The sequence below is a fragment of the Pseudomonas sp. 13B_3.2_Bac1 genome, assembly GCF_025466205.1.
In the GTDB taxonomy this organism is placed as follows: domain Bacteria; phylum Pseudomonadota; class Gammaproteobacteria; order Pseudomonadales; family Pseudomonadaceae; genus Aquipseudomonas; species Aquipseudomonas fluorescens_H.
The window spans coordinates 1-45845 of record NZ_JANLOG010000097.1; the positions used below are offsets into that span (position 1 = coordinate 1).

At 58.6% G+C, this 45845-nt stretch carries 50 protein-coding genes; 17 read left to right on the forward strand and 33 right to left on the reverse strand.

The window, feature by feature from the left end; all coding sequences use genetic code 11:
• Window positions 1-23: 23 nt before the first annotated feature.
• The gene (locus NTD85_RS15370) at window positions 24-464 is read right to left on the reverse strand and encodes a DUF3995 domain-containing protein (RefSeq protein WP_003225962.1); all 441 of its coding nucleotides are present in this window, start codon (window positions 462-464) and stop codon (window positions 24-26) included.
• A gap of 94 nt (window positions 465-558) precedes the next feature.
• On the opposite strand from NTD85_RS15370, the gene NTD85_RS15375 reads away from it, so the two are divergent.
• Both NTD85_RS15375 and NTD85_RS15380 read left to right on the forward strand, forming a co-directional pair.
• The gene (locus NTD85_RS15375) at window positions 559-948 is read left to right on the forward strand and encodes a DUF2946 domain-containing protein (RefSeq protein WP_262142581.1); all 390 of its coding nucleotides are present in this window, start codon (window positions 559-561) and stop codon (window positions 946-948) included.
• A 92-nt stretch (window positions 949-1040) separates the two neighbouring features.
• Window positions 1041-3212: a TonB-dependent receptor gene (locus NTD85_RS15380; RefSeq protein WP_262142582.1), complete on the forward strand. Its 2172-nt coding sequence runs from the start codon at window positions 1041-1043 to the stop codon at window positions 3210-3212.
• Window positions 3213-3309: 97 nt separating this feature from the next.
• Here the strand turns inward: NTD85_RS15380 and NTD85_RS15385 are convergent, their stop codons facing one another.
• From NTD85_RS15385 to NTD85_RS15395, 3 genes are all read right to left on the reverse strand, one after another.
• A complete protein-coding gene (locus tag NTD85_RS15385) occupies window positions 3310-4326 on the reverse strand; it encodes an ABC transporter substrate-binding protein (RefSeq protein ID WP_003225969.1) in 1017 nt (338 codons plus the stop codon).
• A gap of 128 nt (window positions 4327-4454) precedes the next feature.
• The gene (locus NTD85_RS15390) at window positions 4455-4652 is read right to left on the reverse strand and encodes a hypothetical protein (protein WP_103484200.1); all 198 of its coding nucleotides are present in this window, start codon (window positions 4650-4652) and stop codon (window positions 4455-4457) included.
• A gap of 8 nt (window positions 4653-4660) precedes the next feature.
• Entirely contained in the window at window positions 4661-5131 is a 471-nt protein-coding gene (locus NTD85_RS15395; RefSeq protein ID WP_003225973.1) for a hypothetical protein, read from the reverse strand.
• Between the two features lie 402 nt (window positions 5132-5533).
• Between NTD85_RS15395 and NTD85_RS15400 the strand changes: the two genes are divergently transcribed.
• Both NTD85_RS15400 and NTD85_RS15405 read left to right on the forward strand, forming a co-directional pair.
• On the forward strand, window positions 5534-5809 hold the full coding sequence (locus NTD85_RS15400; RefSeq protein ID WP_103520069.1) for a hypothetical protein: 276 nt from the start codon (window positions 5534-5536) through the stop codon (window positions 5807-5809).
• A 46-nt stretch (window positions 5810-5855) separates the two neighbouring features.
• Window positions 5856-6092: a DUF2789 family protein gene (locus tag NTD85_RS15405; RefSeq protein ID WP_003225976.1), complete on the forward strand. Its 237-nt coding sequence runs from the start codon at window positions 5856-5858 to the stop codon at window positions 6090-6092.
• A 6-nt stretch (window positions 6093-6098) separates the two neighbouring features.
• Here NTD85_RS15405 and NTD85_RS15410 read toward each other — a convergent pair whose 3' ends face one another.
• The 3 genes from NTD85_RS15410 to NTD85_RS15420 form a co-directional block, all read right to left on the reverse strand.
• Complete coding sequence (locus tag NTD85_RS15410; protein ID WP_253150195.1) at window positions 6099-6299, reverse strand: hypothetical protein; 201 nt, start codon at window positions 6297-6299, stop codon at window positions 6099-6101.
• A gap of 112 nt (window positions 6300-6411) precedes the next feature.
• Entirely contained in the window at window positions 6412-8016 is a 1605-nt protein-coding gene (locus NTD85_RS15415; RefSeq protein ID WP_262142583.1) for a methyl-accepting chemotaxis protein, read from the reverse strand.
• A 225-nt stretch (window positions 8017-8241) separates the two neighbouring features.
• Window positions 8242-8646, reverse strand: a complete 405-nt coding sequence (locus tag NTD85_RS15420) for a TraR/DksA family transcriptional regulator (RefSeq protein ID WP_003225981.1) — start codon at window positions 8644-8646, stop codon at window positions 8242-8244.
• Between the two features lie 571 nt (window positions 8647-9217).
• Here NTD85_RS15420 and NTD85_RS15425 point away from each other — a divergent pair.
• From NTD85_RS15425 to NTD85_RS15435, 3 genes are all read left to right on the forward strand, one after another.
• A complete protein-coding gene (locus tag NTD85_RS15425) occupies window positions 9218-10126 on the forward strand; it encodes a MurR/RpiR family transcriptional regulator (RefSeq protein WP_045122516.1) in 909 nt (302 codons plus the stop codon).
• A 61-nt stretch (window positions 10127-10187) separates the two neighbouring features.
• A complete protein-coding gene (locus NTD85_RS15430) occupies window positions 10188-10793 on the forward strand; it encodes a glutathione S-transferase (protein ID WP_134786682.1) in 606 nt (201 codons plus the stop codon).
• Between the two features lie 2 nt (window positions 10794-10795).
• Entirely contained in the window at window positions 10796-11902 is a 1107-nt protein-coding gene (locus tag NTD85_RS15435; protein WP_262142584.1) for a DNA alkylation repair protein, read from the forward strand.
• A 165-nt stretch (window positions 11903-12067) separates the two neighbouring features.
• Here the strand turns inward: NTD85_RS15435 and NTD85_RS15440 are convergent, their stop codons facing one another.
• From NTD85_RS15440 to NTD85_RS15465, 6 genes are all read right to left on the reverse strand, one after another.
• Window positions 12068-13117 carry a hypothetical protein gene (locus NTD85_RS15440; protein ID WP_262142585.1) on the reverse strand — a complete coding sequence of 350 codons (1050 nt, stop codon included), beginning with the start codon at window positions 13115-13117 and terminating at the stop codon, window positions 12068-12070.
• Between the two features lie 16 nt (window positions 13118-13133).
• On the reverse strand, window positions 13134-14039 hold the full coding sequence (locus tag NTD85_RS15445; RefSeq protein ID WP_008087599.1) for a transporter: 906 nt from the start codon (window positions 14037-14039) through the stop codon (window positions 13134-13136).
• A gap of 150 nt (window positions 14040-14189) precedes the next feature.
• Window positions 14190-14981 carry a hypothetical protein gene (locus tag NTD85_RS15450; RefSeq protein ID WP_262142586.1) on the reverse strand — a complete coding sequence of 264 codons (792 nt, stop codon included), beginning with the start codon at window positions 14979-14981 and terminating at the stop codon, window positions 14190-14192.
• 139 nt (window positions 14982-15120) lie between these two features.
• A complete protein-coding gene (locus NTD85_RS15455; RefSeq protein WP_262142587.1) occupies window positions 15121-16614 on the reverse strand; it encodes a DUF1254 domain-containing protein in 1494 nt (497 codons plus the stop codon).
• Between the two features lie 34 nt (window positions 16615-16648).
• Window positions 16649-18103: a DUF1254 domain-containing protein gene (locus NTD85_RS15460; protein ID WP_262142588.1), complete on the reverse strand. Its 1455-nt coding sequence runs from the start codon at window positions 18101-18103 to the stop codon at window positions 16649-16651.
• Window positions 18104-18467: 364 nt separating this feature from the next.
• Window positions 18468-19097: a LysE family translocator gene (locus NTD85_RS15465; protein ID WP_262142589.1), complete on the reverse strand. Its 630-nt coding sequence runs from the start codon at window positions 19095-19097 to the stop codon at window positions 18468-18470.
• Window positions 19098-19412: 315 nt separating this feature from the next.
• Here NTD85_RS15465 and NTD85_RS15470 point away from each other — a divergent pair, with 315 nt between their 5' ends.
• Window positions 19413-19853 (forward strand): GNAT family N-acetyltransferase, encoded by a 441-nt coding sequence (locus NTD85_RS15470; protein WP_262142590.1) that lies wholly within the window; start codon window positions 19413-19415, stop codon window positions 19851-19853.
• 168 nt (window positions 19854-20021) lie between these two features.
• Here NTD85_RS15470 and NTD85_RS15475 read toward each other — a convergent pair whose 3' ends face one another.
• The 7 genes from NTD85_RS15475 to NTD85_RS15505 form a co-directional block, all read right to left on the reverse strand.
• A complete protein-coding gene (locus NTD85_RS15475; protein ID WP_151101590.1) occupies window positions 20022-20309 on the reverse strand; it encodes a hypothetical protein in 288 nt (95 codons plus the stop codon).
• A 749-nt stretch (window positions 20310-21058) separates the two neighbouring features.
• Window positions 21059-21715, reverse strand: coding sequence for a DUF2931 family protein (locus tag NTD85_RS15480; protein ID WP_103484209.1), 657 nt, complete (start codon window positions 21713-21715; stop codon window positions 21059-21061).
• Window positions 21716-21746: 31 nt separating this feature from the next.
• Window positions 21747-22406: a DUF2931 family protein gene (locus NTD85_RS15485; protein WP_262142591.1), complete on the reverse strand. Its 660-nt coding sequence runs from the start codon at window positions 22404-22406 to the stop codon at window positions 21747-21749.
• An 11-nt stretch (window positions 22407-22417) separates the two neighbouring features.
• Window positions 22418-23074 (reverse strand): DUF2931 family protein, encoded by a 657-nt coding sequence (locus NTD85_RS15490; protein WP_262142592.1) that lies wholly within the window; start codon window positions 23072-23074, stop codon window positions 22418-22420.
• Window positions 23074-24615, reverse strand: a complete 1542-nt coding sequence (locus tag NTD85_RS15495) for a T6SS phospholipase effector Tle1-like catalytic domain-containing protein (RefSeq protein WP_262142593.1) — start codon at window positions 24613-24615, stop codon at window positions 23074-23076. Before NTD85_RS15495 ends, NTD85_RS15490 begins: the two co-directional genes overlap by 1 nt.
• Before the next feature lie 140 nt (window positions 24616-24755).
• Window positions 24756-25118, reverse strand: a complete 363-nt coding sequence (locus NTD85_RS15500; protein ID WP_210558721.1) for a DUF6124 family protein — start codon at window positions 25116-25118, stop codon at window positions 24756-24758.
• Between the two features lie 508 nt (window positions 25119-25626).
• Window positions 25627-26148, reverse strand: coding sequence for a GNAT family N-acetyltransferase (locus tag NTD85_RS15505; RefSeq protein ID WP_262142594.1), 522 nt, complete (start codon window positions 26146-26148; stop codon window positions 25627-25629).
• A gap of 222 nt (window positions 26149-26370) precedes the next feature.
• On the opposite strand from NTD85_RS15505, the gene NTD85_RS15510 reads away from it, so the two are divergent.
• Complete coding sequence (locus tag NTD85_RS15510; protein WP_201137290.1) at window positions 26371-26769, forward strand: carbohydrate-binding module family 20 domain-containing protein; 399 nt, start codon at window positions 26371-26373, stop codon at window positions 26767-26769.
• A gap of 21 nt (window positions 26770-26790) precedes the next feature.
• Here the strand turns inward: NTD85_RS15510 and NTD85_RS15515 are convergent, their stop codons facing one another.
• The 10 genes from NTD85_RS15515 to NTD85_RS15565 form a co-directional block, all read right to left on the reverse strand.
• Window positions 26791-27285 (reverse strand): GNAT family N-acetyltransferase, encoded by a 495-nt coding sequence (locus NTD85_RS15515; protein WP_201137289.1) that lies wholly within the window; start codon window positions 27283-27285, stop codon window positions 26791-26793.
• A gap of 13 nt (window positions 27286-27298) precedes the next feature.
• On the reverse strand, window positions 27299-27514 hold the full coding sequence (locus tag NTD85_RS15520) for a DUF4287 domain-containing protein (RefSeq protein WP_262142595.1): 216 nt from the start codon (window positions 27512-27514) through the stop codon (window positions 27299-27301).
• Window positions 27515-27651: 137 nt separating this feature from the next.
• Window positions 27652-28578, reverse strand: coding sequence for a sel1 repeat family protein (locus NTD85_RS15525; protein ID WP_262142596.1), 927 nt, complete (start codon window positions 28576-28578; stop codon window positions 27652-27654).
• A 203-nt stretch (window positions 28579-28781) separates the two neighbouring features.
• On the reverse strand, window positions 28782-29330 hold the full coding sequence (locus NTD85_RS15535; protein WP_262142597.1) for a cytochrome b: 549 nt from the start codon (window positions 29328-29330) through the stop codon (window positions 28782-28784).
• 174 nt (window positions 29331-29504) lie between these two features.
• Window positions 29505-30083: a LysE family translocator gene (locus tag NTD85_RS15540; protein WP_262142598.1), complete on the reverse strand. Its 579-nt coding sequence runs from the start codon at window positions 30081-30083 to the stop codon at window positions 29505-29507.
• Between the two features lie 68 nt (window positions 30084-30151).
• On the reverse strand, window positions 30152-30991 hold the full coding sequence (locus NTD85_RS15545) for a helix-turn-helix domain-containing protein (RefSeq protein ID WP_201137285.1): 840 nt from the start codon (window positions 30989-30991) through the stop codon (window positions 30152-30154).
• 72 nt (window positions 30992-31063) lie between these two features.
• The gene (gene arsH / locus NTD85_RS15550) at window positions 31064-31762 is read right to left on the reverse strand and encodes an arsenical resistance protein ArsH (RefSeq protein ID WP_262142600.1); all 699 of its coding nucleotides are present in this window, start codon (window positions 31760-31762) and stop codon (window positions 31064-31066) included.
• 12 nt (window positions 31763-31774) lie between these two features.
• The gene (locus tag NTD85_RS15555; RefSeq protein ID WP_201137283.1) at window positions 31775-32245 is read right to left on the reverse strand and encodes an arsenate reductase ArsC; all 471 of its coding nucleotides are present in this window, start codon (window positions 32243-32245) and stop codon (window positions 31775-31777) included.
• Between the two features lie 25 nt (window positions 32246-32270).
• Window positions 32271-32618 carry a metalloregulator ArsR/SmtB family transcription factor gene (locus NTD85_RS15560; protein ID WP_103484235.1) on the reverse strand — a complete coding sequence of 116 codons (348 nt, stop codon included), beginning with the start codon at window positions 32616-32618 and terminating at the stop codon, window positions 32271-32273.
• 199 nt (window positions 32619-32817) lie between these two features.
• A complete protein-coding gene (locus NTD85_RS15565; protein ID WP_007966865.1) occupies window positions 32818-33702 on the reverse strand; it encodes a LysR family transcriptional regulator in 885 nt (294 codons plus the stop codon).
• A 133-nt stretch (window positions 33703-33835) separates the two neighbouring features.
• Between NTD85_RS15565 and NTD85_RS15570 the strand changes: the two genes are divergently transcribed.
• Both NTD85_RS15570 and NTD85_RS15575 read left to right on the forward strand, forming a co-directional pair.
• A complete protein-coding gene (locus NTD85_RS15570) occupies window positions 33836-35503 on the forward strand; it encodes a GMC family oxidoreductase (protein ID WP_262142601.1) in 1668 nt (555 codons plus the stop codon).
• 127 nt (window positions 35504-35630) lie between these two features.
• Entirely contained in the window at window positions 35631-37253 is a 1623-nt protein-coding gene (locus NTD85_RS15575; RefSeq protein WP_003226027.1) for an MFS transporter, read from the forward strand.
• A gap of 156 nt (window positions 37254-37409) precedes the next feature.
• Here the strand turns inward: NTD85_RS15575 and NTD85_RS15580 are convergent, their stop codons facing one another.
• Entirely contained in the window at window positions 37410-37778 is a 369-nt protein-coding gene (locus tag NTD85_RS15580) for a DUF427 domain-containing protein (RefSeq protein ID WP_262142602.1), read from the reverse strand.
• A 200-nt stretch (window positions 37779-37978) separates the two neighbouring features.
• On the reverse strand, window positions 37979-39385 hold the full coding sequence (locus NTD85_RS15585) for a serralysin family metalloprotease (RefSeq protein WP_262142603.1): 1407 nt from the start codon (window positions 39383-39385) through the stop codon (window positions 37979-37981).
• Window positions 39386-39664: 279 nt separating this feature from the next.
• On the opposite strand from NTD85_RS15585, the gene NTD85_RS15590 reads away from it, so the two are divergent.
• The 3 genes from NTD85_RS15590 (at window position 39665) to NTD85_RS15600 (ending at window position 43128) form a co-directional block, all read left to right on the forward strand.
• Window positions 39665-41596, forward strand: a complete 1932-nt coding sequence (locus NTD85_RS15590; protein ID WP_262142604.1) for a DNA topoisomerase III — start codon at window positions 39665-39667, stop codon at window positions 41594-41596.
• 187 nt (window positions 41597-41783) lie between these two features.
• Window positions 41784-42287, forward strand: coding sequence for a GNAT family N-acetyltransferase (locus tag NTD85_RS15595; RefSeq protein WP_262142605.1), 504 nt, complete (start codon window positions 41784-41786; stop codon window positions 42285-42287).
• A gap of 511 nt (window positions 42288-42798) precedes the next feature.
• Window positions 42799-43128, forward strand: a complete 330-nt coding sequence (locus NTD85_RS15600; protein WP_262142606.1) for a hypothetical protein — start codon at window positions 42799-42801, stop codon at window positions 43126-43128.
• Between the two features lie 201 nt (window positions 43129-43329).
• On the opposite strand, the gene cynR is transcribed toward NTD85_RS15600, so the two are convergent.
• Complete coding sequence (gene cynR / locus NTD85_RS15605; protein ID WP_262142607.1) at window positions 43330-44208, reverse strand: transcriptional regulator CynR; 879 nt, start codon at window positions 44206-44208, stop codon at window positions 43330-43332.
• 119 nt (window positions 44209-44327) lie between these two features.
• Between cynR and cynS the strand changes: the two genes are divergently transcribed.
• From cynS to NTD85_RS15620, 3 genes are all read left to right on the forward strand, one after another.
• Window positions 44328-44795, forward strand: a complete 468-nt coding sequence (gene cynS / locus NTD85_RS15610) for a cyanase (protein WP_003226042.1) — start codon at window positions 44328-44330, stop codon at window positions 44793-44795.
• Window positions 44796-44875: 80 nt separating this feature from the next.
• Window positions 44876-45112, forward strand: coding sequence for a DUF2790 domain-containing protein (locus NTD85_RS15615; RefSeq protein WP_103521585.1), 237 nt, complete (start codon window positions 44876-44878; stop codon window positions 45110-45112).
• Between the two features lie 12 nt (window positions 45113-45124).
• Entirely contained in the window at window positions 45125-45784 is a 660-nt protein-coding gene (locus NTD85_RS15620; protein WP_262142608.1) for a carbonic anhydrase, read from the forward strand.
• The last annotated feature ends 61 nt before the right edge of the window (window positions 45785-45845 follow it).

The window sequence follows — 45845 nt, forward strand, 5'->3', positions numbered from 1 at the left end:
GTACTGCCAACCCATGAACCGGGTCAGATCCAGGCCACCGCCAACAACCCCGCCCCCAACACCAGACAAAGCGGCGAATACACCCAGGTATCCAGCCGGGCAAACCGCGAACCCTTCACCTCTTTGAAAAACCCCACCAGATTCGAATCACCGATCGCCCGGGCAAACATCAACAATGCAATCGCACTGATCACCCATTGCAACGCCTTGTGGTGCACCGCCGGCATACCCCAGCCGACCCGCATGCACACCAGCGCGGCAATCGCCAATAATGCTGCCGCCACCACCAAGGTAATCCAGCCTGACGGTTTGAACGCCGGTCGCACCGTTGCCACCAGACCTTGCACCGGCACTTGCGGTACCGCCGCCACCGCCGCCCATTGTCCACCCAACGCCCAATACACATGTACCAGGGCGATCACTGCAAATATCGTCACCAGCCATTGAGCCAACACAAAGGTCATGGTCGAGAATCCTTTCCAGGGATTTGAACAAAACATCCTAGTTGGCATTTTTTGAAGTGCACGACCGATCGGCGGTACGGTAAAGTGCCGCCCCATGAAATTCACCCGTTCCGATCGCTCACTGCTGGCCTGGATGCTCTATTGCTGCGTCCTGTTCAACGTGTTCGCCTGCAGCATCGGTCACGGGCAAATGGTCGGAATGCAGCTCAACGGTATCGGCGGCCAGTTCTGTGCGGTCGACCCGGCCACTCAAGCGCCGCTGGCCAGCAATCCCACCGAAGAGCAACTGCCGACCCTGTCCAAGGCGTTCGGCTGTCCGCTGTGCTCGGTCGGCGGCGGCATGGGCCCGGCATTCAACTCCAGCCTGACCCTCGCGGTTCTGCCCGAGCAACACAGCCCGCCGCTGGCACCCATCGTCAGCGCCGACCTCCCTGCCCGTTTCACCTGGCCTTCGGCCAACCCTCGCGCCCCACCGCTCGCCTGAGTGTCTTCGCCCTTTTGATTGTTCAGCCCACTGCGCCAACGCGCGGCGTTCGCCTGTGCGCTGACTCCTAGACAAGCATTCAGGATTCAACGATGAAACATATTCCTCTGCTGGCGAGCCTGTGCGGCTGCCTGTCCCTTAACGCCTGGGCGCAATCCACCGTGGACCTGGCGCCGATCACCATCGACGGCGAATCCACCGTGGACCTGGCGCCGATCACCATCGACGGCGAATCCACCAGCGAACCGGGCCTGAGCCTCGATCAATCCAGCGGCATGGCCTCGCGCCTCGGCTTGAGCGTGCGCGACACGCCGGCCTCGGTGGCCGTCGCCAACCGCAACGACATCGAACGTCACGGCGCGCAAAACTTCCAGGACGCCGCCAACACCCTGCCCGGGGTCAATGCCAGCGCACCGCCAGGCTTCGGCGGATTCGTCTCCTATCGCGGTTTCACCAGCAGCCAGATCACCCAGATGTTCAATGGCGTCACCGTCTCCGGTGGCCTCGCCCGGCCGGTAGATTCGTGGATCTATGATCGGGTCGAGCTGGTGGGCGGGCCTTCGTCACTGATCAACGGCGCCGGCTCGGTCGGCGGCTCACTGAACTACGTGACCAAACTGGCAACTCGCGACGAACAAGCCGCTGAAGGTCGCGTCAGCTACGGCAGTTACGACACCACCGAAACCGCGCTCGGCCTCAATCACGCGCTGACCGACCCGAGCGCCGACGTGCAGCACTACGCGCGGCTCGATGTCAGCCACAACACCAGCAACGGCTACATCGACCGCCAGGAACGCGATGCCTGGAGCGTGGCGTTTTCGTTGCTCAGCGACCTCACGCCGGATCTGTCGCACACCCTGGCCCTGGAATATCAGGACGAACACGAAAACAGCCCCTACTGGGGCACGCCGGTGCTCAACCCCAAGGCCGGCGAGTTGAAGATCGACAAACACAACCGCTTCAACAACTACAACGTCGAGGACGGGCGCTACGAACAGCGCACGATCTGGGTGCGCTCGATCATCGACTACCGGATCAACGACAGCACCACCCTGCGCAACACGCTGTATCACCTCGACAGTCAGCGCGATTACCGCAACCTCGAAACCTATCAGTACAACGCCGACAACAGCGCGGTGAACCGCTCCACCGCCTATCAAGTACGGCATCAGGGCGAGCAGAACGGCAACCAGTTCGAACTGCGCCACGACAACACCCTGTTCGGCCTCGACACCACCTGGTCCGGCGGTTTCGAGTACAAGGTCAACCAGACCACCAACTCTCCGCTGAATATCAAAGGCGCGAGCACGGTCGATCCGAACAACTACCGTCCGGGGCATTTCTACGACATTCCCGGCACCAACCCGGCACTGATCAGCGACAAGACCAACGAGGTCACCACCAAAGCGTTGTTCGTGGAAAACCGTCTGGCACTGACCGATAAACTGGCGCTGCTCAGCGGCCTGCGTTACGACGACATCGACCTCGACGTGACCAACCATCGCACCGTGACGGCCGCCAATCCGAAGCAGCTCAAACGCAGTTGGGAGCCGGTCACCGGGCGCGTCGGCCTGACCTACCAATTCATCCCGTCCGCCAACGTCTACGTGCAATACAGCACCGCCGCCGAGCAGCCGAACGGTACTCAAGACTTCGATGTTTCAACGGGCAAACAGTGGGAAATCGGCAGCAAGTTCGACTACCTGAATGGCCGTGGCTCGGCGACGGTGGCCGCGTACACCATCGAGCGCAAAGACTTCGCCGTGACCGATCCGCTGGACCCGACCAGCAGCATCCCGGTGGGTCAGCAAACCTCGAAAGGCATCGAGATCGCCAGTTCCCTGCGGATCACCGACAAGCTGTTGGCCGAAGGCAACTTCGCCTGGGTCGATGCGCAGTACGACGACTTCACCGAAAAGAATGCCGCCGGCGTAGTGGTGTCGCGCAAGGGCAACACGCCGACCAACGTTCCGGATCGGGTCGGCAATCTATGGCTGACTTATGATTTTTCGCCGCAATGGCAAGGTGGGGTCGATGCACGGTATGTGGCCTCGGTGTATGCGGATACGGCGAACACCATGACCGTGCCGTCGTACACGCTGTTCGGCAGTTTCCTCAGCTACAGGGTCGACTCGCACACCACCGTCACCGGTCGGGTGCGTAACCTGACCAATGAGGTGTATGCCGAGTTTGCGCATGTTTCGCCGGCGTACTATCTGGGTACGCCGCGCACCTTTGAATTGGCGGTGCAGACGAAGTTTTAAAAGCGTAAAAGCTTCGCGAGCAAGCCCGCTCCCACAATTGGAACGCGTCCTCCTGTGGGAGCGGGCTTGCTCGCGAAGAGGCCAGCGGACTCATCATCTACTTCAGATCAGCCGCCACCTTCTCCGCCACATCCTTCGGCACCCACGCCTGCCACACCTCCGGATGCGCCTTCATGAACGCTTCCGCCGCCTGGCGTGGCGCGGTGTGCTTCTCGCTCATCTCGGCCAGCGCCTTGTTCAGCGGCTCGATAGGTAAATCCACCTTGCTGAAGAAAGCCGCAATCTGCGGATACTCTTTCTGGAACGGTGCAGAGACCCCGATCGACAGCTTCGACGCCAGCGAACGGGTCGGTTTCGGATTGGGGTTGTCGGCATCGGTCAACGTCTTCCACGCCTCGGCATCGAACGGCGGCTCCTCCAGCTGCACCAGTTTGAATTTGCCCAGCAGCGGCGTTGGCGACCAGTAATAGAACAGCACCGGTTTGCCTCGACGAATCGATGAGGTGATTTCGGCGTCCAGCGCCGCACCCGATCCGCTGCGGAAATTGGTGTAGTCATCCTGCAGGCCGTAAGCGGTCAGCTTCTGCTTGTTCACCACTTCCGAGGTCCAGCCAATCGGGCTGTTTAGGAAACGCCCTTTGCTCGGGTTCTCGGGATCAGCGAACACGTCCTTGTATTTCTTCAGGTCATTGACACTGCGCAAGTCCGGGGCCATGGGCTTGATGCCCTTGGCCGGATCGCCCTTGATCACGTATTCCGGCACCCACCAGCCTTCAGTGGCACCCTTGACCGTATCCCCCAGGCTGGCGACCTTGCCCTCGGCTTCGGCCTTGACCCACACCGGACTGCGCCCGGCCCACTCTTCGCCAATGACCTGAATGTCATTGTTGGCCAGGGCGGTTTCCAGGGTGATGGTGGTGCCCGGCAGCGTATCGGTCGGCAGGCCATAGCCCTTCTCGACGATGATCCGCAGAACATCGGTGATCAGGCTGCCGCTTTCCCAGTTCAGGTCGGCAAAATGGATGGGCGTCTGCGCCGCCGTTACCGGTTGCGCCAATGCCAGCACACCGAACGAGACCACGCTGGCGGCCAGTAACCGTCGAAATCCTTTCATGCTTTTGCACCTCGCGCTGTTCTCAGCAATAGCAGGATGGCCTGGCAGAAGACCGCAAGCCTCTGAATACTCAGTCAACTGACTGTAGCCGAGGTTCCTGCTTTTTCCGGGACTGGTTCCCGACGAGGTTACGTTTCAGACTTTTCCTGCAAGCTTTGCAGCTCGCGTCTGACCATGCTGGCGTATTCCGCAGGCCGCAAGGTGTAGATCTGCGCTGCCACCCAGTTCAGCCACGCGCCCTGCAACTCGGCTTTGGCGTGAAACAGCCGCAAGGCCTCTTCACGCGCGCGATCGAGGTTCTGCGAATGGAAGTCGGCACGACTCACACCAACGCTCACTCGCTGGCCTTGAACGTGATCAGTTCGCCCTTGCGCCACTTCGCCGCTTTACCGGTCACGGCTTTCAGGGTCTTGGTCAGGCCTTCCTGCAATTGCTGATGCGCGGCAAACACCGTCACCACGCTATGGCCTTCCTTGAACAGGATCGCGTGACCGTCCGCGGTATCGACAAAGGCATAGTCGCCCAGGCCATACACCGTCAGTTTGATTTCGCGAAAGCGAATATCCATCTTGCCGCCTTCACGGCTGGGCAGAACGGCCGCGCTGAAATGATCGCCGACCTTGAGCTTGAGCCCCGGTTTGTCATCGACTACCAACGCACTTTCGGTGTCGATCTCGGCCACATAAATGCCTTCGGCGTTCTGTTCGGTGATGTAAACAAAACGCGATTGAAACTGCTTGACCAGCTTTGCACGCAAATCACCCAACACGAACAAAGCATGCATATCGAGATTACTGACTGCCAAAGAAACATCCCCACATCTGAAAAGTACCCTGCACCAAAACGCGCACGGCAAAAAAAACGGCCAGGCCGATGCTGTTACCGAATGACTTCAGTAAACCTGAAACAAGCAGAACGCCCATTCATCGCGAGTTCGCAAGACTACTGGAAAGTCACGCGAGAAACTTGGCTCGACGTTCGCCAGGCCTTGAAGGAAAAGTCCTCACTTAAGCGTAGTGAAGACGGACTACAAACTTTAGGGAAAAAGCTGACGAAAAAAAGCCTTTTTCCGACATATCACCGGTAAAAAATTGCTTTAGATAGACACCTGTCGCCAACAGGCACTGGCGATTCTAGAGCAGCGATGCTCCTTCCGACTACCCAAACCGACCTGTAACCGTCGGCTACCCCATGAAAAGGACTTCATATGTGCACTCTGACTCACTTTGCCCAGCCTTCCAACCCCGGCATCGATCAACCTTTCGTGCTGCAAGGCGCTGACTTACCGGACCTTGCACCCTACGCACAAAGCGCTTACGCGCCGCGATTTCAGGTAGTACCGGCGGGTAACGCGTTCTTTCATATCAAGGAATCGTCTACCGGACGTGTAAGAGGTTTCCGCGAAGACCATAACGAAGCGTGCGCCCTCGCCCGCTCGCTTGAATCACGAATCGAACTCTTGTCCAACGGCTGCCTCAGATAAAGAGCAAGCGACAGCGCCATTCCGGCACACGCAAAAGGAGTACACGATGGAACTGCCAGCATATGATCTGAAAACCCTGTTCGACCAACTGGGCCTGCCATCGGAAGACGGAGCAATCGACGATTTCATCGAAGCGCATCCGCTGGACGCCAACACCAAGTTGATCGATGCCGACTTCTGGACGCCGCAACAGGCGCAGCTTCTGAAGGAATGGCTGCGCGCCGACGGCGAAGAAGCGGTGATGGTCGATGAATTGAACGTACGCCTGCACGACGGCCGTTAATACATGTCAGTGCAGGCTGTCGCCAGGCTCGGCCATCAGTTGCGCGAGCCAGGCAGCCCTGCACTCCTCCGCCTCGTCGCGACTGGCGAACGCGGTGCCACGCCGCTCACCGTTGAGCAACACCACCCAGCAGACGCTGCGGCCCATCGCGCGCAATCCGGCGGGCACACCACTGCCAATCATCACTGCGACATCGACTCTGCACATACTGACCTCTCGACTTCATTAGCTACCTAACTAATAGCAATGTTAGTGACTTCGTCGCAGAGGAAACAGCAACGCCCGTGCACAGATTCATTGCACGAGCGGTAACAATCGATCAGCGCGGACTCTCCGGCTTATATCCCAGGCGCAGACCGCCCCAATGCCGCCCCTTGACCATGATCGGCACCGACAGGTCATGCATCAGCTCCCCGGTATCGCGGGTGTAAGTCTGCAGCAACACCGCTTGTTGATGGCTGCCGCAGCGAATCCCGGTGCGATCAGTGAACTTGCGTTTAGTGCGGCTGCCCACCGCGTCCACCTGCGCGTCGCCAGTCAACGGCTGACTGAACGCCAGGTTGTGCGTCGGCACATAACCCTGCTGCGTGCAGGCGATGGCGAACACCAAGCCCTCGTGGCGTGGCAGCAACGGCTCCTGAATCGCCGGCAGCACCTGATCGGTATAGCGATCAAAACGAGTCTGAAACTTCGCCGGTTGCGGGCCGGGAATCGGCTGATACTGACGGTCGAACAGATCATCGAGGCTGATCCGCCCCTGATCGACGTCCGCCTCGAACCGCGCCGCAATCTGACTCGCGCCCTCACGCGCCAGGTCATAGACGCGCTGGTGATAGTCATCCAGACCAACTTCGGCCAGACGCTCGCTGATGGTTTCCGCCTGGCCTTCCATCTGTACGGCGGCCTCGGCCAGGCGCCGGGTCTGTTGATCGCTGATCGCCAGATCACTGCGCATCTGCTCAATGGCCTTGAACAGACTGTCTAGTTGCTCACGGTTGGTTTCTGCGCCACGGGCGATTTCACCGACCTGGGTTTCCACCCCGGCCGCCAGCCGCGCGATGTTTTCCAAATGCTGGCCGGTGTTTTCAACTTGTTCGACACCGGTCTGCAGATCGCTGGACAGCTCGCGGATCTGCTCCACCACTTGCGCCGTGCGTTGCTGAATATCGGCGACCATCTCCCCGACTTCGCCGGTCGCCGAGGCCGTCCGGGCCGCCAGACCACGCACCTCATCCGCCACCACTGCGAAACCACGACCATGCTCGCCAGCCCGCGCCGCTTCGATCGCCGCGTTCAACGCCAGCAGATTGGTCTGGCTGGCGATGGATTGAATCACCAGGGTTACGCGTTGAATGTCATCGCTGCGCAGACTCAGGGCCCCGATCAACTCACGGCTGGCATTGGCGCGCTGACTGAGTTGATGCATACGCGCAATCGAATCCACCAGTTCGGTGCGCCCGGCTGCGCTGCTGTGATGCGCTTCGCTGGCAGCCTCCAGCGCTTCACGGCTGAGCTGTGAGGTGGCGTGTTCGGTGGCGATCATCACTTCGGCGTTGCTGACAATCTGCGCCGCCGCGTCGAGTTGCGATTCCAGTTTGCTCGCCAGTTGCTTGACGGAAAACGCCACGCCGGCGGCTGACAGCGCGTTATGACTGGTGGTGTGGGAAAGATCGCGGGTGAGTTCGGAAATCGCGCTACCGGTCTCGGCAGGCACAACATCGGCGACGGCACGCGAGCGCAGGCGCGGCAGCCAGACAATCAGCATCGCCAGCGGCATGCCGATGTACAGCGACCATCCACCCAGCGTCATGCCGGCGAGCAACAGCATCAGGGCGATGCTTTGCAGGGTCGGAGCGATCCAGCGGTTTTTCGGCAACAGCACTGGTGCGGGCAAAGCCCCAACCAGAGATCCATCTCTCGTCATATCAACACCCCACGCTTGTTCTCATTGTTGTGACTGCATTAAACGCCACTAGAACGCCATTATCCATGGTCCGTTAGTCGTGGGGTCTGCAGCAGGTCAAAGGAACGGCGCGCGAAATATCGCAGACGAACAAATGCAAAGATCGCAGCCCCGTCAGCTCGTGTAGGAGCTGCCGAAGGCTACGATCTTTTGCAGGCGCCCCCCATTCAGGGGGCAGCCATGGAATCAGGCCTGACGCTGGTGCTTGTCGATCTGCTCGTGACGCTCTTGAGCTTCGATGCAGTACTTGGTGGTCGGGCTGATCAGCAGACGTTTCAGGCCGATGGCCTCGCCGCTGTCGTCGCACCAGCCAAAGCTGTCTTCCTTGATGCGCTCAAGGGCTTGTTCCAGTTGCGGCAGCATGCGCTGGTCGCGATCGATCGCGTTCACCAGCCAAGTGCGCTCTTCTTCAACCGAAGCCGCGTCCGCCGGGTCGGCCGGAGTGTCCAGGCTTTCGATGGCGATACGGTTTTGCTCAATGCGCTCGTGGGTTTCGACTTTCATGTTCTGCAACAGCTCAGTGAAGAAAGCGTGTTGCTCGGCATTCATGTAGTCATCTGCCGGCATCGCCAGCAACTTGTCCTTTGTCATTGATATCTCTATAAAAAAACGTGCATTAAGGCGAAATAGGGAGCGTTCCGGCGAACCGTGTCCGGTCGACGAAAAGGCATCGTTTATTGCAAACGCCACCCGGCACTCAATTTACGAAGGGGCGGCAGTCTAAGGCCCGTTTGAGGCCTCAGCAACTCTAAATACCGGGAATTTGTCCGACAACAGCCGTAAACAGCTCTGACACAGGCTTCGTGGCGGTCATCGGAGTGCGTTTATAGCAAGAAATTCAGTCGAGCGGCTGTATATAGAAGACAAACGGCTAACCGAGCGGCAGTTGGTCGCATTTTTTTCAGCCATGCCGCCCGCGCAGTGCATCGTTTCAGCTGCGCAGGCGCCGAAAATCTCCCCTGCCAACTGTCCGCACCCCGCCTATCATCAGGCACACCGCAAATAACTGTGGCGAGGGAGCTCGTCGAATCGTCGCACCGTCCCGCTGGGGCGCGAAGCGGCCCTTGCTCTTCAACTTTAAAAAGCAGTGGGCCTGCTTCGCAGTCCAGCGGGAGCAAGCTCCCTCGCCACAGTGTGATTTGATCAGCCCGAAGGATAACTTATGCCCCGCCCCGATCTGCCGGCCAACGACGAGCGCCCCCTCGCCAGCCCCCCGATCAATGCCGAGCGTCTGCTGCAACTGATCACCGACGAATACGACACCCTGCCGCGCCAACTCAAGCGCATCGCCACCTACATGAGCCAGCAAAGCGACCGGATCATGGTCGATCGCATCAGCGACATTGCGCGGGAATGCGAAGTGCATCCGTCCGCCATCGTGCGCTTCTCGCAGCGCTTCGGCTTCAGCGGCTTCAGCCAAATGCAGGCGCTGTTCCGCAGCGCCTACACCCATAAAGCCTCGCCAGTGCAGAACTACCAGCAACGCATCCGCAGCATGATCGCCAACCAGTCGCAGCCAGCCAGCGACGGCGACCTCGCCCGCGAATGCATCGACGCCACCCGCTCCGGCATCGAACGCCTGGGCCACGAACTCGACGACGTCGCGTTCGAGAAAGCCGTCGACCTGATCGTCAACGCCGACAACATCTATGTGGTCGGCGTGCGCCGCTCCTTCGCCGTCGCCGACTACCTCGTTTACAACTTGCAACACACTCACAAACGAATTCACCTGGTTTCCGGGCTGGGCGGCAGCTATCGCGAGCAGATGCGTAGCGTGCGTAGCGGTGATTTGGTCATCGCCATCAGCTTCACCCCCTACGCCAAGGAAACCCAACACTGCCTGCGCTACGCCCGCCAGCAACAGGCCAACACCCTGATCCTCACCGACAGCCAGCTCTCGCCTTTGGCTAAAAACGCCAACAGCCTGTTGCTGGTGAATGAGGGCAGCGCACTAGCGTTCCGTTCGCTGAGTGCGACCTTGTGTTTGTGTCAGGCGCTGTTTGTGGCGGTGGCGTATCGGTTGGAATTGAATGTGGATGAGATTCACGAACAAGCCGGTTTTGACGACTGACATTTGCCTCAGGCTCGGCTAGGTTATGCCTTCCCACCGGTTCGACTTGAAGGAACGCGTCATGAAACTGATCGGCATGCTGGACTCCCCTTACGTGCGCCGCGTGGCGATCTCCGCCAAACGCTTAGGCATCGACCTCGAACATGAATCGGTCTCAGTGTTCCGCCACTTCGAGCAATTCCAGCAGATCAACCCGGTGGTCAAGGCGCCCACACTGATCCTCGATGACGGCGTGGTCCTGATGGACTCCACCCTCATCCTCGACTACCTCGAAGCTGCCAGCGGCAAAAGCCTGCTGCCGACCGACCTCAAACAACGCGCCCACGCCCTGCGCCTGATCGGCCTCAGCCTCGCCGCCTGCGAAAAAGCCGTGCAGCTCTACTACGAACGCAATCTGCGCCCGGCCGATATTCAATACCAACCGTGGGTCGAACGCGTCGAAGGCCAACTCGCCGCCGCGTTCACCGCCCTCGAACAGGAACTGGAAAAAACCGGCCTGCCCACCGACGGCACCCTCACCCAGGCCGGCATCAGCCTCGCCGTCGCCTGGAGCTTCACCGACCTCGTCGTCCCCGACCAGATCGACACCCGCCGCTACCCGCACATCGCCCAATACACCGCCTACGCCGAAACCCTCGAAGCGTTCGTCAGCACCCCGATGACCTGACCATGAGCACCACCGACACCGCCGCCCCGGCGTTAAAGGAAATCTTCAACGCCGAACGCCTGCAACACATCGCCAGCGAAATGAGCGCCGTGTACCCGGCGTTCAAGGCCAAGGCGTTTCTCAAGCACGCCAACCAAGGGCTGGCGGAATTGTCGGTGATGCAACGCATGGCCCGCGTCAGCGAAAGCCTGCACGCCGTGCTGCCACTGGACTACGAAGATTCCCTCGAAGTCCTGCGCAAACTCGCCCCCCGCCTCAACAGCGGATTCGTCAGCATGTGCCTGCCGCACTACGTCGCCAGCTACGGCAGCCACGCCTTCGATACCTCGATGCAAGCACTGAAATACTTCACGACCTTCGGCTCCTCCGAATTCGCCATCCGCCACTTCCTGCGCAGCGACCTCGAACGCTCGCTGGAACTCATGCACGACTGGACCCAAGACGAAAACCACCACATCCGCCGCCTCGCCAGCGAAGGCACCCGCCCCCGCCTGCCCTGGTCATTCCGCCTGGAAGCCGTGCAAGCCAACCCGCAACTGACCGCCGGCATCCTCGATCGGTTGAAAGCCGAAGAGAGTCTGTACGTGCGCAAATCCGTGGCGAACCATCTGAATGACGTGACCAAAGAACATCCGGAATGGGTGCTGGACACGATTGAAGGCTGGCCACTGGAGAACAAACACACGGCGTGGATTGCCAAACATGCGCTGCGCAGCTTGATCAAACAGGGCGATCTGCGCGCGCTGACGGTGATTGGTGCGGGGGCCAAGGCAGAGGTTGAGTTGCTGGATGTGCGGGTTGAGCCGGCGGTGGTGAGGTTGGGTGAGGCGATTACGTTGTCGTTTACGGTGAAGTCGACGGTGGCGCGTGAGCAGCGGTTGGTGATTGATTATGCGATTGACTATGTGAAAGCGAATGGCGGGGTTTCGGGGAAGGTTTTCAAGTTGAAGACGGTGGTGTTGGCCGGGTTTGGGGAAGTGGTTGTGGGGAGGCGGCAGGTGATTAAGGATTTTACGACGCGGAGGCATTTTGTGGGACGGCATGGGGTTAGGGTTATGGTTAATGGGGAGGTTTGGGGGAGTGGTGCGTTTGAGATCGTTGCTGATTGATACCGGTAATAGATTCCGTTGATCTGGCGGGACTTGGACTGATAGGGAATTACGGATGGGGCTGCTTTCGGCCAAAAGCAGACGCTCGCAAACTCCCATGTATTCCAAAAGCTGACGGCAATCCCAAGCAAATAATCCAGATACGCCTACGTTCGAGGGAAATACTTAAAACATGAATGTGGGTATGACGGGAATGAACGACAGCCGGAAATTCCAGCGGCTGCTGATCAGGTCATCCGGATGAATCGCCGAGTACTGAATTTCCCCGGAAATCCTTACCGGCAACTTGCCGAAATTAAAAATTCGCCCAGCGCCAATACCGACGGGAAACGTGACTTTGTTGCCGCCCTCGGCCTTCCAGTTGACCGTGACATTGGGGGTCATGCCGATGCGCCACTGTTCTGGCCCCGGAATCGCCCGCTGAATGAAGTACTGCACATTGGTTAGGCTGACGTCCTTGCGCTTGCTATCACCCCCAACCGACCACCAGTGCTGCGGGAACACGCCAAGTGTCCAGTCCGGGCCGAGGTACGCGGCGACGAACGCCGGGCCCAGCGAGTATTTGCCCGTGCCGAGCACATCTTCTTCGGCGGTCGGGAACATCGCGGTCGGGCCGAAACCCCAGACCATCTTGCCACCCCCAGCAAAGCGGATCGGCTCCTTGGGCGAGAACACGCCGACATAGGCAAGGTCACCGAAACCGCTGGTGCGGTCGAACGGGTCCTGCACGACCGAAGTGAAGTCACTGCGATCGTGCAGAATCTCGTTAGGGCCCATGCCTATCAGGTTACCGGCCTTGCGGTTGACCGGGGCGCTGACGTAGCTGATCGGCAGACGGTTGATCAGGTTCCAGTCTTCGCCAAGGGAGATCGGAAAGGTCGGCATGAAACTGTATTTGCCGAGCATCCGTGTGCCGTTGCTGTGCGGACCTTTGAGGGCGGTGTAATCGTACTGGTTGAACAGCAGGACAAGGTTGCCCACCGGGTTGTCCATCAGTCTGGATATCTGTTCGGTGGAAGGTTCGCAGCCTGCCTTGACCACTTCTTTCAGGTCAATGTCGAAGTCCTGTTGTAGCTGGTGGCATCTTTCCGGATCGACCTTGGCACCTTCAACTGACGGGGAACCCAGTTTCGGCAGAGGGCTGGCGGCACATGCCAAGCCACTGAGCACGGCCCCACAGAGTGTCAAACTTGATCGAATCCTTATCGATTGCATCGATTTGTACTCCACTTCACCAGGCGTACTGAAGGCGCAGGGTCCAAGTATTCACATCCGGGGAGCCGGTACGTTCCGACACGGTATCCGAGTAAGCGATCAATCCCCCAAACTGCGGCGATAACATGAAGCCGACGCTGGCGCCGAACAGGCCGTTTTCCTGTTTGTTGTCCTGCCAGTCACCATTGATTCTGGTTTCACCGCCACGGTTGTAGGTGGCGTCCAAAGAGGCCCACAGCGCACGGTTGATGGTGTAACTGTAATGGGTTTCGATGGCATACAGCGGCTTTTGCTCGAGCTTGCCATCGCCGTGGTAGTCGTTGTTGTCACCGTACATCGACACGTAGGTGTTGAATTCAAGCCAGGTCGGGCCAATGGGCGTACCGAAGGCGATTTCCGGTTTAAACGCCCAACGGTTGGAACCGATATTGATGATTCGGTCCTTGTCGTAATCCCCAGTAGGCGCGGTGATCCACAAGGCGCCGGTAAGGAAGGTCTCCGGAGTCCAATTGGCGAACTCCTCCTTGGTCAGGGCCGGGCCACCGAACAGGTTGTGCACCAGCACGACCTGGGTATCAGCCATACCGCCGTTATGTTTGGTACCGTCGAAGAACTGTGCATTATCGAACGATGCAGAAATATCGGCGTAGGGCTGCAGAATCTGGATCGCACTATTGCGCCCGTCGACGGCAAACGAGCGAGCATAACGGGCGATATACAGATCGGCATTGAGTGACAAACCATCAATGGGCAACGAAGTATCGATCGGGGTGTTGGTGTCGATCCGATTGTAATATCCGAACACCATGTTCAAATCAGTTGGCAGGTTTTGCCAGTCCCGCGCGTTGTCGGCGAAACCGAGCATGGGGGTCAGCCCCAAGGTGACTGCGCAGTAACTGCCTAGTCTTGAAAGTGAACCCATGTCTAGCTCCGTATGAAGGCGACCCGGCACTTGATCCAGGATGTGCAGGCAGCAGCGCCGTAATGTTCATTCGACATTGGCAATTTCTTGCTGTGGCTGTCAGCGGTGGCAACAGGCCTTAAACCGGCGATTCAGTTCGGGCAAGTATTGTTACTTTCCGAAAGTGACGTTGATACCCGCGAACAGTGTGAACTGCGGGAGGCCATCGCCTTTACGCTCGACAGTCCACTGCGGCTCAACGAAAGCATTGAGAATGTTACTCCCCGATTTCCACGCTTTGCCCAAGCCCAACCCCACTGGAATGTAATGGGTGTCGTTCTTCAAATCGAAGGTCCAGGTTCCCGTAGAGCGCAAATACCAGCCCTTTTCCAGGTTGTGGATGATGAAAGGCTGGAACGTGGCGGACTCTACGTGTGGGCGATCATGATCCCCGGCGAACGAACTCTGGTATTGGACGAGCGCACCCAGCAAGCCGCGAGGCGAAGAGTCGATCGCAATGGCGGATAGGCCAGCCTGCCATTTGCCTGTACCCAATTCGTCCTGTTCGGCTGTTGGCGCAGTGATCTGGGGACCAATACCCAACTGCACTCCTTCAGTCTTGAGCAGGAAAATATCGAACACGTTAAGGTCGCCGATGCCAGTGCTGTAGCCGTTGTGCGGATCTGGCCGCGTGCTGACAGGTAGTGTGAATCGCAAGAGTTGTGGCACGCCTATGAAGTCATTCGCAGCCATAGGCAGTGCACCGCGCAGCAACGCATCATTAGTGTGGACGTTGGTATCGTAGAGCTTGGGCGTGTAGTAATCCTGAAGATTTAGGCCAGGTGCCAAATTCAATGGGTTGTTACTTTTATTGGCTGTCTCCGCATTGTCCGCCTGTACGCTTGCAGCAAACGGAGCCAACGTTGATATCAATGTCGCTTGCGCAAGAAGACGCCTGATCATGATCTTTCCTTGGTAAACACAGCTGATAACAATCAACTCTGCGCTGACGATTACAGGCCTGTGATTGATTTCAGTACACTCAGACCACCGAGCTGCTCGCGTTACCCTTCGTTGATCACCAGGTAACGCGAGCATATTTCTATTGTTTGATCAGATCACTTGGCTTCCAGCTCTGGTCAAAAAACGCCTGTTTCGGCCCATACAGCCGCACGATCACCAGGAAACCCTTCTCCGGTACAGTCTTGATCCAGTTTTTACCCTCGCCCGGCGATGTTGGGCCGAAGTAGATGTCGGTTGAGCCGTCACTGTTCTGCGCCGGTTTATCCATCTGATTGAGGGACGGGAACGGCTGGCCGTTGTCCAGACCTGACGCGGTCAGGTTGTCGTAGGCGGTGACCGACCAGAACAACGCCGCCGGGACATTGGCCGGGAGGTTGAGCTTGTAGGTCTGGGCGCCGTCGAGGAACTTGCCCTCGGCGTCGCGGGTTGTCGCGGGATACTTGGCGCCGGCACCGACCATGTTCATTACCATGCCGGGGCTGTCGGAATAGGCCGAGGTGAAGAACGCCACACGTTGTTCAAGATTGGTGAAACTGCCGCTGGATTGAAACTCGGTATTCTCTCCGGCAAACGTGTTCACGTATTGGCGATCCTTGTAGTACAGACCGCCCGGCTCTTTGTACAGCAAGTGACTGGTCACCACCTTGCTCATCTTGAACGCGGTACGCGCGGCGTCATCCAGCAGCTTGCGTCGTTCGGCATCCGGGGCAAAGGGCTTGCCCTTCTCGATGCCCAGGGTGTGCAGGAAGCCGCGCATGTCCATGTCCGCCGGATCGATGGCTTCGGCGTCGATGAAACGCGAGAGCATGTCGAAGTAGCGACCGTCTTCGGGGAACAGCATGTTGATCGGTGCGCCGGTGGCGTCGGGGAATTGCATCGGCAGCGCCGAGTCCTTCTTGCCCAGCGGATAAATCTTCGTACGCTCGACTTCGGCTACCGGCACGCTGAGGTCTTTCGGATCCTTGAAAAAGGTGCGCCAGAACAGGAACACGTTGTTGGTGCGCGAGCGATAGACGAATCCCTCGGTCGGCTCCGGCCCTTTGTAATCAGGCGGGAGCAGCACATAGTTGCCGCCCTTGCCTTTGTCGGGACCCGCCAGGCCAACGTCACCGCGCCAGGTTCTGCCGTCGATGGTCGGCCCGACAATCGGGCGCTGAAAGAAATCATCGAACATGCCCTGCACGCCGGGCGGTGCTTCGACCACCAGCGGGCCGTACTTCGCCAGATCCAGATAGCTCATGGCGTAGACCAGATCAGAGTTTGGCGTGGTCACCAGGGTCTTGGCGTTGATGCGTTTTTTCCAGGTCGGCAGGATGTTGTAGCCCGCGCCGAACTGCTTCTCCGACGCTTCCTTCATCGACCAGATATTGATCGCCGGCAGAGCCCACAGATACGACTGCACGGCGCGCTGGAACACCAGCTCATCGATCAGGCTGCGTGCCGTCGCTTCAGTGGGGAAACCCTTTTCAAAAGGTTGATTGGCGAGCTCTTCATAGCGCGACGCGGCATCGGCCAGGCCGCTTAGAGAAAGGCTTACGGCCAGGGCCGTCAGTGAAGTGCGCAAACGGTTCATGGGCTGTCCTTATGAACGCAGTTGGGAAATCGGTTCAGTTGACCTTGACCACCGCCGGTGGCGTCCACTGGCCATTCATCGCGGCCGCCTCCGGCCAGTAGGCGCGAACGTAGAGCGAGAAGTCCGCGCCCTTCGGTGCCGGGAGCCAGTTACTTTCCTTGTCGGCGCCCGGCGAATCGCTCTGCACGTAGAGCGTCAGCGAGCCATCGGCGTTGGTCTTGAGCGACTTGTTCTTGGTGCCGAGGGAATAGCGGCCCAACGAGTTTTCGGCGAAGAAATGCTGCTGGTTGTACAGCGTCAGCGACCAGAAACCCTTGACCGGCGGCAGCGCGCCTTTGGGGAAGGTCACGCTGTAGCGCTGGGCACCGTTGAGTCGGACGCCGGACTCGTCCAGATCCTGATAGAAGTACTTGGTCTCGATCTGTTTGTTGACGAAGATGTTTGACCGGGCAACCGCCGTGCGCAGGAAGTAATCAGTGCCAAACGCTGCGCCGTTATCGATGGTGCTCCAGTGATTGGGCAATTGCTTCCCGTAGTTGCGGAACTGCAACAACGGCTTGACCACGTCTGCATCAGACTTTTGCGCCTCGTCGATCATGGCTTTTTTCAGCTCGGGATCGCGCTGGGCGATTTGTGCCAGCACCGCCAATTGCGCATAGCGCGCCTCTTCTCCCGGCAGCGGTTTGGCGTCCTTGAGAATCGCCGGCAGCTCATCGAAGAACTTTTCCGGGAGCACCCAACGCGTTTCCTCGTCACCCGACGCCTCGGCGGGGAATTTCGGCGACTGGCTCCAGTCACGCTGCTTGAGTTTGCCGTCGTATTTGGACAGCGGGTACATGTCGATGCCCGACAGGTAGTGCTGGATGGCCTTGCGATCTTCGGCCGTATCGTCCTGGAACACACGCGGAATCACGAAACCGGTGTTGGTCTTTGCACGAAAGACCTGTGTGATGCCCTCAGGCACCTTGCCGTTCCAGTCCGGCCCCACCAACAGATAGAAGCCCGGTTTGGTGGCGTACATCTTTCCTAGCTCGGCGAAGCTGTCGGAGCGCAGGTCCACCACCTGATAAACCCAAAACCGGTCGCCAAAGTCCGGGACCTGAATCACCACCGGTTCGATATCCAGCGCAATGCTGCCCGCACCGTAGACCACATCCTGGTTCGGACAGGCCACCAGGCGTTCCCCCGGTGAAATGTAATCGGTGAGCATCGACAGATGATTGATCGGCGCTACGGGCACGATTCCGCCCATCAGTCCCGGCTCCGGCAAATCCTTGAACTTCTGCCGCCGGTTGAAAATATTGGCCATCGGCCAACCCCAGAAATACGCCTCACGCGCCATCATCCGTACGTAAGTTTCGGTCACCTTCACATCGGCTTCGGGGCCAGGCACCTGCACCGCCGGCGAGGTCTGCGCCTGCACAGCCACCGCGCCGAGCAACACTGCAGTCGCGAATAATCCACTGACGAATAAGGGCGTTTTGTTCATACGGAGGCTTCCTTGCTGGATGCTTTTTCTGGTAGCGAATCTTCTGACAATAAATTGAACATTAGAAAAACTAGCAGAGGAAACGAGATCGGCCAGAAAAGGTATGAAAAATTACGATTCTATTTCCATTTCTGATAACCACTTCTCAGCTACCCCTCAAGTAATTAGGGGAAGGTGATTCCGATCGCACCGGAACAAAATCACTTGGGAATCTGGCGGGGTAAAAGCCAATGCAGGTGTTTTTCGACCAAACCTGAAGGCTGAGTGATTTGATCAGGCAGTAATGATGAAGGGCGTTGCACCGTTATCAGACGGTGCAACGTACAAGCGATTACGTGCCAGGCGGAGCCATTCCGGCAGATCTTTAACTCGGTCGGCTGAGCAGTAACAACCGCGCCGCCAGTGAAGCCATCACCGCAGCGAAGCAGTAGGCCCCGAGGCGTCTATCGATCAGGCCGTCACGGAGGCGACCATGCAGTCGTCCGGCACACAGTCCAAGCAGGAAATGGAAGATCAAGGCGATTAATGCGAGCAGCAATCCTAAAAACATCAATTGCGTGGTTACGCTACTACCACTTTTGGTTACGAACTGCGGCAGAAAGACCATGAAGAACAGCAGCGCCTTTGGATTTAATAGGCTATTGAATGTCGCTTGGAGAAATATCTTCTCTTTTGATGCCAAGGTGGCGTGAGAACCAGTGTCTGTTGGGCGTGACTTCAATGCCTGCCATGCCAACCACATCAGATAACAAGCTCCTGCCCACCGCAGGAAGTCAAACGCTGGAGCCCAACTCATTACCAACGCACCGAGGCCCGTGCTCACGGCAACAGTCATCAGTACATCGGCCAAAGTTATTCCCAGAGCAGCGGCGAGCCCAGCGCGCCAGCCGTGTGCTACTGCATGGCTGGTAACGATGGCCATATTAGGGCCGGGCACTATCAGCAACAGCAAGGCAGCACCGATGAACAGGTATAAGTTAGCGACGTCCGGCATGAGGCAATACTTCCTCCAAGGGGAGAAATAATGGTAACCGGCGCTACTTCAGCAGAAGCAGATACAGTAAGCATTGAATTTGCCACTACAGTCAGACGCAGAAATTACCAACGTTCGACCGAGCTGTGAGAGGAGGTGTCCCTTAGTAACTGGCCGAGTGACTGCTTTTGGCCGGAAGCAGCCCCTCATGACGTACTGCTATAACCATTTGCCGTTTGTGACCTTCCGCAAGTGGTTATAGCAGCCAGGCCAAGGCGCTAGAAACGGCACTCGACTTGCATGTCACTCTGTTTCAACGCGACATAAGGGAATGAAATGAGCAAGGAGTGGCGTACAACCGGCAGCATTCACGAGAAGGATCTGCGTGCTGTATCTGATGGCGTCATACAACACGGGCAGAACTTGTCGCGCGGACATGGCGGAAATGCCGATCCCATAGCCTGCACGCTGATGGATGATGAGACCTTAGTTGGCGGTGTCACAGGTCGAACTGAGTTTGGCCGTCTTTTTATCAGTTACCTATGGGTAGATGCTCCATGGCGTGGGAAAGGCATCGGAACCGAGCTATTGCACCGGCTTGAAGCACTTGCTCTGGAGCATGGATGCCATGAAGCGCTCATTGAGACCCTCGATGACAGCGTGGCGCACTGGTACAAGAGGTGCGGCTACCGACTTGTCGCACATCTTCCTCAGTACTGCGGACCTTGGAATCGCCACACGCTTTTGAAAGACTTAAAACCGGATCGCGATTGCTGACTTAGGGCTTTCAAGATGTATGAGCCGTCTCAAGCCTGCTTTTGGCCGATCTCTGCCAGTTGTTGCCTCGTAGCGAAGGGCTTGAACCTACCTTGGCTATCATTCAGATAATGGACTGTTGAACAAGATGTACCAATGTTGATCCAGCCTTCGGCGAGCTGTTAAGCGTTACAGCCATTGGTAGGAAGCGCCGTTGACAAGCTGCTGTCGTGCTTTGTTCGATAGCCATGGGAATCCCGACGCAAGACGAGCATCTGCAAGCGAACAGCCATCGGCAAAGTCCTTGCTCGCAAGCCAACCTTCTCTCTCTATTGCAGTACCCCAGGCACGCCGCAGTTGTTCGAGGTCATTTGTGTCGAGTGATGGTGCAGATGATATCGACTCATAAAACTCCCATGGCTGCTCCCAGCGATCAAACGCCTCTATTGCTGAAATCAACTTGCGATACGACTTCATTGTGTTACCTAAAGGTTAGAGAAGTGGGCATAGGTGAAATCCCCATTGAATGACCCGCTGGCGGCCATTTTCCGTCGGCCTTATCGCAAAAATTACTGTTTTGCCACTAGCCTGTGCAAGTACAGCTTTTGGCTGAAAACGGTAGGCCAGGTACGGCGGCTTCCGGCCACATAGCGGTCAGTCAGAAGTCGTACTAATGCAGTTCAGAATCTGAAAATTCAGCTCGCTAATCACCGTGCGTCAGTGCCACTCCCTAAAACAGTGCATGCATTGACGCGCACGCCAAGTCCTCAACTGCCCTCCGCAGAATAAGCATCGGGCAATTTTTTGCTCGCAAAGAGGCCTCATCCGATGGCGGAAATATTCCCAGACAACATTAGGATCAATGTTTTCTCGGAGGACTATCTCATCTACTACCGCCTGATCACCCTTCTCGGGGAAAGCCCCGATGATCGCTAGCGTTTCAATTGATGGACAGTAACCAGTAATTGAATCGCCGCATCGATTACAAACACGTTGACCATAGTCAGTAGTCATAAATTCGTTTCAGTGCCTGGAACTGGAGATGACCTTTTTACTAGACGCCGGGTGCAGTGACAACGTCCGCTCTGGGTCGATTTCGGTCGATTACGACAGACAGATATTGGCCGAAAGCGAACCTTCGTTGAGCTCAGAATTGACGCGGTAGCTGTCAAAAAGGTGACTCACTCAAGACAATGTCATTGAAAGACAGGCAAGAGAGGTGTCGCCTACCAACTTCCATACGGAATGCCGTACTTTTCGACGTATCGTTTAGCCTTTTCACTTACCGGATAGGCATAACGACCACCGTGCTTCCCTTGTTCCGGCCCCAGAGGCTCTATCTCTCCTTGACCGCGAGAAATCTCAACCGGATTTCGACATGAATCTCTAACCCATGTTTTGAGCACGCCGCCCGGAGCGAGCCCCACGTAAAGTGACGCCATAAAGCGAGCAGTTTTCTCCGGTGTTTCCGGGCAGCGCTGGTGTGTTGACTTCACCATCAGTTGCCTGCCCTCTTCCGGAATTTCGATGAAGCCTTTGTAGGTTTTTTGTTCTGTTATGGATTGCCAGCGGACAAAGATCAGTTTTGGAAGATCGGCGCCTGTCACAGGCATCCCGCTCCCCGACACCGTCCCCCAACCACGGGCAGACTCTGTGCTGATATCGGGCTCTCCGCTGGCTGCAGTGCTCTTGCCAGCTCTAAAGAAGACTCTGTTATTGATGTCTTGGACGGAGCTGTCCTCTACCCAGACCTTCATGTAGTTCGGCTGAACGAATACTAATTCCCACCATGGATATTTAGGGTCATTTTCGCCTGTTTCTGGGCCACTGCTTTGGCAGCCGGACAACAATAAAGCGCCCAGCAGTGCAATCGTTGCTTTCATTACAAATGATCCATTCAAGTATTTGTCACGACTACCAACTTCCATATGGAATGCCGTACTTGTCGATATACCGCTTAGCCTTTTCACTCACAGGATAGGCGTACCGTCCTTCGTTCTTACCTTGGCTCGGCCCCAGTGGTTCAATTTCCGCATGTGCTCGCGCGACTTTGACTGGGTGATGACATGAGTCTCTTACCCAAACCTGCACGACACCGCCGGGAGCCAAGCCGAGATAAACCGATGCCATGAATCTTGCTTGCCGATCGGGAGTTCGCGGGCAGCGCTGATTGACGGACGTCACCATCAACTGCCTGGCCTCTTCCGGAATATCTACCCATGCTTGCCAGGTTTTCTGTTCGACGATTGATTGCCAACGGACCCAGATTCGAACGGGCAGGTCTGCTCCTATCACCCTCCTCCCGCTGCCGCCAACCCCACCTGTCCATCCCCGGGCTGACTCTGTTCCATCTTCAGGCTCTCCCCCGGCAGCGGTGCCGCCGCCGGTTTTGTAGAAAATCCGGTTGTTAACGTCTTGAACAGAACTGTTTTCAACCCAGACCTTCATGTAGTCCGGCTCAATAAACGCCAGCTCCCACCATTCGGACTTCGGGTCATTTTTGGCTGAGAGTGGATCAGTTTCTTGGCATCCTGAGATTAGCAAAACGCAAAGTATCGTTATGAGTTGTTTCATTGGCTTAAGAATTACCAACTCCCGTACGGTATGCCGAATTTATCGATATACCGCTTGGACTTTTCGCTGACTGGATAGGCATAGCGTCCGCCGTGCTTCCCCTGCTCCGGGCCTAGCGGTTCAAGTTCGCCCTGGGCATGAGCTACCTGGATCGGTCGGTGGCATGAATCTCTGACCCATGCTTGAAGCACCCCACCCGGGGCCAACCCCACGTAAAGCGAAGCCATGTATCGAGCGGTCCTTTCAGGAGTTTCCGGGCAACGCTGGTGCGTTGAATCCACCATCAATTGCCTCGCTGACTCTGGAATTTCAATGAAACCCTTGTAGGTCTTCTGTTCAGATATGGACTGCCAACGAACAAAGATGAGTTTGGGAAGATCGGCACCGGTTACCGGAATACCGGAACCACTGACCGTGCCCCAACCACGGGCTGACTCCGTGCCATCTTCTGGTTCACCTCCGGCGGCGGTGCTTCCGCCTGCCTTGAAAAAAGTCCTGTTATTGATGTCCAGGACTGAGCTGTCTTCTACCCAAACCTTCATGTAATCCGGCTCTACAAACCCTAACTGCCACCAAGGAGATTTGGGGTCACTTTCGCCACTTTCGGCTGCGCCCGTCTGGCAACCCGCCAACAGAAAAATGCCCAACAGAACAATCAATGCTCTCATTACCAAAGCTTCCAATCAGGTACGTGTGGGTGTTGTACGCGAATTGCGTCTGCCGTCGGAGCGTTGATGAAAACGGCCTCGATGCCACTGCCGTCATTTCTTCCGAGGGGGTGATTCCAGTTTGCAGAGGTGTGGATGTATTTGAGCTTAAGCAGTGTTTCTTCCTCATCAGTGGTTTTGTAATCACCGGCAACAAAACGATCACACAAGGCTTGTAGTTCCTCCGGAACCGCGTACTCATCGCTTTCTGGCATGTCGATGAACTGAACACCCTTTTCCTTAGCCAGTTGATACATGACTCTCAGGTAAACCAAAGAAAGCTTACCGCTGACTGGCCTTTTGAGCTGCAGCGCGGCGTACACGCGTTTTTCTCTGGGAGCCAGTCGATCTTGATTGTCCCTCGGGAGCACGAGCGCGGCGGGTGTCACTACCTCCAGAAGATGCGCAGGCCACCCTTTGGCAATCCACTGACTTTTCAGGCGTGCAGCATCCCGGTAGATCGACGTAGTCGCAACGTCAGTTTGGACAGAGACATCAAGGGCTTGCATAGGGCTGACCAGCACGCACTCCTCGACTTCATCGAGGTAGCTTCCACCAATATCCGAATGGACGCCGGGAAGGGTGTACTCCGGATGGTCGGGCTTAACACGGCTGAGCGCGAAATTCACTCGGCACTCATCGCGAGCAACGAGATGGACAACATCTTTGAAGAACCTGCGGTCCAGGTAAAGCTTCACACCGGGAGCGATAGGACTTGTCACTTGACCAAGATTGGTGAAGCCGGCAATGGATGGCACTGTGTCGAACAGGCCAATAAATCCCATCTTGATACCGTTTCCGTACTGGCTATCAAAATTTCGGCTGAAATCTCGAGCGTAAATGTTCAGCAAATTCCCTAGTGGCCCCTGCTTGCCTCGCACGATTTCATTGGAAAAGTGCCGGGCAGCTGCGGCGCCACGGCTGAAGCCAAACGTATCAAAAGTCAGAGACACTATTTCACTGCCGGGACTATCTTGCAGGGCCTCATCAATGGTTTGTTTGATTTGCGCGAAAGACGCCTGCACACGCGCTGCAACACCGGTATCACCTCGCCCCGTACCAGCGCCCACCGTGCTGTCTTTTTTATTGCTGACGGTGCCTATTCCGTCAACATAGACAGGACGTGAAATGCATTTGAAGGCTCCTGAGCCCTCCGCTTTTTCAGTCTTTTTATACAGATCATGCAGTTTTTTAACATTCGTGAGGCCGGCCCCATAACTGCTATCCGGATCACTCATGTAAGGCATGCAACTCGCAGGAATATCTTGCGGCGCAATCGGATGCTGCGCACCGCACAGCAGACCCGCCGCCGTGTTATTCGCATTGTTACCAGTACCATCAAAGAACACCCCAATCCTCAACGCAATGCCGATTTTCTCAGGCTCGCGCGCAGGTTCTTTCCCATGCTTCTCATACTCAGCCCAACGCTGGGCATGAATATCGACGGGTTTGGCTTCTTCGTAGCGGTAGTTTTTCGGGGGGTTGGGAACGTAGCCACTCAATCCTTGATTCCTTGTTCTGATCCTTGAAGAACGGGCCGAAGGGTGCCAGCCGAGGCTTGGGGGTGCAAGCCGTGGCCGTGTGCCAGCTAGTTTGGGATTGCCGGGTGCGACGAGGGTTTAGGCTCGTCGCACCGGGGTGGTCAGTGGGCGATTTCTACGTTGTCGAGGGCCTGGTTTACGGCGAGTTCGCCGAGCATGACGACCTGGGCGATGCCCAGTGCGGTTTTGCGGTGGGAGGTGTCGAGCATGGCGGCGAAGTTGTTGAGCATTTCGCTGGCGGACCCGAGGGTTTCGCTGGCGTTGGCGAGCAGGGATTCGGTATCGCACTTCGGGTTGGCGAGGTACATGGGTTCGGGTTTGTGGGGGCTGGCCATGATTTGGGTGGCCGGGGTGAGGTAGTGGTCGAGGGCGCGTTCGGCGGCTTCGTGGAGTTTTTTGGAATCGAGGGATTCGTAGGGCGATGCGAGGTCGGTTTCTGGCGGGTTGGGTGTTGGTTTGATCATGGTGAAACTCCTGATTGTTCATTAGGAGCTACCGGCATCACTTGCAGATGATGGGTGGCAGCTGTGCGCGGGTCTGCAAGACCGGGAAACCAGGAACCCGGCAGACCCGAAGGTCTCCCGCACAAAGCTGCCATTTTGTAGACGCGAACGAGCGTCCATGTGGCGTGGCTATGCGACTGGCTTTCCGGCGGGCTTGCAGACCCGATCACTGATGAGCAGTGACAGGAATCAAGGTACGGAGGGCGCGCCAGACGCACAAGCCGGCGGATTCTGGCGTACTCGTAGGCAATGACGCAAGGCGTTGTAGGGCTTGGGTGGTTACGTGAGGCTTCGTTTAAACGTGGGTGATTTTTCTGTTTATTTCGGTCAGGGGTTGATGGGGTGATTGGGCAGACGTCTTCGCGGGCAAGCCCGCTCCCACAGGGATTTTTGGCTGGATTGAGATTGGTGGGGGCTGGACTGGCGTCATCGCGAGCAGGCTCACTCCTACAGAGGGAGGTGGTTCGAATCAGCGGGCATCTCGCTGGATTCGGAATACCAGGCTGGGGGCTTTGCCGGGGACATCGTCCAGTTCGCCGAAGCGGCGCATGCCTATCTTTTCCAGGACGCGGATTGAGGCGGTGTGGTCAGGCCTGACCAGGCCGAATACCTCGGGCAACCCGAGATGGTCGAAGGCGTGGGTCAGCGCGGTTTGTGCGGCCTCTGTCGCATAGCCGTGGCCCCACGCTTCGACGGCGAAGCGATAGCCGAGGTTGATGACCTGTATGCCCAGGTAGTCGTGGGCGGCGATGCCGGCGAATCCGAGGATCTGCCCAGGGGCTTGTGCGCTGCTGATTGCCCACCATCCGTAGCCGTGGGTTTCCCAGTGTTGCAGCCAGCGATCCAGCAGTGCTTCGGCTTGTGTGATGTCGGTCATGGGGCCGGCGGGGTTGAACAGGTTCGTTTGTGGGTCGCCGAAAATCGCGAAAACGGTGGGCAGGTCTGCTTGTTGTGGGCGTCGGTAGGTCAGGCGTGTTGTGGTGTTTGGCATGCTCGAGACCTTGGTGATTCAGCAGGTTATGTAGCGGTTGGGCGGGCGCCATCGCTAGCAGGCTAGCTCCCACAGGTTCCGCGCAAGGCTCGGGTGCCTGTGGGAATAAGGCGCCAGTGACGGTATCGCAAAGGAGTCTGACGGACTGTCAGTTCTTACAGGTCTCTTACAGTTTGCGCAGGGCTAAGCTGGCCCGACTGTAGGAAAACTGAGGAACTGATCATGGGCCGCATTCGATACTTGTTGCCACTGAGTGCTCTGCTGCTGGCCTTGCAGCCAATAATTGGCTATGCCGGTGCCACCTGGACGTACATTTCGCTCGAGGCGAATTTCCGCTGTGATAACGGCGTCACGACACAAGGCTATAGCGTCTATGCGGTGGGTGATCGGCCGGAGTTAGGGAATTGGGACCCGGCCAAAGCGGTTCGACTCACGCCATCCCCCTACCCCTCCTGGTCCGGAAAGATAAAATTCAGTAACGCAAAACCCGGTGATGTCGTGGAGTGGAAATGTATCGTCCGCAATGACAGCAACCCCAGCGACGCAACCTGGCAAACAGCCCCCAACAATCAAGTAACCATGGCTTTTAGTCCCACACCTCTGGCGACTGGAAGCTTCTGAATCGACCGTATGGTGCCGCGGCTACAAGCTCGAACTCTGGCCTCGACCGCGCGTCATGTTGATCAGCGCCACGCGTCTGCCACCCGGCGCCGCGCGCTCTTCGATGGAGAACGGCACGAAGCCGAGTTTCGGGTAGAGCAGCAACCCCGCCGTGTTTTCGTTGAAACAGGACAGCTGCACTTCCCTTGCCCCGTACTTTTCAAAGCCGACCGCAGTCATTGTTTCGACAATGTAGCGAGCGACGCCCTGGCCCCGGGCGTAAGGCGCGACGATGACGTTGCCGATGCAGCAGATGCCGTCGTGCTCGGCGCGGTAGAAGTTGGCGAAACCGACGAACTCGCCGTTGGCCAGAAACGCCGTGGAGTCGAAGCGCTGGCTGATCGCGGTGTGCATTTGTTCTTCCGTCAGCGGGTACTGCGCTTTCGGGAACATGAAGTACAACTCTTGAACGCCCTGCGGAAAGCCGCACAGGGTTTTGACGTCGTCGGCCGTCACGGGCCGGTGGGTGAAGTTCATCGCTGCCCTGCCCTCACTGTTTGCCTGCGGCCAAATGGTGCGCGACCAGCGCGTTGGCATGGCCGTGGCCCATGCCGTGTTCATCCTTGAGCCACGCCACCAGTTCCATGTGTTTCTTGTCGGTAATGCCGGCGAGCAGGTTCAGCCAGTGATGGATGGGCTGGCCGTACTTTTTTTCGATGGAGGGGAAGTACGACGCCGGGCCTTTTACCTTGTTGTCTTCGCTCATGCTGCAAGCTCCCATGGGGCACGACGGAGGGTCGGCGACGCTCCTTGTCGGCATGCCATAGAGTGGACGCGAGACGCTGTTCCGGCAAGTGGCGCGGCCAGCCCGTTGAGTTCACGCCGACCTGTCGGTGGGGGGATTCACTCGGGGGAAGGCTCAGTCTTTCTGCTCTCGTTAAATCGCTGCATCGGACTCTTGCCGTCCGTCCTGACGATCGGGATCGCCTGATAGCTCTTCTGGCCCGGTGGCATGATCGGGTCACCGGGAAAGCGATAATCGCTGAAGGCTTGCATGACTCTTTGATCAAGGGCGCTATCGCCCGAGCTTTGCCGTATCGAAACCACCGGGGCCAATGCGCCCGGGGTGTACTCCAGCTGTACCTGCACTGGCTTGCTGGCAGACGTCGGATTGACGTTGTTCTCCAGAGACTTCTCTATGGCGGTGATGCGTTTCTGGAGGCCGCTTTGCACGCTGCTGACAAAGAGATTGTTGTAGCGCTGTTGCTGCTCGATCGTCAGAGGCAAGCCTTTGGCGCGTAGACGTTCGATGCCTTGCCACGAGTCATCGCCGAGATACTGCGTGGCGTTGAAGTAATGCGTCAGCGCGCCTTGCAGGTCCTGCGGGCCACCGCGCCCGTCCTCCATGTATTTGGCCAGTTTGGCTTCACTGCGCTGCTGCTCGGGCTTGCTCACGGCAAGCTGGTAAAACTGCCGCGCATCGGTGTCATTGACCGGCCCGCCGATGCCTTCTTCGGCCATGCGCCCAAGTTGGCCATAGGCGCTGGCGTCTTTATCGGCCACGGCTTGATAGAGGGCCTTGGCTTTGGAAATGTCCTGGGGCACACCGCGCCCCTTCTCGTACAGGTCGCCCAGCATGATCGTACACGGCAGGTTACCGCTCTGACTGAGGTCGCGGATGTAGCTGACTTCCAGCGAGGTGATGGCTTTATCGTCCCAGTAGGCGAAGCAACGCAGAGCGGGGAAATCTGCGACCTGGGTATAAGCGCTGTTGGTTTTGCAGCCTGCGATGAGGGCGGTGAGCGCCAGTAGAGCAACAACCTTGTTCATGAATGGCATCCGTTGAAATCGTGCAGATTTCATCGGCAGGCCGGCGCAAAACCTGAAGCGTCGATTACTTCAGCACATCACAAAACCTGTGGGAGCGGGCTTGCTCGCGAAGGCGTCGTGTCAGCCGAAATCATCAGTGGCTGATACTCCGCCTTCGCGAGCAAGCCCGCTCCCACAGGGATTATGTATGAAGGAGATCAAGATTATTCCGTGCGCCCCGGCAACATCCGCACCAGCGTGTTATCCCGCACCCAGTAGTGGTGAAACAGCCCCGCCGCTGCGTGCAAGCCGATCAGCCAGTAGCCTGTGCTGCCCAGCGTTTCATGCCAGTACTTGAGCTGTTTGGCGAAGTCCGGGTCGATCGCCACCGGCGCCGGGACGTGGAAGCCGAAGTACGGGAACGGTTTGTCGGCGGCGGCGAGCATCAGCCAGGCGAGGATCGGCGTGGCGATCATCAGCACGTACAACGCCAGGTGCATCAGGTGCGAGATGCCGGTCTGCCAGGCTGGCGGCTTGGGGGTGATTGGCGGGCGTGGGCTCAGGCGGCCGAGGAGACGCACCCACACCAGCACGAAAATGCTCGTGCCGAACAGGCCGTGGAAGCCCATCAGCAGGCCGCGCGCTTCGCTGCCCTTGGGCATGTAGCCCTTGATTTCGACACAGGCATAGACGCCAACGAACAGCGCCAGCATCAGCCAGTGCAGGGTGATTGAGAGTTTTCCATAACGGGTGACGGCGGTGTCGCGAGTCATAACGTGCCTCGTGATTGTCGTGAGCGACGGTCTCAACGCAATTGCAGGGCGAACCGATTGCACCACCCTGCCCTCGCAGCCTCAAGACCCCCAGCAGATTGCCCGTTCATTATCCGCACTTCACCTGCAAATTTTGTGAAAAAAAAGCCTCTGATATATCACTCAACCATTGCCTCAGTGGTGCAGCAACGCAGCGGCGGATGAGACCACCAGCAACACCGCCAGAATCCGGTTCAGCCACTGCAACTGCGCCGGGTTACTCAGCCAGCGCGCCGCCCCACGCCCCAACAACGCCCAGACACCCAGGCACGGCAACGACACCAGAAAGAACGCCAGGCACAGCGCATTCAGCCCCTGCCCTTGCGCGGTAAACACGCTGATCACGGCAATCGCCATAAACCACGATTTGGGGTTCACCCACTGCAAGAAGGCTGCGCCGATTAAACCCAGTTCAGATCGTGCTTCCCCCGCTTCGGGGTCGATGGCGGTAACGGGGGCGTTGAAGATCTGCCACGCCAGCCACAGCATCCAGCACATTCCCAGTGCACTGATCAGCGGGCGCACACCGGGGAGCATCAGCGTACTGGCGCCAGCGCCTGCCACCCACACCAGTGAAGCGGCGCCCGCCCCCGCGCCGAGAATGATCGGCAGGCACGGCCGCCAGCCGCGTCGGGCGCTGGTGCTGAGAACGATCAGGTTGGTCGGCCCCGGGGTGATCGAGGCAACGAAGGCAAAGAGGATGAACGCAAGCATGGCACGGCCCTGTAGAAAGTCAGGGCCCACTGTGATGGTTGAGCAAGGTGACGGTCTTGAACGTTTGTTCAGCGTCGAAAGGTGCCAATGGCGCGTTGCTGATAGGCACCCGGCGTGATGCCGTAGGCACGCACGAACCAGCGGCCGAGATGGCTTTGATCGGCGAATCCGAGGCGACCGGCGACTTCCACTGGCTGCATGCCGGCGGCAAGCATCTGCCGACCACGGCTCAGACGCAGCTGGATCAGCCACGCGTGCGGTGCGAGTCCATAGGCTGCCTTGAACGCGCGGGTCAGGCGAAAGCGGTCGGTGCCGCAGACGTCGGCCAGGGTTTGCAGGCTGATGTCCTGTTCGTGGTAGGCCACCAGGTAATCGCGTGCCTGCCGGGCGATCAACGGTGCGCGGTTGGCAGCGCTCGGTTGCGGTCGCCGGTACAGATGAATCGCCAGTCGTTCGAGCAAGGCATCCAGCGCCACGTCGCGCACCATGCGTACGTCCTGCTGATGCAGCGCATTGAACGCAAACAAGGTGGCCCGGGCCAGTTCGGGATCATCGTTGAGCACACTGCCGATCCCCGGCAAGCCACTGCCATAACTGCCCAGATGCACACCATCCAGCGCCTGCTCCAACCATGCCGGTTGCAGATAGAGCATGCGATAGGTGAAGCCGTCCGGGCTCGGCGCATCGCCGTCATGGATGTCGCCGGGCTCCAACATGAAAACCTTGCCCGGCGTGCTGTCATGCCGCGCCCGACGGCTGTTGAAGCGCTGCACGCCCTGCTCGGTGAAGCCGATCAAATACGTTTCATGCCAGTGCGGATCGTAGGCGTGCGCGTGCCCGGCGAAATGCGCGTGCAGAGTTTCGATGCCGGTTTCCCGGTCGCGGGCAAGGTCGATCCAGTTGCTCATGGCGTGCGTACAGTGGTGGGCTGGGGCCAGTAATCCACAATTGGCGGGTTGAGGCTAGAAGGTTTGTGCATTTCAGATCGAGCGCTGATTGACCCGCGCCATCAGTTGCTCGGCGCTTTCCTTGCGTTCGGAATAGCGATCCACCAGAAAATCCTGGCGCTCGCGCAGCAGCACGGTGAACTTCACCAGCTCTTCCATCACATCGACCACGCGATCATAGAACGGCGAAGGTTTCATGCGCCCCGCCTCGTCGAATTCCGCGAAAGCCTTGGGCACGGAAGACTGATTGGGGATGGTGAACATGCGCATCCAGCGCCCCAGTACGCGCAGTTGATTGACCACGTTGAACGACTGCGAACCGCCGCAGACCTGCATCACCGCGAGAGTTTTGCCCTGAGTCGGACGTACCGCGCCGAGCTCCAGCGGAATCCAGTCGATCTGCGCCTTGAACACCGCAGACATCGCGCCGTGGCGTTCCGGCGAACACCAGACCTGACCTTCCGACCACAACACCAGCTCGCGCAGTTCCTGCACCTTGGGATGGTCGACCGGGGCGTCATCCGGCAATGGCAAACGGGACGGATTGAAGATGCGCGTTTCGGCGCCGAAGTGCTCCAGCAAGCGTGCGGCCTCCTCCACCAGCAGACGGCTGAAGGAGCGTTCGCGGGTCGAGCCGTAGAGCAGCAGGATGCGTGGTTGATGTTCGTGTGAAGGTGATGTGATCGGGCCTTCGAACAGCGTGTGATCAAGATTGGGCAGGTGCTCTGACATATGTCCTCCGGCTCAGAGGGAGCCGATGCGATCCAGTTCGCGCTGAAGCTCAACGCGGCTGAGTGTTTTGAAAGGAAGACCGAGGAACGTTGCGCAGCGGCGCTCGATGATCGCCACGGTGGCACGGAACGCTTCATCCACTGTCGCCTCATCACCGATCACATCGGATGGATCTTCCAGCCCCCAATGGCATTTGATCGCCGGCCCGAAGTACACCGGGCAGGTTTCGCCCGCCGCCTTGTCGCAGACGGTGATGACGATGTCCGGCGGGTTGCCTTCGAAGGCGTCGTTGCCCTTGCTGTACAAACCGTCGATAGCGATACCAGCCTGTTGCAAAGTCGTCAGGCTGCGTGGCAGCACCTGGCCCTTGGGAAAACTGCCGGCGCTCACAGCCTCGAAACCCTCGCGTGCCAGATGATTGAACACGGCCTCGGAAAGGATGCTGCGGCAACTGTTGGCCGTGCACATGAACAGGACACGCATGGATAGCTCCGGGAATATTTGAAGTTCAGCAGCACGCGGTTTCGCGGGCAGGACGACCATCCATGTTGTGCAGGCGACAGGCATTGTCCTTGAGCCAATCGGTGTTGGCCGTGGCCGTGACCTTGAGGATCTGCCGAACCCAATCCGGCAGATCCGGGTTGAGCCGGTAATAGACCCACTGGCCCTGACGGCGATCAAGCAACAACCCATTGCTGCGCAGTTGCGCGAGGTGGCGGCTGATTTTCGGCTGGCTGTCGTCGAGGGCGCACATCAGCTCGCAGACACACAGCTCACCCTGCTCGGCAATCAGCAAGGTGGCGCGGACACGGGTTTCATCGGCCAGGCTTTTGAACAGTTCGGTGGGGGTGAGCATGGGGGCGGGCTCGAACATATGGAAAACCGAATATACGGATATCCATATATTATTCAACCCCGGATTCAAGCCACATCGCAGAACCCCCTGTGGGAGCGGGCTTGCTCGCGAAGGCGTAGTGTCAGTCGATACCTATGCCACAGACATACCGCTTTCGCGAGCAAGCCCGCTCCCACTGGGGGATTTTTGTGGGGTGGGACTATCCGCGCAGCAGGCCCTGCTCCGCTTCGCAAAGGCCGACGACATAATCCCAGACCACCCGCAGCCTTACCGACTTGTGCAACTCGCGTCGGGTGCTGATCCAGTAACTGCGCTCGATGCTGTCATCCGGCAGCAACGCCACCAGATCCGGATCCGACGCGGCCATGTAGCAAGGCAACACCGCAATGCCCAATCCCGAGCGCGCCGCTTCCTGCTGGGCTATGACGCTGGTGCTATGGAACACCACGCGCGGGCTGCGGCAGAAGCTGTTGAGGAACATCAGTTCCTGACTGAACAACAGATCATCGACATAACCGATCCATGCATGCCGCCCGAGGTCTTCGCGGCTGCGCAACGGCGGCGCGTTGTCGAGGTAGCGTTGGCTGGCATAGAGCGCCAACCGATAGTCGGTGAGCTTGCGCGTGACCAGCATGTCGGCCGCCGGGCGCTCCAGATGAATGCTGATTTCCGCCTCGCGGTTGAGGATGCTGACGAAGCGCGGCACGGCGACCAGTTCCACCTCCAGCCCCGGATAGCGTTCGAACAGGCCGATCATGCGGCTGGCGAGAAACTTGATGCCCAGCCCCTCAGTGACGCCGACGCGGATCTTGCCCAGCGGCGCGGTGGACTGGGTGATTTCTTCCTGAGCCAGCAGCGCAACGTTTTCCATGGCTTCGGCGTGCTTGAGCAGCGCCTCCCCCGCCGGGGTCATTTCGTAGCCTTGGGCGTGCTGAACGAACAGCGCGGTGCCGAGGCTCTTTTCGATGGCCTCGATATGACGGGCCACGGTGGCGTGAGTGGTGTTCAGACGCCGGGCAGCGGTGAGCAGGCGGCCGCTGCGTTGCAACTCCAGAAAGAACCGCAGGTCGTTCCAGTCGAACATGGGGTGTCCTTGTCAGCTATCGTCAATCCAGGCTGTTTGAAAACGCACAGCGGCTGCGCAAAAACTAACATTCTTTTGACGAAAGCTAACAACTAGAGTGTCCGACAATAAAAACAAAAAGCGAGGTCAGGGAATGCAGACTTCCCTTGAAGAATACGACTACATCGTGGTCGGCGCCGGCCCTGCCGGGTGCTTGCTGGCCAATCGACTGTCGGCAGACAAGCAGCAGCGGGTGTTGCTGCTCGAAGCCGGCGGACGCGACAACTATGCGTGGATTCACATCCCCGTGGGTTACCTGTTCTGCATCGGCAACCCGCGCACCGACTGGTGCTTCAAGACCGAGGCGCAACCCGGCCTGCAAGGCCGCAGTCTGAGCTACCCACGCGGCAAAGTGCTCGGTGGCTGCTCCTCGATCAACGGCATGATCTACATGCGCGGCCAGGCCGGCGACTATGACGGCTGGGCGGCCGAGGGCAATCCGGGCTGGGCCTGGAACGACGTGCTGCCGCTGTTCAAACACAGCGAAAACCACTTCGCCGGCGCCGCTGAATTTCACGGCGCCAAGGGTGAATGGCGGGTCGAGCAACAGCGCCTGTCGTGGCCGATTCTCGACGCGTTTCGCAGCGCCGCCGAGCAGAGCGGCATCGCCAGCATCAACGACTTCAATCAGGGCGACAACGAGGGTTGCGGCTACTTTCAGGTCAACCAGAAGGCCGGGGTGCGCTGGAACGCGGCCAAGGCCTTTCTCAAACCGATTCGCGAGCGGGCCAATCTGACCGTGCTGACCGGGGTTGAGGTTGATCGCGTGCTATTGGAAAACGGGCGGGCATCGAAGGTCAGCGCACGTCACGAAGGGCACACGAAAAGCTTCAAGGCACGCAAGGAGATCATCCTCTGCGCTGGCTCCGTCGGGTCACCAAGCATTCTGCAGCGCTCCGGAATCGGCCCGCGTCCACTGCTCGAGCGCCTCGGCATTGGCGTGACTCATGAGCTGCCGGGAGTCGGCGGCAATCTGCAGGATCACCTGCAACTGCGCCTGATCTACAAACTGCAGAACGCCCGCACCCTGAATCAGATCGCCGGCAGCGTGTGGGGCAAGATGGGTATGGGCCTGCGTTATCTGTATGACCGCAGCGGGCCGTTGTCGATGGCGCCGAGTCAGTTGGGCGCGTTTGCCCGCTCAGGGCCAGAGCAGACTTCCGCCAACCTTGAATACCACGTGCAGCCGCTGTCGCTGGAGCGTTTTGGCGAGCCGCTGCACAGCTTTCCGGCGTTCACCGCGTCGGTGTGTGATCTGCGTCCGCAGAGCCGTGGCCGCATCGACATCCGTTCGGCAGACCCGCAGGAAGCACCGCTGATTCAACCGAATTACCTCAGCCATCCTGAAGACCTGCGCGTGGCCGCCGACGCAATTCGCCTGACCCGACGCATCGTCAGCGCCCCGGCCCTGCAAGCGTTCAAACCGGTGGAGTATCTGCCCGGCGACAGCCTGCAAAGCGAAGAACAACTGCACGAAGCGGCGGCGCGCATCGGTACGACGATTTTCCATCCGGTCGGCACCTGTCGCATGGGCAATGACGCTGACGCGGTGGTCGACGCGCAATTGCGCGTGCATGGCGTGCCCGGCCTGCGCATCGCCGACGCCTCGATCATGCCGCGTATCACCTCGGGCAACACCTGTTCGCCTACGCTGATGATTGCCGAGAAGGCGGCACAGCTGATCCTTTCAGGACCTGTTCACAGCCCCAGTGTGGGAGCGGGCTTGCTCGCGAAAGCGGAGTGTCATTCACCCATGATTTGACTGACACGGCCCCTTCGGGAGCAAGCCCCCTCCCACAGGAATCAACAGCAGATTCAAGACATCGCGCTTCACCCGGACACGCAACACCAGTGGAACAACAAAAACAATCACTGTGAGGGATTTCGATATGTCAGAACACGCTCAGCCGCTGGACGCCGCGAGCGGCGCCAGCACCAGCAATGCCACGCAGAAAGTCATCTTCGCCTCGTCCCTGGGGACGGTCTTCGAGTGGTATGACTTCTTCCTCTACGGCGCCCTCGCGGCGGTGATCAGCAAGCAGTTTTTCGCCGGAGTCAACGACACCACGGCGTTCATCTTCGCGCTGATGGCCTTCGCCGCAGGGTTTATCGTGCGGCCGTTCGGGGCGCTGGTGTTCGGTCGGTTGGGGGACATGATCGGACGCAAATACACCTTCCTCGCCACCATCATCCTGATGGGTATCGCCACATTCTGCGTCGGCCTGCTGCCGACCTACGCCAGCATCGGCATTGCCGCACCGATCATTCTGGTGGTGCTGCGCATGCTCCAGGGTCTGGCCCTGGGCGGTGAATACGGCGGTGCGGCGACCTATGTGGCGGAACACGCGCCAATCGGCAAACGCGGCTTCCACACCAGCTGGATTCAGTCCACTGCAACCCTCGGCCTGCTGCTGTCGCTGCTGGTGGTGCTCGGGTGCCGCTACTTCACTGGCGATCAGTTTGAAGTCTGGGGTTGGCGTATTCCGTTCCTGCTGTCGATCGTGCTGCTGGGCATTTCCACCTGGATCCGCCTGAGCCTCCACGAGTCGCCGGCGTATCTGAAAATGAAAGAGGAAGGCAAGGCATCGAAAGCACCGATCCGCGAATCCTTCGGTAAATGGGAAAACCTCAAAGTGGTGCTGATCGCCTTGTTCAGCATCAACGCCGGGCAAGCGGTGACCTTCTACGCCGCGCAGTTCTACGTGCTGTTCTTCCTCACCCAGTTCCTGAAAATGGATCCGGCGGTGGCCAACACCCTGCTGATCATCAGCGTGGTGATCGGCGCGCCGTTCTTCATCATTTTCGGCTGGCTGTCGGACAAGGTCGGACGCAAACCGGTGCTGATGCTCGGCCTGCTGCTGGCGACGGCGCTGTACTTTCCGATTTTCAAATCCCTGGCGCACTATGCCAACCCGGCAATCGATCAAGCCAGCCGTCAGGCACCGATCACCGTGCTGGCGGATCCAGCCACCTGCACCTTCCAGTTCGACCCGGTGGGCAAGGCCAAATTCGACAGCCCGTGCGACAAGGTCAAGACCTTCCTGGTCAAGCAAGGCCTGCCCTACTCCAGCGCCGCCGCCCCGGCCGGCAGTGGCGTGCAGGTCAGCGTCGGTGACGTGAAGATCGACGGCTACGACGAATCCGCCCTGCGCGGCGCCGTCACCCTCGCCGGCTATCCGCAACAGGCCGACCTGCAGCAAATCAACAAACCGATGATCGTCGCCCTGATCGTCGCGCTGATCATCATCTCGGCCATGTGCTACGGCCCGCTCGCGGCGCTGATGGTCGAACTGTTCCCGACCCGCATCCGCTACACCTCGATGTCCCTGCCGTATCACATCGGCAATGGCTGGTTTGGTGGATTCCTGCCCACCGTGTCATTCGCGCTGGTGGTGTACACCGGGGATATTTTCTATGGGCTGTGGTACCCGGTGCTGATTACCGGGGTGAGCCTGGTGGTGGGGATGATTTGTTTGCGTGAGACGAAGAATATCGATCTGGACAAGAACTGAATCTGAACCTGCACACATGATCCTTTGGTGAAAAAAACCTGTGGCGAGGGGATTTATCCCCGATGGGGTGCGTAGCGCCCCCGTGAAAAATGGGACTACTACGTAGTCCATCGGGGATAAATCCCCTCGCCACAATTAAATCTCTTCATCCAGGAACTAAGCGTCAGCCTTGATCACTTCAAACTTCACCTGATCAGGATAAAACGCCACATAGTTCTTGATCTGCTCCACCGAGATTTTCGGTTTCTCGTACGTCCACACCGCGTTCGCCCCCTCATGCCCCGGCACTTGCAGGCTGAAGTAATTGGCATCGCCCTTGTATGGGCAATAACTGGTGTGGTCGGTGCGGGCGAAGTATTTCTCGTCGATGTCCTCGCGGGGCACGTAGTACACCGCCGGGTAGTTGGCCTCATGGAGAACCAGCACATGAGAGGACGCCGCGACCTGGATGCCGTGGAATTTCACCAGCAGGCAACCGGAGAGTTCTTCGAGGGTGATTACGGGGTTGAGGCCGGTGGTGCTCATTGGGGGTTTCTCCAGGGACAAATGAACTGTGGCGAGGGAGCTTGCTCCCGCTGGGCTGCGTAGCAGACCCAAATCCGGAAATCGCGCTGCATCAGGTATAACGCGATTTCAGGTTTTGCGACGGCTTCGCCGCCGAGCGGGAGCCAGCTCCCTCGCCACAGGACAACACTTGCCCTGAGTCGGTGTCAGTCAGGATCAGCTCAAACCACGATATCAGTCGCCAGCGCCTGCCCCACCACACCAACGGCAAAGTCGATCTGCCCCTGCCCGCTCAGATCAACCAGCAGCGTGGTCTGACCGCCCTGCGCGTAGTAAGTCAGGATCGCATCGCCCGCATGACCGGTGAAAGCATTGACGAAGTTCAACGTGGCCGCACCCGTGGCGAAACCGGCGATGCCCGAGATGTCGATCTTGTCCACGCCGCTTTTGAAATCCATGATCCAGTCCGGCTGGTTGTTGGTCGAATCGCTGGCTGCACCGAACACAAAGGTGTCCGCACCCTCGCCGCCCCACAACACATCGGCGCCGCCACCGCCGTAAAGGATGTCGTTGCCGGCTCCGCCGAACAGATGGTTGACGGCCGAGTTGCCGATCAGCAGGTCATTGCCCGAACCGCCAACTGCATTTTCCACGGTTACGCCATAGGCAATCGATACGTTGCCGACCAGCCCGCCAACGTCAGAGAACGAACCCTCATTGAGGTTGATCTTCTGGTTCTGGGTGAAGCCGGAGAAGTTCAGCGTATCGTTACCGCCACCGTCCCACACTGAGAACACAACTTTCGACGCCGCCGACGTAGCGCTGTAGAAATCGCGGCCGGCGTTGGAGCCGAAACCGTAGGTGGTGTCATCGGCGCGGGTTGCGTAGTTGGCGCCGTAGAGTTTCTGCACCGCCACGATATCGTCCAGCAACGGCGCGGAGGCGTAGGCTCCGCTGCCATCCTTGCTGAAGTTCTGGTCGGTATTGGCTTCGCTCCAGTAGCTCATCAGGCTGTAGCCACGGGTGTCTTCGGCGTACTTGGCGTCGTTGTAGGTCGGGTTGCCATTGCCGGCGTTGTAGGCGCCCGGGTGCGACAGGCCGAGGGTATGGCCGATTTCGTGGGTCAGGGTCTGACGCCCGTAGTTGTTGGTGTCCGGGGTCTTGTTGACCTGATATTGATTGTTGATCAGGTACCACGATTGGCCATCGTAGCTGCCGCCGCTCGGCAGGTAGGCGAACGCCGCGCCGCCGGTGCTGACATCGTAGTTGCCGAAGGTCATGTGACCGTCGCCGCCTGTGCCTTCAGTGAATGTCACCTTGGCCACATCGGCCCACGATTGCATCGCCAGTATGGCTTGAGCCTTTTGCTGCGCGCTGAACTGGCTGAAGTTGCCGAGGTTCGGGTTGTAGTTCGCCGGTTTCTCGGTGAGGAAGGTGTAAGTGAGAGAGATTTTGCCGTCGCCGTTCTTGTCGTGCCACGACAGGTTTTTGCGCAGGATTTCGTCGGCTGCCTGGTCGGCGGTAAACGACGGTTTGCCGTTCACCAGGCCGACGCCACGGTCGTACAAGTGGCTGAAGGCATTCACTTCGTCATAGGCGCTGCTGGTTTTCGCTTTGGCTTGAGCCATGGTGGGACTTCCTTGTTTCAGAGTGGTCAGTGCGTTCGGACCGTGGCGATCTTCTGGCGAGATCGTCCTGTCACTCGCGTTTCTTGAAGGCCCGACGAACCTGCCATGCCCGACAAGCGCGGTGCCATTCGATTTCTCGATAGTCGCCTGCGCCGTCCCGGTAATACCGGTCATTCCCGGCAATGTTTTTATCTGTATATCCATACAGATAAAAGTTGCCCCGGGCGCGAACTCCGGCCATTCTGTGCACCTCCAGTGAACTGATTGACGACGGTGGTTATGCGGCTGTACCTCTGTGAAAAACCTTCCCAGGCCAAAGACATTGCGGCCGTGCTGGGCGCCAAGCGCCGGGGCGACGGCTGTTGGCTGGGAACGGACGTCACGGTGACCTGGTGTATCGGCCACCTGCTGGAAACCGCCCCGCCGGATGCCTACGACGCGCGCTACAAGCGCTGGGTGCTGGCGGATCTGCCGATCATTCCGGACAAGTGGAAAATGACCGTCAAGCCGCGCACTGCCAGCCAGTACAAGGCGGTCAAGCGCCTGTTGGGCGAGGCCAGCGAACTGATCATCGCCACCGACGCCGACCGTGAAGGCGAGATGATTGCCCGGGAACTGGTCGAGCACTGCCGCTATCGCGGGCCGATCCGTCGCCTGTGGCTGTCGGCGCTGGATGAGGCGTCGATCCGCAAGGCCCTGGCCGCACTAAAGCCGGGAGCGGAAACCTTCAGCCTGTATCACTCGGCCCTAGGGCGCTCCCGCGCGGACTGGCTGATAGGTATGAACATGAGTCGCCTGTTCACGTTATTGGGCCGTCAGTCCGGCTATCAGGGCGTGCTGCCCGTCGGCCGGGTGCAGACGCCGACACTGCGGCTGGTGGTGGATCGCGACCGCAGCATCGCCGATTTCGTGCCGGTGCCGTATTGGGCGATCGATGTGCAACTGCTGCACGACGGCACGCCGTTCACTGCACAATGGCGTGCGCCCTCCGACGTTTGCGACGATCAGGATCGCTGCCTGAATCAGGCGTTGGCGCAGCAAGCGGCGGCTGCAATCAGCAATGCGGCCAGCGCACGGGTGGTGAAATTGCGCACCGAGCGCATGCGTGAAGTGGCACCGCTGCCCTTCGATCTGGGCACCCTGCAGGAAGTCTGCTCGAAGAAACTCGGTCTCGGCGCTCAGGAAACCCTCGACATCGCCCAGGCGCTGTACGAAACCTACAAGGTCATCACCTACCCGCGCAGTGATTGCGGCTTCCTGCCGCTGAGCCAGCACAGCGAGGCGCCGGGGATACTCGCTGCACTGCGTCAGGCCGACTCAAGCCTCGATGCGCTGAACGGTCACCTCGACCCGCAACGCCGCTCACGGGCGTGGAACGACGCCAAGGTCAGCGCCCACCACGGCATCATCCCCACAGCGGCGGCGAAAAATCTCGAGCGTTTGAGCGGTAAGCACCGGGCGGTCTACACCCTGATTCGCGCGCGCTATCTGGCGCAATTTCTGCCCAACCACGAATACGATCGCACCCAGGCCGATTTCGATTGCGCCGGTGAAGCATTGCGCGCCGTCGGCAAGCAGATTATCGAACCGGGCTGGAAACGCGCCTTGCCCGAAGCCCTCGCCCCGGCCAAGGGTCGTGAAGCGCCAGCACCGCAAACCCTCCCGGCGCTGAGTCAGGGTATCGATTGCGCCGTGGCCGGCGTGAACCTCAAGGATCTCTGGACTCAGCCGCCCAAACCCTACACCGAGGGTGATCTGATCAAGGCGATGAAGAACGTCGCCAAACTGGTGGAAGATCCGCTGCTCAAACAGAAACTCAAGGACACTACCGGCATCGGCACCGAAGCCACTCGCGCCTCGATCATTCAGGGCCTGCTGGATCGCGGTTATCTGCTGAAAAACGGCAAGGCGCTGGCCGCGACGCCTGCAGCCTTCAGCCTGATCGACGCCGTACCCCGGGCAATTGCCGACCCCGGCACCACCGCCATCTGGGAACAGGCGCTGGACATGGTGCAGAGCGGCGAGATGAGTCTGGAAGAGTTCGTCACCAAACAGGCGGCGTGGATGAGCAAGCAGGTCACCCGCTGTTCGGCGCTGAGCCTGACCATCAGCGGCCCGCCACCGGCCGGCAAGGCTGCGGCGCCGTGGAAGAAGAAACGCAAATCGGCGCGCAGTAAAACCGCCAGTGCAACCAAGCGTACCGCCAAATAACTCAAACCTGCTGAGCTCCTGTGGCGAGGGAGCTTGCTCCCGCTCGGCTGCGCAGCAGTCGCAAAACCTGCAACTATGGTCTATCTGAAACATCGCGATTGCAGGCTTTAGGGCCGCTTCGCGCCCCAGCGGGAGCAAGCTCCCTCGCCACAGGGTTCTTAAGTCTCCCTTTTGGAGTTCATTGACCATGCCCACCATCGAACTACACCCCGCCCACCGCGACGAACTGCAAACCATCGAAAACCTCATGCAGTTCTACATGTACGACTTCAGCCAATGGCTACCACTGAAACTCGGCGAACATGGCTTCTTCAGCATTCAGCAGAAGGACGATTACTGGCGCAATCCAGCTACCCAACCGTTCCTGATCCGCGTCGACGGTGAGTTGGCCGGTTTCGTGACCGTGGATGATGAAACCCACATCGACGGCGCCGAACACAACATCGGCTATTTCTTCCTCACTCGACGCTTTCGTGGCCAAGGCGTCGCGCAGTTTGTCGTCTCTGCCCTCTTGAGCCGCCTGCCAGGTCGATGGCAGATTTTTCATATCGACGCCAACCTGCCTGCACAGCGCTTCTGGGCCGGGCTGATCCCGCAATTGAGCGGTGGCGAGTTCACCCGTCAGCAACGCTCGGTAGACGGTTACCCCTGCACCTTCTACGTCCTGAACGTCCCCGCTTCCGTTGCCTGAACGAAACTTTTCTCATTCCAAAACAGCTTTGTCCGACAATATGTAGTGAACAAAAATAATCACTACAAAACCGTTGACGGCACCGTTTTGCTTTTGCATGATGAAGACGTTCCCCGATCGGGAACATCAGTAACACGCTTGAGCAAACTCGTCTGACCGCCGAGTTGTTTTTTCCGGATACACGCTGCCCACAAGGCAGATTGAAGAAGCTGACCTGGCCTGAACGTCCAGTACAAGGACGAGAAGCGCTGGCGAAAATTCTCAAGACGCTTGTGGCCGACCCTGAAAACGTCGTCAAGGAGCCTCCCGGTTTTCGCTGCTTCTCCTCGTTGTGACGCTATTGCGTAGCAGTTATTCAACACGACTACATGCAACAGATGCATGACCCCGTATTTCACACGGGCGACCGCTGACGTCCTGGTTTCGGTGCCAGGGATCAACTAACCGATGGGCTACCTGTATTAGCGAATCAACTTTGAAAGATCACCAGACTGGTCAAGGGGCAAACATCATGAATCTGAACAATCAACCTACTATCGAAGAACTGGCTCGTATGTTCGCTGCGCAAAAAGACAGCCACGACAGCCACATTCTCTGGATCAGCAAGTCGGGTCAGGTGCATATCGACTGCCTGTCGCCCCACGCTGGTGAAGAAGAATTCGACCGCAGCAACCAGAACCTGCTGGCCCGCCTGAAGATGTACCGCCGCGGCCACGGTTATGTCGGCAAAAAAGCTGCGGCCGACAGGGACTTCATCGGCAATGTGCTGCAGACGCTGAAACAGGCGTGGGATTCGATGCAGAACAAGAATGAAGTTCGGGTGATTGATCGGTTCTACTGAGTTACAACTTCAATAAATAAAAGGGCCTGCTCTCTGCTACTTCACAAGTAGCAAGAGCAGGCCCTTTTTTATATTCAGCATTCACCACAAAATCTGTGGGAGCGGGCTTGCTCGCGAATGGGCCGTGTCAGTCACCATCACATCAACTGATACACCGCTTTCGCGAGCAAGCCCGCTCCTACAGGGGGAATGTGTCGTTGGTTAGATTTTCGTTTCCAGTACCAGATTCATAAACGCCACCGCCGCCGCACTGTGGTAATTATTGCGCCGCCGCAACAACGCCGCCCCGCGCTGCGGCGCTTCGTTCTCGACCCGCAGCCGACGCAGCACCCGGTCTTCGGTGGCAATCGCCTCCGGCAACATCGTCGCCATTGGCGAATGGCGCACTACCTCGAGCAATGTACTCACCGAGTTCACCTCGATCCGCACCTTCGGCGTAATCCCCTGCTGACGAAAATACTCATCAATCGATAACCGGGTAATGAAGTCTGACGCCAGCAAGGCGAAATCCAGCTGCGCAAGGTCACTCGCCGTCAGCACCGAAGTGCTCTCGTACAACGGATGCTCGCGGCCGATCATGATCCCCAGGGTTTCGGTAAACGCCGGAATGCACTCGATGTCCGGGTGGCGCACCGGGGTAAAGGCAATCGCGATGTCCAGCGAGTCATCCGCCAGCCCAACCTCGATGTCGTCCATCGACAGTTCGAAAATCTGCAAATGAATACCCGGATAGCGCGCCGCGAAATCGCGCACCAACGGCCCGACCAGATAGGCCATGAAGGTCGGGGTCATGGCCAGACGCAAGCTGCCACGGGACAGATCCTTCACGTCATGCAACGCCCGCTTGCCCGCCTCCAGTTCCACCAGCACCCGCCGCGCGCATTCGATATAGGCCTCACCGGCATCGGTGGGCTTGACCGTGCGCGAGGTGCGATCAAACAGGCTCACCCCGAGGCTTTCTTCCAGTTGGCGGATCTGTTGCGACAAGGTCGGCTGCGACACATGCAACGCCTCCGCCGCCCGGGTGAAGCCGCCGTGGTCGGCCACGGCCAGCAGATAACGCAAATGTCGCAACAACATGGGATCACCATCTATAGGCAGAGCTTATGCGAAGCATTGTATATCGGTCTTGGACGCTATGGATCAATCGGCAGAAGATTGCTCCCACACAGCAAGCCAACCCTGAAAGGAGTGACACCATGCAACAGTCCCACGCCTACAACGATGCCAGCCTGGCCCTGACCACCCGCATTCTCGACATCAAGGCACGCAAAGGCCTGTCGTGGCAGGATCTGGCCGACGACACCGGCCTGAGCCTGGCCTACGTCACCGCTGCCCTGCTCGGCCAGCACCCGCTGCCACAAACCGCCGCGCAAGTGGTTGGCGACAAACTTGAACTGGACGCCGACGCCGTTGCCGCCCTGCAGATCATCCCGCTGCGCGGCAGCCTCAGCGGCGTGCCGACCGACCCGACCATCTACCGCTTCCACGAGATGATCCAGATCTACGGCACCACCCTCAAAGCCCTGGTCCACGAGCAGTTCGGCGACGGCATCATCAGCGCCATCAACTTCAAACTCGACATCAAGAAAGTCGAAGACCCGGAAGGCGGCTCCCGCGCCGTGGTCACCCTCGACGGCAAGTTCCTGCCCCTGCGTCCGTTCTGATCCGCCTGGCCCGCCCCGAGGGGCGGGCCACACCAACACTTTCATTGCAACCGTTCCCCAATACGTCTGGAGGCTGCCCCATGCAAAAAATTCTGCTGGCCCTTGCCCTGCTTGCCGGCCTGTCCACTCAGGTTCATGCCGATGAAGATGCCGTGGCCTACCACTACGGCATGCACCTGGACATCGCCGAAGTCGTGAGCATTACCCCGGTTGCCGACGTCTGTGGCGTGGTGCCGGTGGAGATGACGTATCTGGACAGCAATGGCGACAAACACATTCTTCAATACAGCGAATTCGGCAACGGTTGCTCGAACTAAGAGGACTACACCATGAAAAGCCTGATCGACGGTTTCCTGAAGTTCCAGAACGAAGCCTTCCCGCAACGCACCGAACTGTTCAAACACCTGGCGACCACCCAGCAACCCGGAACCTTGTTCATCACCTGTTCCGACAGCCGCGTGGTGCCGGAACTGCTGACCCAGCAAGAACCCGGCGAGCTGTTCGTGATCCGTAACGCAGGCAATATCGTGCCGTCCTACAGCCCGCATCCGGGCGGGGTTTCGGCAACGGTGGAATACGCGGTGGCGGTGCTTGGGGTGACTGACATCGTGATCTGTGGGCACTCCGATTGCGGCGCGATGACCGCGATTGCCCAGTGCAAATGCATGGATCATCTGCCCGCCGTCAGCGGCTGGCTGCAACATGCCGAGTCGGCGAAAGTGGTGAACGAGGCGCGGCCGCACGCCAATGACGCGGCGAAATTGAGTTCGATGGTGCGGGAAAATGTGATCGCGCAACTGGCGAATATTCAGACCCACCCGAGCGTGCGCCTGGCCCAGGAGAAAGGCCTGCTGAATCTGCATGGCTGGGTGTATGACATCGAGACCGGCTCGATCGATGCGCTGGCGGCAGACCGCCGCACGTTTGTGCCGCTGGCTGAGCAGCCAGCGACTTGTGCGGTGCAGGCAAACACCGGCGCAGCTGCCTGATACTCATACTGTGTAGGAGCTGCCGAAGGCTGCGATCTTTTGATTTTGCTTTTTAAAAACA

Excerpts from the sequence above, each read along its gene's own strand:
- NTD85_RS15460 (WP_262142588.1), bottom strand. The coding sequence starts at position 18,103 with ATGAACAAAACGCCCTTATTCGTCAGTGGATTATTCGCGACTGCAGTG.
- NTD85_RS15595 (WP_262142605.1), top strand. The coding sequence starts at position 41,784 with ATGCCCACCATCGAACTACACCCCGCCCACCGCGACGAACTGCAAACC.
- NTD85_RS15380 (WP_262142582.1), top strand. The coding sequence starts at position 1,041 with ATGAAACATATTCCTCTGCTGGCGAGCCTGTGCGGCTGCCTGTCCCTT.
- NTD85_RS15425 (WP_045122516.1), top strand. The coding sequence starts at position 9,218 with ATGCCCCGCCCCGATCTGCCGGCCAACGACGAGCGCCCCCTCGCCAGC.
- NTD85_RS15600 (WP_262142606.1), top strand. The coding sequence starts at position 42,799 with ATGAATCTGAACAATCAACCTACTATCGAAGAACTGGCTCGTATGTTC.
- arsH (WP_262142600.1), bottom strand. The coding sequence starts at position 31,762 with ATGTCAGAGCACCTGCCCAATCTTGATCACACGCTGTTCGAAGGCCCG.
- NTD85_RS15475 (WP_151101590.1), bottom strand. The coding sequence starts at position 20,309 with ATGAAGTCGTATCGCAAGTTGATTTCAGCAATAGAGGCGTTTGATCGC.
- NTD85_RS15585 (WP_262142603.1), bottom strand. The coding sequence starts at position 39,385 with ATGGCTCAAGCCAAAGCGAAAACCAGCAGCGCCTATGACGAAGTGAAT.
- NTD85_RS15430 (WP_134786682.1), top strand. The coding sequence starts at position 10,188 with ATGAAACTGATCGGCATGCTGGACTCCCCTTACGTGCGCCGCGTGGCG.
- NTD85_RS15455 (WP_262142587.1), bottom strand. The coding sequence starts at position 16,614 with ATGAACCGTTTGCGCACTTCACTGACGGCCCTGGCCGTAAGCCTTTCT.
- NTD85_RS15445 (WP_008087599.1), bottom strand. The coding sequence starts at position 14,039 with ATGGGTTCACTTTCAAGACTAGGCAGTTACTGCGCAGTCACCTTGGGG.
- NTD85_RS15485 (WP_262142591.1), bottom strand. The coding sequence starts at position 22,406 with ATGAAACAACTCATAACGATACTTTGCGTTTTGCTAATCTCAGGATGC.
- NTD85_RS15520 (WP_262142595.1), bottom strand. The coding sequence starts at position 27,514 with ATGAGCGAAGACAACAAGGTAAAAGGCCCGGCGTCGTACTTCCCCTCC.
- NTD85_RS15405 (WP_003225976.1), top strand. The coding sequence starts at position 5,856 with ATGGAACTGCCAGCATATGATCTGAAAACCCTGTTCGACCAACTGGGC.
- NTD85_RS15515 (WP_201137289.1), bottom strand. The coding sequence starts at position 27,285 with ATGAACTTCACCCACCGGCCCGTGACGGCCGACGACGTCAAAACCCTG.
- NTD85_RS15620 (WP_262142608.1), top strand. The coding sequence starts at position 45,125 with ATGAAAAGCCTGATCGACGGTTTCCTGAAGTTCCAGAACGAAGCCTTC.
- NTD85_RS15615 (WP_103521585.1), top strand. The coding sequence starts at position 44,876 with ATGCAAAAAATTCTGCTGGCCCTTGCCCTGCTTGCCGGCCTGTCCACT.
- cynS (WP_003226042.1), top strand. The coding sequence starts at position 44,328 with ATGCAACAGTCCCACGCCTACAACGATGCCAGCCTGGCCCTGACCACC.
- NTD85_RS15440 (WP_262142585.1), bottom strand. The coding sequence starts at position 13,117 with ATGCAATCGATAAGGATTCGATCAAGTTTGACACTCTGTGGGGCCGTG.
- NTD85_RS15510 (WP_201137290.1), top strand. The coding sequence starts at position 26,371 with ATGGGCCGCATTCGATACTTGTTGCCACTGAGTGCTCTGCTGCTGGCC.
- NTD85_RS15505 (WP_262142594.1), bottom strand. The coding sequence starts at position 26,148 with ATGCCAAACACCACAACACGCCTGACCTACCGACGCCCACAACAAGCA.
- NTD85_RS15370 (WP_003225962.1), bottom strand. The coding sequence starts at position 464 with ATGACCTTTGTGTTGGCTCAATGGCTGGTGACGATATTTGCAGTGATC.
- NTD85_RS15470 (WP_262142590.1), top strand. The coding sequence starts at position 19,413 with ATGAGCAAGGAGTGGCGTACAACCGGCAGCATTCACGAGAAGGATCTG.
- NTD85_RS15525 (WP_262142596.1), bottom strand. The coding sequence starts at position 28,578 with ATGAACAAGGTTGTTGCTCTACTGGCGCTCACCGCCCTCATCGCAGGC.
- NTD85_RS15570 (WP_262142601.1), top strand. The coding sequence starts at position 33,836 with ATGCAGACTTCCCTTGAAGAATACGACTACATCGTGGTCGGCGCCGGC.
- cynR (WP_262142607.1), bottom strand. The coding sequence starts at position 44,208 with ATGTTGTTGCGACATTTGCGTTATCTGCTGGCCGTGGCCGACCACGGC.
- NTD85_RS15565 (WP_007966865.1), bottom strand. The coding sequence starts at position 33,702 with ATGTTCGACTGGAACGACCTGCGGTTCTTTCTGGAGTTGCAACGCAGC.
- NTD85_RS15375 (WP_262142581.1), top strand. The coding sequence starts at position 559 with ATGAAATTCACCCGTTCCGATCGCTCACTGCTGGCCTGGATGCTCTAT.
- NTD85_RS15575 (WP_003226027.1), top strand. The coding sequence starts at position 35,631 with ATGTCAGAACACGCTCAGCCGCTGGACGCCGCGAGCGGCGCCAGCACC.
- NTD85_RS15435 (WP_262142584.1), top strand. The coding sequence starts at position 10,796 with ATGAGCACCACCGACACCGCCGCCCCGGCGTTAAAGGAAATCTTCAAC.
- NTD85_RS15465 (WP_262142589.1), bottom strand. The coding sequence starts at position 19,097 with ATGCCGGACGTCGCTAACTTATACCTGTTCATCGGTGCTGCCTTGCTG.
- NTD85_RS15410 (WP_253150195.1), bottom strand. The coding sequence starts at position 6,299 with ATGTGCAGAGTCGATGTCGCAGTGATGATTGGCAGTGGTGTGCCCGCC.
- NTD85_RS15400 (WP_103520069.1), top strand. The coding sequence starts at position 5,534 with ATGTGCACTCTGACTCACTTTGCCCAGCCTTCCAACCCCGGCATCGAT.
- NTD85_RS15450 (WP_262142586.1), bottom strand. The coding sequence starts at position 14,981 with ATGATCAGGCGTCTTCTTGCGCAAGCGACATTGATATCAACGTTGGCT.
- NTD85_RS15545 (WP_201137285.1), bottom strand. The coding sequence starts at position 30,991 with ATGAGCAACTGGATCGACCTTGCCCGCGACCGGGAAACCGGCATCGAA.
- NTD85_RS15490 (WP_262142592.1), bottom strand. The coding sequence starts at position 23,074 with ATGAGAGCATTGATTGTTCTGTTGGGCATTTTTCTGTTGGCGGGTTGC.
- NTD85_RS15420 (WP_003225981.1), bottom strand. The coding sequence starts at position 8,646 with ATGACAAAGGACAAGTTGCTGGCGATGCCGGCAGATGACTACATGAAT.
- NTD85_RS15540 (WP_262142598.1), bottom strand. The coding sequence starts at position 30,083 with ATGCTTGCGTTCATCCTCTTTGCCTTCGTTGCCTCGATCACCCCGGGG.
- NTD85_RS15590 (WP_262142604.1), top strand. The coding sequence starts at position 39,665 with ATGCGGCTGTACCTCTGTGAAAAACCTTCCCAGGCCAAAGACATTGCG.
- NTD85_RS15385 (WP_003225969.1), bottom strand. The coding sequence starts at position 4,326 with ATGAAAGGATTTCGACGGTTACTGGCCGCCAGCGTGGTCTCGTTCGGT.
- NTD85_RS15580 (WP_262142602.1), bottom strand. The coding sequence starts at position 37,778 with ATGAGCACCACCGGCCTCAACCCCGTAATCACCCTCGAAGAACTCTCC.
- NTD85_RS15555 (WP_201137283.1), bottom strand. The coding sequence starts at position 32,245 with ATGCGTGTCCTGTTCATGTGCACGGCCAACAGTTGCCGCAGCATCCTT.
- NTD85_RS15560 (WP_103484235.1), bottom strand. The coding sequence starts at position 32,618 with ATGCTCACCCCCACCGAACTGTTCAAAAGCCTGGCCGATGAAACCCGT.
- NTD85_RS15415 (WP_262142583.1), bottom strand. The coding sequence starts at position 8,016 with ATGACGAGAGATGGATCTCTGGTTGGGGCTTTGCCCGCACCAGTGCTG.
- NTD85_RS15480 (WP_103484209.1), bottom strand. The coding sequence starts at position 21,715 with ATGAAAGCAACGATTGCACTGCTGGGCGCTTTATTGTTGTCCGGCTGC.
- NTD85_RS15500 (WP_210558721.1), bottom strand. The coding sequence starts at position 25,118 with ATGATCAAACCAACACCCAACCCGCCAGAAACCGACCTCGCATCGCCC.
- NTD85_RS15535 (WP_262142597.1), bottom strand. The coding sequence starts at position 29,330 with ATGACTCGCGACACCGCCGTCACCCGTTATGGAAAACTCTCAATCACC.